Raw genomic sequence first — 56,394 nt, forward strand, 5'->3', positions numbered from 1 at the left:
GCGAGTTTTGGTTGTTCGCCCCGGTTGGTGAGCAACCCCTCTCTTGCTTGCGCCAGGACAGTACTTTCTCGATCGTGTCGAATTCGCCGGCGGCGTCGTCGACGCGTGGCGGCCTGCGGGCTCAAAGTCCCCTGTGGTGATCGACCCCGAGCAGCGATCCGGTCAACCGTCAGTGGACGGTATTAGCACCGCGGTTATCTTCGAGTACTCAGAGTCAGGAGCTTCCGCATCCGAGATCGCCGAGGACTTCGACTTACCCGTCCGTGATGTCCGATTAGCTATTGCATTTGAGCAGGAACGAAACGCCGCATAGGGGTCGAGGCCTGCAGTGATGGCTCGCAAGAAGTCGGAAGTTCAGTTCTATTTCGACGCAGACATTCTCGGGTTGGCGAAGGTCATTTGTCCACTCCCTGGCGACCCTGGCGCTGTAATACACAATCGCGTGAGGCCGAAATGCATTGTGCCCGAACCAAGATGGAAGGATCGTCAGTGGATTCCACTTGTCGCTAAGCAGCATTGGATAGCAATTACTCGCGATAGCAACATCCTTGACCACCGTCTGCTTCAGCGCTGATCCAGGATCACGGTCTCAGACTTGTCGCACTCACCGGCACCGACGGTGCGACCAAGTGGGGTCAACTTGAGATCGTGATGAGCCAGTGGCGACACATCACCGGGTTGATTGCTATACCTGGCCCCGCGCTATTCACCTGCACGCGAACATCATTCAGGCGAGTGGACCTGAAACGCCGCCTTGATGAAGTCCGTCGTACAGCATCCGAGAACCCAAATCATCCCGAGGCTTCCAAACCGAAGAGACGACCACCAACACGCCAACAAGAGCGACTATTCTGACTCCCCGTTAGCCCCAAATTCGGCCCGCGCGCCGCGCGGGGTAACTTTTTGGGTTATTCGAGTACGCCCGTGGGCGCACCGAATCCGAGTACCCGCGCCAGGTGCATGAACAGGCCCGGGCCCCAGGTGTGTCGGCAGACCTGGCAGGTGCAGCCGGTCTCGGTGACGATCTGTAGTGCTGGAACGCGGACGAGTTCGCCGGCTCTCTATGTCAACCTGACTCAGGACCACTGTGACGGCTTGATTCGGGACCACCTCGGCGAGGAGGTGGTGGCTCAGGCGTCTTCGTAGGCTGTGATCGCGAGCTGCTACCGCGGGTATGGCTGAGCCGGTATGAGGTGGTGCCGGTTTCGATGATGGTGCCGTGGAAGGTGAGTCGGTCGACGATCGCGGCGCAGAGTCGGGGGTCGGTGAAGGTTTTGGTCCAGCCGGAGAAACTCTCGTTGGATGCGATGGCTACTGACGCCTTTTCCTCGCGTTCAGTGAGTACTTGGAACAGCAACCCGCCCCCGGCGGTCGAGTTCCATGTAGCCGAGTTCGTCGATACATAAAGATCGACGCGGCCGTAGCGGGCGATCGTGCGGGCGAGTTGCTTTTCATCGGCGGCCTCGACGAGTTCGTTGACCAGTTTGGTCGCCAGTGTGTAGCGGACGCGGAAGCCTTGCTCGGCGGCGGCGGTGCCCACACCAATGAGCAGGTGGGACTTGCCGGTGCCCGAGTCGCCGATCAGGCAGAGCGGGTCGCCTCGGCGTATCCAATCGCCTTGGGCGACGGTATGTACGGTGGCGGCGTTGATGTTTGGGTTGGCGTCGAAATCGAAGTCGCCCAACCATTTCTGACGTGGAAACCCGGCCGCTGCGACTCGCCGCAAGGTGGATCGGCGGTCCCGGTCATCGCATTCGGCCAGGAGCAGTTCGGCGAGGAAGCCGTGGTAGGTGAGCTGTTCACGCTCGGCGACTTTCACTGCTTCGTCGATCACCGCACGCACGGTCGGCAACCGCAGGCGTCGGCATGCGGAATCGACGGCGGCTTGGGCCGCTTGTGGGGTCATCCCGCGTTGGCGGCGCAGGGTGTTGGTGACTTTCGTGGCCGTGCTCATGATCCAGTCGTTCCTTCCATTCCGTCACCGGGTGGCGGTGTTGGGGGTCGCGTTGGAGCAGCTCGTCGTAGGCCGCGACGTCAGGCAGCGGCCGGGTGTCGGGTGGCAGGCCGGCGATCACGGTCGCTGGATCAGCCAGGCGGCGCTGGGTCAGACTGACGACCCGGTAATCGACGGTATTGGCATGGTTACCGGCGTGACGGTCTGATTCGAGACCACCACCGGCGGCATGCAGGCGTGCTTCGACCGCGACCACATCCGCTGAAACGGCACCGACCGACAGGGCGGCGTGGATCCCGGCGATCACATCGGTAGCGCGCATGCGCTGCGCAGCAGCAGCACGTCGATTAGCGAGCGAGTCCCGCCAGCATCGCCGTCGACGCGGCGGGCCTGCTGCCAGAACGCCTCGTGCGCTGCGGTGAAAGTGCCGGCGGCGCGGGCCTGAGCAAGCGCGGTGGAGCCGGGCAACGCGCCGGGTTTGCAGTGCAACACCTCCAGATAGTGGTCGAGGTTGATCGATTGCCCGTTGCGGGTCGTGACGCGTTCATGGCGTGCGGCGATAGTGCGGCCGTCGAAGACGACCAACTCCGAGGCCCGCAGCGACACCCTGACTTTGCGTCCGATCAACCGGGCGGGAACCGAGTACTTCGCCACCGCGCCGTGATCAGCGCCGACCGGTCCACCCGTGGATGCAGCACCAGCCCTGGGTCGAACCGCTCGGCAGGCAGAGCGGCGAGATGTTCTCGTTCGGTCTGGAAGTCCTGGCCCACGGTGTGCAGCCGGCCGGTGACCCGCCGATGATCCTCACGTGCTTCGCAGCGGCGGATGTAGTCGTTGAGCTCTGACAGCGAGTCCACTTCCGGCATGGGCGTGAGCCAGGTGCGGCGGAAACGTCCGATCTCGCCCTCGACTCCGCCTTTCTCGTGGGCGCCTTTCACTCCCGGCTGGCAGTAGAACGGGTCGAACCCGTAGAACGATCTGAACAGCACCCACCGGTCGTTCTCGACCCTGCCCCGACCGCGGCCGAACACCACCGAGGTGACCGCAGACTTCAAGTTGTCGTAGCGGATATGGCGCACCGGGATGCCGCCGATCACGTCGAATGCTTCGATGTGGCCTTCGAGGAACGCCTCCTGCGACTGAGTCGCATACACCCGATGGACTGCCTTGCCGGACATCGACATTCGGAAAACGAACATGTAGCAGCGGGTTCTGACACCAGCGAGGATGACGTGAACCTCGCCGAAATCAACCTCAGCTTCAGCGCCGGGCGGGTGTTCCTGCGGCACGAACGCTTCCTGCGCCTGCTTACCGGACTCGGCGATGATCTCCGCACGACGGACCCGGACATAGTCACGCACCGACGAATACGACACATCCTCAACGCCGTGTTCATCGGCCAGACGATTGCAAATCCTTGTCGCAGTGTGGCGTTGCTTGCGGGGCGCATCCAGATCGGTCCGCAGCATCGCATCAATCGCAGGTTTGAGCGGGCCCAGTTTCGGCGACTCCCGCACCGGTGTCTTCCGCCTCGGCGGCTCCGGATTCGCCAACGCGTGCCGGACCGTATCCCGGCCAACCTTGTACTTACGAGCAAGCGCCCGAATACCCAAACCCTCGACCCGGGCGTCCCTACGTATCTGGGCGAACAGCTCCACACGACTTCCCATCCGGAACCCTCCGACAGCGAGCCAATAATCGACACGCCAACCGTCGAGGGTGGTCCTGAATCAAACCGTCACAACACACCGGTCTGAAAGAAGGTGGTCCTGAATCAGGCCGTCACACCGGTCCTGAATCAAACTGTCATAGCCAGCCGGCGGAGTCGCGGCGGTAAGCGGTGGCGGCTCCGCACGCGGGACAGGGCGCGGAGACGTGCTTGACGCTGGCCGGGTGAAGCAGGGATTGCACTGAGAAGCAACAGGATTCAACGTTGCCCATTGAAGCGGTGGTCTCCGCCGCTCGGCTGGCGATTCCGGCGATGGAATGGCTACTGGTCGCTGTCTGTGATGCGGTGGCCCTGTTTTGAGTGGTTGCCTGTGCTGCAGGACGACTGACGAGTACCGGAGTCTCGCTGATTTCGCAGACTCCGACGCCGTGCGCCATACCTCGCTCGATAAATACCTCGCGGGCGTGGTCGGCCTTGGACCAGCGGAAGGCGACGTAGAGGATGTTGTGGCCGATGGCGTAGTCGGTGTCGGCGTCGCCGTCGGAAGCGGTGCGTCGGGCCCGTTCATGGGCGGGAAGATTTTGATGAGGTCGCGGTAGAACGCCTGCAGTCGTGGGGTGGTTACCGCAGGGTCGGTGTAGGAGTGCTGTTCGGACCATTTGGCTTGTCGCGCATACCATGCCAGCAGTTCGGCGTCCCTGGGCGCTGTGTCCGGGTCGAAGGCGAAGAGGTCGTAGGACATCCGGGGTGGGTGTCGGCTAGCTGGAGCGGGTCTGGCGGCGGCTCTCAAGTTTGTCGTGCGCCGGTTCTTTCTTCGGTGCGGTGCGGGATGTGGTGGTTGCGGGTGAGGAAGCTGGCGTGTCCCGAGAAATGCCAGCTCCGGGTTTGGTTGCTGCGGTAGCGCTCGCGTCCGCAGCCATGGTGAACTCGGGTTGTTCGCGAAGTTCCCAGCCAGACGGCACCCCATGGTGGTCGTAGAAATGCTGGAACAGGTCGATGGCCTCGGTGGCACTGAGAACTTCAGCGGGCCGAACGAGGTAACTGTTGTCGCCGTTGCGGATGGGTTCGGTTGCCTCGGAATCGGTTTCGGTGGTCGGGTGTCCGATGGTGTAGACGCGATAAAAGCCGTCGGAGTCGAGACGCCGGATTTCTACGGTGAGTCTATCCGGGGCAATCCCGGTGGTTTGGACCCACTCATCGGGGTAGATGGTCTCGTCGTAGGCCGCATCAGGCGGCAATGGGTAGATCGAGTAGATGGTGTATTCGCCGTCGCCGAGGCGATTGATACCCGCAGCGATCTGGCCCGGGATCTCCTCGGTGAACTCGCTCAGCCACCCGGACGACCGGTTTGACTTCCGCACGTGGGTGGGGCGTTCGAGCTTCATTCGCCAGGCACCGTTTTGACGTGCACGCTGGTGACTTTCACGGTTTCGACTTCTCCTCGTTCGTTGGTGATGGTGACGTAGGCGGGGTTCTCGGCGCTTACGCTGCCGTCGAAACTGCGCTCAGGTCCACTCAACGATGCTCCGCCGGATTTCACCTCGACTCCATCGGAATCACCCGAAACCTGGGCCGCCCCCGGCGACGATCCGGCGAGGTTGCCCACGCGGGTGCTCGACTCCTGCCTACGTGCCCAGCCGGGCCCCCAAGTGCTACGATTATCGTAGTAAATCTCAAGCGGCTGACTTTCGATCGGAGTTCGCAGGTGAAACGCACGGACCCGGTACCGGGGCGATTCCTCTACGCCGCCTGGAACGTGCATCTGCGGCAGATCGGCCCTTTCGTGGCACCCAGCCTGGCGCGGCAACGCAAACTCGACGCCATCGGGACCGGTCTCACACAGCTCGAATCAGTACCCGGGATGGGCCACGTACGACTGCTGGAATCGACGTTCGTCGTCCCACTCCCTGGCACACCGCGCTTCGACGTCGCGCTGTTGATCGATGGCAGCGACGAGGCGATCGAGGCGGCCCGGCCGGTACTGGACGGATTGGATCTGGGCGAGCCTTCGTTGATGACTCTGGCACGCAATGTGGAGCGGTCCGGACAAACCGACAGCCTCGACGGACCAATCCTGTTGAACCACTTCGCATCTTCGAGAACTTCGGCGGAGGTTGCCCGGGTGTGGTCCGGGATCTCCGATTGGTATGGACAGGTGCTGGGCGTGGATAACTCCACGCTTCTGGCCTTCGACGATCCTTGTGGCTACGTCGTCATGAACTACGCGAGCATCCCCGGTCCGGTGGTGCGGTTCATGGCCGATCAGTTACTACGCCCCAGCTTCCGTAGCCGTGTTGTCGGTCCGTTGAAAACCGTTGACGCCCGCGCCCTGCCGGTCTTCGCGCGCCGGGTCCACCGCTGCGAGCAAGGAGGATAATTCTCGTGGACGTCACGGTTTTCGGAGCCGCAGGACCGACCGGTGTCTGGATATGCCGCGAGGCGCTGCGAGCCGGTCACCGGGTACGGGCGGTGAGCCGCCGGCCCGATCCGCTGCCGGATCTATCCAGCACTCAACTCACCCAGGTGAAGGCCGACGCGATCAGCGGCGCCGGTGTACCGGAGGCGGTGGAAGGTGCCGACGCGGTGCTATCGGCACTCGGCGCCTCCTACACCCGGCACCCGGTATCGGTGTATTCGGCAGGCACGCAACGGATTGTCGACGCGCTGCGCACCGGTGGCCGGGGCAACCGGTTGGTCGTGGTCAGCTCGGGGCTGACCTACCCACCGCCACCCGGTTTCGGTTTCATCCCCGACCACATCGTCTTTCCGTTGCTGCGCAACGTGTTAGGGCGAACGCTGTATGCAGACATGCGCCGGATGGAGGAGTTTCTCCGGGAGTCCGACGACATCTCCTGGACGATCATGCGGCCGGGACGGTTAATCGACCGGCCGTCGGTCTCGGCCTATCGGCTGGATGTTGACCACCCGACACAGGGTTACACCGCTCGCGCAGATCTGGCGGCCGCCATGGTCGCCGAACTGGACACCGCTACGGCGCATATCCATCAAGCAATAGCACCGACAACGCCGCGATGACACCGTCACCGGACGACTTCGCCGGGATACTGAGGGCACTGCAAGATCTGCGCATCGGATTTGAGATCGTCACCGAACGTGTCGCGAAAGCCTCGCGACTCAACCCACGAGACCTCAGCGTGCTCGACGTATTGCATGCTCACGGACCAGCAACTCCCACCGCGATCGCAGACAAGACCGGCATCACCCCCCACCACACTGGCAGCGATTCTGACCCGGCTCGAACGTGACGGCAGGGTCAACCGATACCGCAACCCCCACGACGCGCGTTCATCGTTGCTGGCCATCACTGAAGACACCGTGCGTGAATTGACGCAGCTGTACGACGACCTGAACAACGATCTGATACGCACCTTCGCGGCGCTGACCGCCCCCCGAGCGCGCCACCATCACCGGCTTCTTGCACGATCTCGTCACCACGATTCACCGAACGCCACCCTCGGGCCCCACCCCGGAAGATGCAGCCAAACAAGCTCTCCCGGAGGAGATTTCGGGCTCGGCCCCCATAAGTGCCGAAGCCGTGGCCGGTGAACGGTAACTTCGCCATCGTCTCGGGATCGGCGACGCCGACGAGCACGCGCCCCGAGCGCTTGACCACCCGGGCCAAGGCCCTATTCAGCCTTACGCTTGCGCCGCCGCGGCATCGAACCGGGTACAGCATTAGACACCAGGACAACTCAGCCTATAGCGCGTTAACCACCAGTGCGACAACGCCATTCAGCCGGTAGCCGCGCCGAGCGCCGAGCCATCGGAGGCGCCGGCTTCCAGCGTGAACAAATCGGTGTGGATGTCGTAGTCGAACAGCTCCGCGTAGCGCCCCCAGCCGACGGCGATGTCGAGCTGCTCCTGCGCATCCTGCTGGTTGAATCCCTGTTGCAAGATGTCGAGGAAGAAACTGGCCCGCAGACTGCTGCCCTGACAGTCCTGCAGCGCGTTGCAGATGGTGCGCACCAAGGGAGCGCGGGTGCGGGCCTGCTGGGCGAAGACCTGTTTGCTCACCTGAATGTCGGCGGTGGTGAAATCCCTTCCCGCCGAAGTGAGTTCGATCTCCACACCACTGACGCGCACAAAATCCAACAACGCCGCGGCATCGATCAAGGGGAACAGCGCCTTGGCGTCGATGCCGAGGTCGGCGACGATGTCCGCGATGCCGACTCGCCCGCCCTTGCCGTGGACTATCTCGACCAATCCGGCCAGTCCCCCGACGGTGGCCTTCGGCAACGGATGGGTTGCCGGTGTCGCGGCGGCGGGTTCGCCGAGGGCGGTGGTCGGCCCGGTGCCGGTGAGCAGCCCGTAGAGTTCGTCGACCAGAGCTTGGAACGCCGGGGCATGCCGATCTCGCGGACGCTCCAAATTGATCGGCAATTCGGCGACGACGCGACCGGGATTGCTGCCCAGCACGATGATGCGGTCCGCCAGGATGATCGCTTCTTCGATGTTGTGCGTGACCAAGCAGATTGCCTTCGTCGGAAAATCCTGCCCGGCCCACAGCGACATCAGCTCGTTGCGCAGGTTCTCCGCGGTCAGCACATCGAGGGCGGAGAACGGCTCGTCCATCAGCAGCAGATCGGGCTGCAGCACCAACGCCCGGGCAAATCCGACGCGTTGCCGCATACCGCCGGAAAGTTCTTTGGGATAAGCGGATTCGAAACCGTCGAGCCCGATCAGGTCGATGGCCTCCAACGCGCGCTTACCCCGCTCGGCCGGGGCGACTTTGCGCGCCGCCAGTCCGAGTTCGACGTTCTTCTGCACCGTCAGCCACGGCATCAACGCGAAGTTCTGGAACACCATCGCGGTACCCGGGTTCGCGCCGACGAGTTCGGCGTTGCGATACCGCACCGCGCCGTCACTGGGCGCGACCAGTCCCGCCATGATCCGCAGCAATGTGGATTTGCCGCAGCCGGACCGACCGAGCAACGCCACCACCTCGCCCTCGCGGACATCGACGTTGATGTCGTCCAAAACCAGCAGCGTGCCGCCGTTGGGTTTGCGGAAACTCTTGCAGGCGTGGTCGAGATCGATGATCACGTCGTCTCGCGTCATGGGAACCTCTCTAAAACCAGCGGATCAGGACAGGGAGAATCGCCGCTCGGACAAGCGGTAAAGCGGTTGCCAGAGCACGACATTCATGGTCACGACATACAGACTCATCGCGATCACGCCGATCAGCAGGCGTGGCGAATCCCCGACCGCGGTGGCGTGCGTGATGTAGGAACCGAGACCGACGGCGGACAGCGTCGTGTCGTGGTACTGCACGATTTCGGCGACGATCGAGGCGTTCCACGCGCCGCCGGCGGCGGTGATGCCGCCGGTGACGTAGCTGCCGAAGATGCCGGGCAGTATCAGGGTGCGCCACCGCAGCAACGTCGGCAGCCGCAGGCTGGCCGAGGCGTCCCGGAGTTCGTTCGGAATTGCGCTGGCGCCGGCGATGACGTTGAACAGGATGTACCACTGCGTGCCGAGCGCCATCAGCAGGATGCCGCCCCAGTTGATGCTGATCCCGGTGACCAGCAGCACCGCGGTGAACAACGGGAACAGGAAATTCGCCGGGAACGAGGCCAGCACCTGCACCACCGGCTGGGCGAGGCGAGTCACCTTGGGGTTCATGCCGATCCACACACCGACGGGCACCCAGATCAGTGTCGAGATGACGACCACGGCGACCACCCGGGCGAAGGTGGCCAATCCGAGCAGTGCCGCGTGCCCGAACTCGGCGAAGCCCGCACTGTGGGCGATGTACTCGACGACCCGGAAGGCGCCGTAGCCCAGTGCGCCGGCCAGTGCGAGGACGAAGACGGCGTCCCCGATGCGACGACGCACCTCCGATGTCTTCAGCGCGTGCCCGGTCGTTCCGAACACCGCGGTGGCCCGGTCGATCGGGTAGATCAGTCCTCCGAGTGGACGACTGATCACCCGAGGAATGCGCGAGCGCCGCAGGATGTCCAGCGTGACGCTGCGCGGCGCTTCCACGGCCGTGGACTCTTCGATGCGGAATCGCTCGGCCCACGCCGTCAGCGGCCGCCAGAACAGCGCATTGACCCCGATGACCACCACGATCATGGTGGCGATGGCCAGGAGAACCCGCGCCAGATTTCCCTCGGCGCTGGCAGCGGCGACGTAGGCACCGATCCCCGGCAGCGCGAACTTGTGGTTGTTGACGCTCAAGGCTTCCGACGCGGTCAGGAAGAACCAGCCCCCGCCGAAACTCATCATGCCGTTCCAGACCAACGGGATCATGCCGCTGGGCAGGTCGACCCGCCAGAAGCGTTGCCATCGCGACAACCGCAGCAACCGGGACGCCTCGTCCAGATCATGCGGCTGGGCGATCAGCGATTGATAGAACGCGAACGTCATGTTCCACGCTTGCGAGGTGAAGATCGCAAAGATCGAAGCCGACTCCAAGCCCAGCAGCGAGCCGGGGAACAGCGCGATGAACCCGGTGATGGTGATCGCGAGAAAGCCCAGCACCGGGATGGACTGCAAGATGTCCAGCAGCGGAATCAGCACCTTCTCCGCGCGGCGCGAGCGCGCTGCCGCAGTGGCGTAGAAGAACGTGAAGATCAGCGACAGACCCAGTGCGGCGAACATGCGCAGCAACGATCGCGCCGCGAAGTACGGCAGTTGGGAAGGGCTGGTCGACAGCGACGAGGGCGCACCCGCGACTTCCCAGGGCACGGTCATGCCGCCGCCGACCCGCAAAATCATCCACAAGAGCACCACGGCGCCGAGAAAGACCGTCAGGTCGGCGAGCGGGCTGCGGGTAGGACGCAATATCGGACCGGGGCCGGTGAAGGCACGGGTTTTCGTCACACTCATATCCCCGACCCGTCAATTGTCACGAGCGTAATAATGCCTTGTCGGAGCGTCATACGTGATGCCCAAGAAGGGAACAGCGGCTGAAGGATGCCCGACCCGGGGAGCCCCGGTAGGCCTCCGCGAGATCACCGGACGATACGGCTCAATCCGCGGTACTGAATCCCGCCACCACATCCTCATCCGCGTACCGCCCCGCACCGGCCAGCGACGCCAGCGCCCCGATCACCATCATCACCGCGGCGGCCACGAACACCACCACCAGCCCGGCGTGAAACGGACCCGAAATCAGTTGCGGGAAAAAGGATTTGCCGGTGAGCACCTCGGTGTTGACGCCGGGCTGCTGCAACGCACCAGAGGGCGCAAGCAATTTCGCGATCGGGTTGTAGCCCAGAAACGCCGCGAAAAGACTGCCCACCGGCGGCAGCCCGGCAACGTCGTGCGCCACGGCGGCCGACACACCCTGGGCCTGCAGCCCGCCGCTCAAGGCCTGCGGCAGCTTGTTCGACAGCCCGACGATCATCAGCGAGAAGAAGACGCCGATCGACAGCGCCGAGCCCGCGTTGAAGAACGTGGCCCGCACACCGGACGCGGCTCCGCGCGCCCCCGCCGGCGCGCTCGACATGATGACGGCGGTGTTGGGCGCGGCGAAGATCCCGCCGCCTAATCCGTTGAGGAAGACCAGCAGTGCAAACAGCCAATAGTCGAAGTTCACCGGAATCATCACCAGCCCGACGAACGTGGCGGCCATCAGCAACATGCCGGCGACACTCGGCGGCCGGGCGCCGTACCGGTCGGACAGCCGGCCCGCCAACGGCGCCCCGATCAGGAACCCGAACGTCGTCGGCAGCAGATAGATACCCGACCACAGCGGCGTCGACTCGAAGCTGTATCCGTGCAGCGGCAACCAGATGCCCTGCAGCCAGATGATGAGCATGAACTGCAACCCACCGCGACCGACCGACGACATCAGGTTGGCCAGGTTGCCCATCCCGAACGCGGCGGATCGAAACAGCCGGACGTCCATCATCGGCTGCGACACCCGCAATTCGATGACGCAGAACGCGCCCAGCAGCAGCAGGCCGAAGGCCACCGAGCCCAGCACCCACGGGTTCGTCCACCCGGTGGCGTGCCCCCCGTAGGGCTGGATGCCGTAGGTGATGGCGGTGAGCACCACCGTCAACCCGACACCGAATGTCACGGTACCCAGCCAGTCCACCGATTCGGCTGTGCGGGAGGAGATCTCGTGCAGTGAGCGCACTCCCCAGATGGTGCCCAGCACCCCGATCGGCACGCCGACCCAGAAGATCGCGCGCCAGTCCCATTCGGAGAGCACGCCGCCGAGCAGCAGGCCGATGAACGATCCCGCCACCGCCGCGACCATATTGAAGCCAAGGGCCATGCCGCGCTGATTGCTGGGGAATGCATCGGTGAGAATGGCCGCCGACAACGCCATCAGGATGGCGCCGCCGACACCTTGCACCACCCGCCAGCCGATCAGCCACACTGCGCCGCCGCCGAAGTGGAAGGGGTCGAACGACAATGCGATCGCCGCGACGGTGAACACCGCGAAGCCCAGGTTGTAGACGCGCACCCGGCCGAACACGTCGCCGAGCCGGCCGGCCAGTACCACCAGGACCGCGGTGGCGACCAGGTAGCCCATCAGCATCCACAGCAGGTAACCGATATTGGCCGGGGCGAGGGGGTCCAGCCCGATCCCGCGGAAGATGGCCGGCAGGGAGATCAGCACGATCGACGAGTTGATCACCGCGAGCAGCATGCCCATCGTGGTGTTCGACAGTGCGACCCACTTGTAGTGCGGGTGATCGCTGTCCCAGCGGAGCCGACGAATCTCGGTCTCGGCCGGTTCGGCCGCCGGGTTGGTCACGATGGGGCTGTCAACCATCTACGCCTCATTCGCCTCGCTCATCCGCCCAGCCCCCGGCGCATATGTTAGCTATACAAACGAATGACGGCGCGACCGCGCCCCCACCATGCCGACTCACTCGTCGGACGTGTGTTCACCCTCCGAGCCATGCTCGGCCGCACCAGATGCCTCGTCGGGTTCGTCGGCGGACGCGGCTTGCGGCGGTTGTTTGTCGCCTTCCGGTGGCGGCTGTTCTGCGGTGGTCACGGCTTCTCCGTCCGTTGGTTTCCCCTACAGCTACCCCACTCCGTCGAGCACAAACCAGCCCGCGCCGACAACGATTCGACGACCTCGACCAGTTCGTCGGCGGCTTCCCAGTTCAGCAGGTGGCCCGCGTCGGGCACGCTGACCAATCGGGCACCAGGTATGCCTTCGGTCAGCCGCCGGGAGTGGCTGGGCGGCGTGGTGCGGTCAGCAGTCCCCACCATCACCACCGTGGGCACGGTGATCTCCCCCAGCCTCGGATAACGATCCTCCTGGGAGAACGCGCGCACGATGGGTGCCAGTGGCCCGTGCTCCTCGAGATGCCGACGGAAAAACTCGAGGAACACCGAGATCATCGCCGGCGAGGGCCGCGACCCGCACTGCGCGGCACCCAGCAGCACACCAACGGTACGGCTGCGCAAAAGCTGTTGAATCACACCGTGTTCCATCAGCGGGATCTGCAACCGGTTCTGCGGCGCTCCCTCCAGAACCCGGCCGGCCCAGGTGGCGAACAGCACCACGCCACGCAGCCGCCCGGACACCGAGGGGAAGTCCAGCAGCGCGCGAATCGTCACGAACCCGCCCATCGAGTGCCCGACGAGCACGGCGTCTTCGACGTCGAAATGATCCAGGACGGCAGCGATGTCGGCCGCCATCACCTGCGAGCCGATGCCCTCGGAGCCCAGCGTGGACCGGCCGTGGCCCCGCTGGTCAAAGGCGACCAAACGGAAACCCTTGGCCAACAAGGCATCCCACACGAGATTCCATTCCAGAACGTCTGCGGTGTAGCCGTGCACGAAAACCACCGTCGGCCCGTCGCCCGCGGCCAGGGCCCGCAACACGGTGCCGTCCGGACGGGTGATCGTCGACTCCTCGCCCTGCGGTTGGGCGAGCAACTGTGCGCGCGAATACGGGTCGGGGTTGCGCTCGATCCGAGCTACCAGCGCCCGCATCCCCGCCCAGCCCAGCAAACCCACGCTCGCCAACGCCGTCGTGGCGGCCAAGCCTGCTCTCAACCCAACCTCCCACCGGCAGCAACGTAGCGCCCATGCGCGGGACGCAGCTCGAACGTCAGGCTACCGTCGGGTCACCATGCGCCGGCCGGGTACTACGAACTGCCCGCGGGTGGCAGCTGGGAGGGGCAGTAGACATGTGCCGCAATCGCGGTGAACCGTGCGGCGTTGTCCTGCGACAGTCCCGGGTTCGCGCCCTGGATGATGCCGACGACCTCGACTCCGGGCTTCCCCTGGTTCGCCAGTTCGCAGACCGTCTTGCCGGCGGTTATCGCGCTCGCGGGGTCCTTGAAGGTGATCCCGGCGGCTCCGAGTGAGACCAGGAACGCTTGGTCCTGGCCGGCGTCGGCGTGCGCGGGCACCGCGCAGCAGCCCACCGCGGCCAGGAAACCGGTCAACGCCAACAAACGCTTCATGACCTCGAGATTCTGCTGCACTCGCAGTCAGCGCGCATCTCGTGCGGCGAATACGAAATGAACGTTGAACGACCACCCGCGGGGCCGACCCGAACGTCAACCGTTGGTTGACGACGCCGCCTACGTCAACCTAGAGTTGACGACATGGCCGAACCGACCCAAATCGCCTACCCTGTCCGCCTCGACGAAATGATCGACGCCATCAAGAAAGCGCACAGCGACGCACTGGACCAACTGTCCGACGCCGTCCTGGCCGCCGAGCACCTGAGCGAGATCGCCGACCACCTGATCGGGCATTTCGTCGACCAGGCCCGCCGATCGGGTGCCTCCTGGACCGACATCGGTAAGAGCATGGGCGTCACCAAGCAAGCCGCCCAGAAGCGGTTCGTCCCCAAAACCGAATCGGCCGTCCTTGATCTCGAGCAGGGCTTCGGGCGGTTCACCCCGCGGGCCCGTGGCGCGGTGGTCGCCGCCCAGAACGCCGCCCACGACGCCGGCAACAGCGAGATCACCCCCGAGCATCTGCTGCTCGGCATGCTCAGCGATCCGGCCGCGCTGGCCACAGTGTTGCTACGCCTGCAGCAGATCGACACCGACACCCTGCGCGCCTCGATCCAACTGCCGGAACCAGCCGCCGAAGTCCCGGCGATGATCCCGTTCAACGGCCCGGCCCGCAAGGCCCTCGAACTCACCTTCCGCGAGGCACTTCGGTTGGGCCACAACTACATCGGCACCGAACACCTGCTGCTCGCACTGCTCGAACTCGAGCACGGGACCGGCCCGCTGCACCAGGCCGGCGTCGACAAGAGCCGCGTCGAAACCGATCTCGTCGACGCCCTGGAGTCGCTCACCGCGGGCGGTCCCGCCAAAGCCTGAGCCGGCCGACCACTCCCCCGGCATCGCCGCGTGTGCAATCATGCGAAGGTCCGCAGAACGGTAGCCCAGGAGGCGAAAATGCAGCGCTGGCTGATGATCCTGTGCGCGTTCGTGCTCACCGGCGCGGGCCTGCTGCCTTTCGACGCCGCCCTGCCCCGCGCCCACGCCGGCGATGCGCCGATCGGTCACCTCGGCGACACCCTTCGGGTGGACACCGGCAGCTACGTCGCCGACGTCACCGTCACCAGCGTGGTACCGGTCGACCCGCCGCCCGGATTCGGCTACACGCGCAGCGGCGTGCCGGTGAAAAGCTTCCCCGACAGCACGGTTGCCCGCGCCGACGTGGTGGTGCGGGCGGTCCGGGTGCCCAACCCCTACATCATGGCGACCAACTTCAGCTTCGACGGCGTCACCCAGTTCGCCGATGCCTACAAGCCCCGCCCGTGCGACGCGCCCGACTGGCTGGACGCCGCCCTGGGCAACGCGCCGCAGGGCGCCGTGGTGCGGGGCGGGGTGTACTGGGACGCCTACCGAGACCCGGTGTCGGTGGTGGTCCTGCTGGACCGCAAGACCGGCGAGCACCTAGCGCAATGGAACCTGTGAGCTGAGAATAGAACTCGCTCGACCGGGCGACGCCGGCGAACTGGCCGCGGTCGCCGCACGCACCTTCCCGCTGGCGTGCCCGCCGTGGTCACGCCCGCGAGACATCGCCGCGTTCGTCGACACCAACCTTTCGGCGGCCTGCTTCACCACGTACCTGAGCGACCCGGACCGGGCCCTCTTCGTGGCCCGCGACGGCGACCGGATCGTGGGATACGCCATGCTGATTCGCGGTGTGCCCGACGATGACAACATCCAGCGCGCCGTCCCGGTACGGCCCGCCGTGGAGCTGTCGAAGATGTATCTGCTGCCTGAGTTTCACCGCACGGGCGTGGCGGCGGCGTTGATGGAAGCCGCGCTGGCCGAGGCCACCGCGTGGGGGGCGCGCTGCATGTGGCTCGGTACCAATGAGAAAAACGAACGCGCAGTGCGGTTTTACGCGAAATTCGGTTTTACCATCAACGGCGCCAAGACTTTTCAGATGGGTGAGTTCGTCGAAGACGACCACGTCATGGTCCGGGAGCTCGACCCGCAGTGAGCGCCAGCAACCGCGACGTGGCCCGCAGGTACTTCTTGCGGAATCCGCCGGCCAACATCTCCTCGCTGAATATGCTGTCCAGCTTGGCACCGGAAGCCACCACCGGAATGCCCGCGTCGTACAGCCGGTCGGTCAGGGCCACCAATCGCAGGGCCACATTCTGATCGTCCAGAACGTGTACCCCGGTGACGAACATCGCCGTCACTCCCTCGATCAGGGTCAGGTACCGCGACGGGTGCATGGTGGCCAGGTGCGCGCACAGCTCGTCGAAATCATCGAGCGTAGCCCCGGGCACGGCGGCGGCCCGTACCAAAACCTCGTCGTCGGACAACGGCGTCGGAGCCGGCGGTAGATCGCGATGCCGATAGTCGGGACCCTCGATCCGAGCGGTAGTGAAAATGCTTGCCAGCGTATTGATTTCGCGAAAAAAATCCTGAGCGGCGAACCGGCCCTCGCCGAGCTGCTCGGGCAGCGTGTTCGAGGTGGCCGCCACCGAGACGCCCCGCTGCACCAGCGACGAGAGCAGCCGCGAGACCAGCGTCGTGTTGCCCGGGTCGTCCAACTCGAACTCGTCGATGCACACCGCGGTGTAATCGGAAAGCAGCTCGATGCATTCGGCGAAACCGAAAACACCGGCCAGTTGCGTCAATTCGCCGAACGTGGCGAACGCCTTGGGCTGCCCCTCGGGCAGTTGGTAGTACGCCGAGGCCAGCAGGTGGGTCTTGCCCACGCCGAACCCGCCGTCCAGGTACAACCCGACACCGGGCAGCGGCTCGCGGCGCCCGAGCAATTTCCGGCGCCCTGCCCGGCGTTGCACCGCCTGGCGGCAGAACTCCCGGCACGACTCGACGGCGGCGGCCTGGGTGGGTTCGGCAGGGTCGGGCCGGTACGTCGCGAAGCTCACCTCGGCGAACGTCGGCGGTGGCCGCAACTGCCCGATCAGCCGCTCCGGTGACACCGACGGATGCCGGTCGACCAAGCGCGCAACCTGCCCCGATCCGGCCCCGTCCATGCTGGAACTGTAACGACGTGCTGCAATCGAACCCATGCCCGACTTCGAGGCCGATACCGCCGCCGGCCTGGCCGCCGAAACATCGCTGACGCTGCTGGGCTACCAGCGTGAAGTCGGGCACGACGAACTGCCCCAGCTCTACGCCTACCCCCCCGGCCGGGCCTGGGTGCGAGCCAATTTCATCACCAGCCTGGACGGCGGCGCCACCGTCGACGGTCTCAGCGGTCAGCTGGGCAGCCCCGGTGACCGGGCCGTCTTCGTCGTGCTGCGCGGGCTGGCCGACGTCGTCGTAGTCGGCGCGGGCACGGTGCGCTCAGAGAGCTACTCGGGCGCGCACGTCAGCGTCCCCGCCCGCCAGCAGCGCCAAGCCCGCGGACAAAGCGAGATCCCGCAGCTGGCCATCGTCACCAAGACCGGCCGCCTGGACCGCGACCTGCCGGTCTTCACCCGCACCGAGGTGCGACCGCTGATACTGACCTGCACCGCGGCCGCCGACGACGCCGCCCGCCAACTCACCGGTCTGGTCGACGACGTCGTCGACTGCTCCGCCCAGAACTCAGCCGAGCTGGACGTCGCCACCATGCTGGCCAGGCTGCGGGCCCGCGGCCTGGGCCGGGTACTCACCGAGGGCGGCCCCACGCTGCTCGGCGCGTTCATCGACGCCGACCTGCTCGACGAGCTGTGCCTGACCATCGCGCCCGTCGTCGTCGGCGGGGCGGCCCACCGCATCGCCGCGGGAGCCGGCCAGCTGCAGACCCGGATGCGTTGTGCCCACGTCCTGACCGACGACACCGGGTACCTGTACACGCGCTACGTCAGGGCTGAGTGACGGGCCCGGCTACTGTGGTCGGCATGCGTCGGCACCTCATCTTGGCCACCGCCCTGGTGGCGGCGAGCACGCTGCTGGCCGGCTGCATCCCGATCTTCGGCGCCGATCCCCGCTTCGCCACCAGCTCCGGCGCCCGGCCGCAGGGCGTTCCCAACACCACACCGCCGCCCAGCGGTCCGGCGCCGATCGCGGCACCCAAGAACGACCTTGCGTGGCGCGACTGCACGGGCAAGGTCAATGCCGACGCCGGCGTTCCCGGGGCGCCCGGGGTCAAGCTCGAGTGCGCCACCTTCGACGCCGACCTCGACCCGCTCAACGGCGGATCGGGATCGGTGAGCATCGGCGTGGTCCGCGCCCGCTCGGCCCAGACGCCCGGCAACGCCGGGCCCCTGGTATTCACCACCGGCTCCGACATCGCGTCATCCACCCAACTGCCGGTCTGGCTGACCCACGCCGGCGCCGACGTGCTGCGCAGCCACCCGATCGTCGCGATCGACCGTCGCGGCATCGGCATGTCCAGCCCGATCGACTGCCGCGATCGTCAAGACCGCGACGAGATGCGCGACCAGGCCCAGTTCCAGGTCGGCGACGACCCGGTAGCCAACCTCTCCGAGGTCTCCAACACCGCCACCACCAACTGCACCGACGCGATCGCGCCCGGCGACTCGGCCTACGACAACAACCACGCGGCGTCCGACATCGAGCGGCTGCGCAACCTCTGGGACGTGCCGGCAGTGGCGCTGGTCGGTGTCGGCAACGGCGCCCAGGTGGCGCTGACCTACGCCGGGTCGCGCCCGGACAAGGTCGCTCGCCTGATCCTGGACTCGCCGGTCGCGCTGGGCGCCAGCGCCGAAGCGGCCGCCGAGCAACAGGTGAAAGGCCAGCAGGCTGCGCTCGACGCGTTCGCCGCGCAATGCGCCGCCGTCAACTGCCCGCTGGGACCCGACCCGAAAGGCGCAGTCAGCCAGCTGTTGGCCACCGCCCGCAGCGGCCAGGGGCTGGGCCGCACCTCGGTAGCGTCGCTCACCAACGCCATCACCACCGCCCTGGGTTTCCCGGCCGGGCACCGTGTCGCCAACACCACGAACCTGGCCACCGCGCTGGCCGCCGCCCGCACCGGTGACATGAACCAGCTCACCAATCTGATCAACCGCGCCGAAAGCCTGCAGCACACCGACGGCCAGTTCGTCAATGCCTGCAGCGACGCGGTGAACCGGGCCCACCCCGGACCGGATCCGCGAATTTGGTGGTCGCCTGGGCCAAGCTGTATCCGCAGTTCGGCACGGTAGCGGCGCTCAATCTGGCCAAGTGCGTGCACTGGCCCACCGGGTCGACACCGCAGGCGCCCAAGCAACTCAAGGTCGACGTGCTGCTGCTCGGCGTTCAGAACGACCCGATCGCCGGCAACGAAGGGGTCGCCGCGACGGCAGCCACCATCATCAACGCCAACGCGGCCAGCAAGCGGGTGATGTGGCAGGGCATCGGCCACGGCGCCAGCATCTATTCGCCCTGCGCGGTTCCGCCGCTGATCGGATATCTCGACGAGGGCAAACTCCCCGGAACCGACACTTATTGTCCCGCCTGAAAATGCGACGCACCGCGCCCGAGACTGCCTGACACCTCAGCCGCGCGGCCTGATACTTTGCGCAGGTGACGGCAGCTGACTCGACCGGCTTGCGCGGCGCAGTGCAGGCGGCGTTTCGCCCCGGCCCCAGGAGCACGACAGCGATCCTGAGATCGGTGCTCTGGCCGGCGGCCATCCTGTCGGTACTGCACCGCAGCATCGTGCTCACCACCAACGGCAACATCACCGACGACTTCAAACCCGTCTACCGTGCCGTGGACAATTTCCGGCACGGCCTGGACATGTACAACGAGCACTTCGACTACGTCGACCCGCACTACCTGTACCCGCCGGGCGGCACGCTGCTGATGGCGCCGTTCGGGTACCTGCCGTTCGCGCCGTCGCGCTACCTGTTCATCTCGATCAACACCGTGGCGATCCTGTTGGCCGCCTACCTGCTGCTGCGGATGTTCAACTTCACGCTGTCCTCGGTTGCCGCGCCCGCGCTGATCCTGGCCATGTTCTGCACCGAGACGGTGACCAACACTCTGGTTTTCACCAACATCAACGGTTGCGTGCTGTTGGCCGAGATCCTGTTCCTGCGGTGGCTGATGGACGGCAAGGTCAGCCACCAGTGGTGGGCCGGGCTCGCCATCGGGCTGACGCTCACCCTCAAACCGCTGCTCGGTCCGCTGCTGTTGTTGCCGCTGCTGAACCGCCAGTGGCGGGCGTGGGTGACCGCGCTGGTGGTGCCGGCGGCGATCAACCTGGCCGCCCTGCCGCTGGTGCCGCACTCCATGGACTTCTTCAAACGGACGCTGCCCTACATCCTGGGCACCCGCGACTACTTCAACAGCTCCATCCAGGGCAACGGTCTCTACTTCGGCCTGCCCACCTGGCTGATCGTCGCGCTGCGGCTGCTGTTCACCCTGATCGCGATCGCCGCGCTGTGGCTGCTCTACCGCTACTACCGCACCCGCGACCCGCTGTTCTGGTTCACCACCTCTTCGGGGGTGCTGCTGCTGTGGTCGTGGCTGGCGATGTCGCTGGCCCAGGGCTACTACTCGATGATGCTGTTCCCGTTCCTGATGACGGTGGTGCTGCCCAATTCGGTGATCCGGAACTGGCCGGCGTGGCTGGCGATCTACGGGTTCATGACGCTGGACCGCTGGCTGTTGTTCAACTGGATGCGGTGGGGCCGGGCGCTGGAGTACCTGAAGATCACCTACGGGTGGTCGCTGCTGCTGATCGTGACGTTCACCGTGCTCTACTTCCGGTATCTGGACGCCAAGGCCGAAAACCGGCTGGAAGACGGCATCGACCCGGCTTGGCTGAAAGTCGACCGGGCGCCGCGCGCTAGCGTGGAAGCATGACCGATATCGGACGTCCGAAACTCGAGCTCTCCGACGACGAGTGGCGCAAGAAGCTCAACCCGCAGGAGTTCGACGTGCTGCGCCGCGCCGGCACCGAACGCCCCTTCACCGGTGAGTACACCGACACCAAGACCCAGGGCATCTACCAGTGCCGCGCCTGCGGCGCCGAATTGTTCCGCAGCACAGAGAAATTCGAGTCACATTGCGGCTGGCCGTCGTTCTACGACCCGTCCTCCTCCGACGCGGTGATCCTGCGCTCGGACACCTCGATGGGCATGACCCGCACCGAGGTTTTGTGCGCGAACTGCCACAGCCATTTGGGGCACGTGTTCTCCGGCGAGGGTTATCCCACCCCGACCGACCAGCGCTACTGCATCAACTCGGTCTCGCTGCGCCTGGTCCCCGACGGTTCCTGACCGGCCCGCCTCTCCCCGGCTCGCCGCCTCTCCGTCGAGCGTGAATCCTGCGAGACAGCACCGCGGCGTGTCGCGGTCGCCGAGTTCACAGTCGGCGCCGGCTCAGACGCGTGTCGCGTGCACTTCCCAGAACGGTGCGTGCACCAGCCCGTCGTCCAGCCACGGCTCGATCGCCCGGTACCGCGCCAGCATCTGCTGCGCTTCCGCGGCCATGTCGGGATTGCGCGCCGCCATGAGCTCGATGGAATCCGCGCTGATGTTGACCCGGTACGTCGTGGGCCCCAAATAGCCGATCTCCCAGCCGGCGTCCGGCAACACATCGCGAAAAGCGTTCTCCGACAACGATCTCAGCATCTTGAACCCGTTGACGTCGTGGGCGCCGAACTCGAACATGTACAGCCGCGCACCCGGCTTGGTCGCGCGGTGCAGCGCCCGCGCGTAGGACCGCTGCAACTCCGGCGCGGTGCTGAACGTGTGGTAGAACGCGCAATCCACGACGGTGTCGGACCTGCCGTCGAAACCGTCGAGCTTGGTGGCGTCGGCAACCCGGAAGTCCACCGAAACCCCGGCCTTCGCCGCGTTCTGCCGCGCACGCTCGATCGCGGTCGGTGAACCGTCTATACCTGTAGCCGAAAGCCCTTGCGAGGCATAGTAAATAGCGTGGTGGCCCGGCCCCGTTCCCGGGTCGAGCACCTCGCCCGTGACGGCGCCCAGCGCCACCAGTTGCTGCACCACCGGCTGCGGGCCACCGATATCCCACGGTGTGGCGGCGGGCAGGCCACGCACCACCTGCTCGTTGCGGTAGCTCTCTTCGAACCGAGTCGGGTCGTTGGGGTCAAAGGTGGTCACGGCAGCGCGTTCACCAACTGCTCGACCCCGACCCGCGGACCGGTGAAGAACGGCGTCTCCTCCCGGGTGTGCCGGCGGGCATCGGTCGCGCGCAGTTCGCGCATCAGGTCCACGATGCGATCCAGTTCGGGCGCCTCGAACGCCAGGATCCACTCGTAGTCACCCAACGCGAAAGCCGGCACCGTGTTGGCCCGCACATCCTTGTACTCCCGTGCCGCCATGCCGTGCTCGGCGAGCATGCGGCGGCGCTCCTCGTCGGGCAGCAGATACCACTCGTAGGACCGCACGAACGGGTACACGCAGATGTAGTTGCCGGGGTCCTCACCGGCCAGGAACGCCGGAATGTGGCTCTTGTTGAACTCGGCCGGACGGTGCAGCGCCACGCTGCTCCACACCGGGTTGCTGGCCCGGCCCAGCGTGGTGGTGCGCCGGAAGTCCGCGTAGGTGGCCTGCAGGGCCTCCACCCGCTCGGCGTGGGTCCAGATCATGAAGTCCGCGTCCGCGCGCAGCCCGGCGACGTCGTAGACACCGCGCACCACGACGCCGCGGTCCTCCTGTTGCTTGAGGAACGTGGCGGTCTCGTCGACGATGGCGTCCCGCTGATCGCCGAGTTCCCCGGCCCGCACGGAGAACACCGAGAACATCAGGTAGCGGATGGTTGCGTTGAGGGCGTCGAAGTCCAGGCGTGACATGGCACCTATCGTGCCACTTGCGTTCCCCGCGCTTCGACGACACTGGTGGCCGCCCTGCCCGCCGCCGCGACGCAGGCCGGTACCCCGATTCCGTCCAGGTAGCTGCCCGCCACGGCCAGCGTCGGGGGCAGTCCGGCGCGCAGCCCGGCGACCAGCCCGGCGTGACCCGGCCCGTACTGCGGCATGGCGTCGATCCAGCGCTGCACACGCACGTCGAGCACCTCGACCGCAAGACCGAAAACGTCGGCGAGATCGCTCAAAGGACCAGGCCACCAGTTCGTCGTCGCCGGTCCGGACCGCCACCTCGTCACCGAACCGGCCGAAGGACAGCCGCAGCTGCGCGACATCTCCGGACAAGCCCCATTTGCGCGACGACAGCGTGATCGCCTTGGCGTGCAACGGTTCCCCGGTGGCCACCAGCACCCCCCGAGCTCTGCGGAAACGGTGTGTCGGCCGGCACCGCCAGCGCCACCACCGCCGAGGAAGCGGTGACGATCCGGGCTGCCGCCGCTGCGGTGTCCGGGGCCACGCTCGCCACCAGGCGCGCGACCTGCGCCGCCGGCACCGCCAGCACCACCGCGTCGGCGTGCCACTGCTCCCCGGTCTCATCGCGCAACATCCAGCCCGGTTCGAGTGCGTCGATCCTGGCGCGCACCCACCGCACCTGGCTGCGCGCGACGAGCTCGTCGAGCAGCACCTGGTAGCCGCCACGCAGCGACCCGAACACCGGCCCGTCGGTGACCTGCGACAACACGCCGAGGACGGCGTCGGTGAGGCTGCTGGCGCCGCGATCGAGGGCTGCGGCGACGGCCGGCGCGGCGGCACGCAGCCCGATGGTTGCCGCCGAACCCGCATACACCCCGCCCAGCAGCGGGTCCAGCAGCCGGGCCACCACCTGGGCACCGAACCGGTCGGACACCAGGTCGGCGGCAGCCGGGTCGCTGCCGGGTGTCCAGTTCAGCGCCCGCTGCGGTTCGGCCTGTATGCGCGCGATCGTGGCATCGTCGACCAGGTCGGCCACCGACGCGGCCGACGACGGAATGCCGGCGATCGTGTCTGCCGGCATCGAGTGCAGCCGGCCTCCGCTGTAGATCAGCGGTCGCACACCGGTAGTGGCGCGCTGACGGTCGGACAGGCCCAGTTCGGCCAGCAGCGCCGGCACCTCGGGCCGGCGCAGCACGAACGCTTCGGCACCCAGGTCCATGGGCTGTCCCCCGACCTGCTCGGTGCGCAGGATCCCGCCGAGCCGGTCGGCGGGCTCGAACAGTGTGATCTCGGCGTCGCCGCCCAACGCCATTCGAAGCCGGTAGGCAGCCACCAAACCCGAAATACCGCCGCCTACAACGCAATACGAGCTCATAGCGAGTGGACCAGCGACACCAGCTCGGTCAGCACACCGGGGTCGGTCTCGGGCAGCACGCCGTGACCGAGGTTGAAGACATGACCGGCCGCACCCGCATCGACGGCCCGGCGTCCGTCGTCGACCACGGCTCGGGCGGCACGCTCGGCCACCGCCCAGCCCGCCAGCACCACCACCGGGTCGAGGTTGCCCTGCAGCGCGGTGCCGGGCACGACCCGGGCCGCGGCGTCGGCCAGCGAGGTCCGCCAGTCCACTCCCACCACCCTGGCCCGCCCGGGCTGCACCGCCTCCGACATCGCACCCAGCAGCTCGGCGGTGCCGACCCCGAAGTGCGTCATCGGCACGCCGTGTTCGGCCAGCGTGGCGAACACCCGGGAGCTGTGCGGCAGCACGTACTGGCGGTAGTCGGCCAGCGACAGCGTCCCCGCCCACGAGTCGAACAGCTGGATCGCGTCCACCCCGGCGTCGATCTGGCCGCGCAGAAACTCCACGGTGAGATCCGTCAGCTTGGTCATCAACGCGTGCCAGCTCGCCGGCTCGGCCAGCATCATCGCCTTGGTGCGGGCGTGGTGACGACTCGGCCCGCCCTCGACCAGGTAGGACGCCAAGGTGAACGGCGCCCCGGCGAACCCGATCAGCGGGACGTCGCCCAACCCGGCGACCAACAAACCCACTGCATCCAGGATCGGCTGAATCGCTTGCCGTTCCAGGGGTTTCATCGCTGCGATATCGGCGGCGGTGCGGATCGGGTCGGCGATCACCGGCCCGACGTCAGCAACGATGTCCAGGTCGATGCCCGCGGCGCGCAACGGTACGACGATGTCGGAGAACAGGATCGCCGCGTCGGTCTGGTACCGGCGGATCGGCTGCAGGGTGATCTCGCAGGCCACCTCGGGCTCGAAGCAGGCCGCCAGCATGCTGTGCCGTTCGCGCAGCGCCCGGTACTCGGGCAGCGAGCGGCCGGCCTGGCGCATGAACCAGACCGGGATGCGGCTGGGTTTGCGGCCGGCCACCGCGGCCAGGTAGGGCGACTGCGGAAGATCGCGGCGGGTGCGCGCACTGGTGTTCATCGGCTCCAATGCTGCCACGCGCGGGTCCCGTAGCATCACGGCAATGCCAGTCACCTACGACGACTTCCCCAGCCTGCGCTGCGAATCCAACCGCGACGGCCTGCTGAACCTGGTCCTCGACGCGCCCGGACTCAATTCGGTCGGCCCGCAGATGCACCGCGATATCGCCGACATCTGGCCGGTCATCAACCGCGACCCCGACGTGCGGGCGGTATTGGTGCGCGGCGAAGGCAAGGCGTTCTCCTCCGGCGGCAGCTTCGACCTGATCGACGAGTCCATGAACGACTACGAGGGGCGGCTGCGCATCATGCGTGAGGCCCGCGACCTGGTGCTCAACCTGGTCAACTTCGACAAGCCGGTGGTGTCGGCGATCACCGGCCCGGCCGTCGGCGCGGGGCTGGTGGTGGCGTTGCTGGCCGACATCTCGGTGGCGGGCCGCTCGGCGAAGATCATCGACGGGCACACCAAGCTGGGGGTGGCCGCCGGTGACCACGCCGCGATCTGCTGGCCGCTGCTGGCGGGCATGGCCAAGGCCAAGTACTACCTGCTCACCTGCGAACCGCTGTCCGGCGAAGAAGCCGAGCGCATCGGCCTGGTCTCAACCTGCGTCGACGACGACGACGTGCTGTCCACCGCGACGCGGCTGGCGGAGAATCTGGCCGACGGGGCACAGAATGCGATCCGCTGGACCAAGCACAGCCTCAACCACTGGTACCGCATGTTCGCGCCCGCCTTCGAAGCGTCGCTCGGCCTGGAATTCATCGGCTTCGCCGGACCGGATGTGCGCGAGGGTCTGGCCGCGCACCGTGAGAAGCGTCCCGCCCGGTTCGACACCGGTCCGCAGAGCTGAGCACGGTTCGGCGCGCCTGATTTCGCGGGCTGGACGATAGGTCTACCGTCGAAGCCGATGACTTCAGCCGTCGAGCCCGCACCGTTCCGCGAGGCAGTCGCGGCGATGAACGCTGTCAGCGTGCGGCCGGAAATCGAGCTGGGCCCCATCCGGCCGCCGCAGCGGCTGGCGCCCTTCAGCTACGCGCTGGGCGCCGAAGTGAAGCACCCCGACCTCGACATCGTCCCCGAGCGCTCCGAAGGTGACGCGTTCGGCCGGCTGATCCTGCTGTATGACCCGGACGGCTCCGACGCCTGGGACGGCACCATCCGCCTGGTCGCCTACATCCAGGCCGACCTGGACTCGCACGAGGCCATCGACCCGCTGCTGCCGGAGGTCGCCTGGAGCTGGTTGTCCGAGGCGCTCGATGCGCACACCGAGCACATGACCGCGCTCGGTGGAACGGTCACCGCGACCACCTCGGTGCGATACGGCGACATCTCCGGTCCGCCGCGCGCACATCAGCTGGAGTTGCGTGCGTCGTGGACGGCCACCACCCCTGCGGTGGGCAGCCATGTCGCCGCGTTCTGCGACGTTCTCGAGCACGCGGCGGGCCTGCCGCCGGCCGGTGTCACCGACCTGAACTCGCGGTCACGCGCCTGATATGAGTTCGTCTCCTACGGAGCCGGATCCGTCGGACAGCACCGACCCCGCGGCCACTCCGCTACTGCACCCGGCCGACGGGATGCCGGCCCTTTCCGTCACGGTCCGCGACATCGCCGCGGCCGCGGCGAAGTTGGACCGCGGACACGGCCCGTTCGCCGTGGACGCCGAACGGGCCTCGGGTTTCCGGTATTCCAACCGGGCCTACCTGATCCAGATCCGGCGGTCCGGCGCCGGCACCGTGCTGATCGACCCGGTCAGCCACGGCGGCGATCCCGCTACCGTGCTGCGACCGGTGGCCGAGGTGCTCGGGCAGGACGAATGGATCCTGCATTCGGCTGACCAGGACCTGCCGTGCCTGGCCGAGGTGGGCCTGCGACCGCCGGCGCTGTACGACACCGAACTCGCCGGCCGCCTGGCCGGCTTCGACCGGGTGAACCTGGCGACCATGGTCGAGCGGCTGCTGGGCCGGGGACTGGCCAAGGGCCACGGCGCGGCCGACTGGTCCAAACGGCCGCTGCCCGCCGCGTGGCTCAACTACGCCGCACTGGACGTGGAACTGCTCATCGAGCTGCGCGCGGCGATCGCCGAGATCCTGACCGAGCAGGGCAAAACCGATTGGGCCGCACAGGAATTCGAATACCTGCGGACCTTCGAGGACCGGGCCGCGCCGATCACCCGCCGCGACCGCTGGCGGCGCACGTCCGGCATCCACAAAGTGCACGATCGCCGCGCACTGGCCGCCGTGCGGGAGTTGTGGACGACCCGGGACCGCATCGCCCAGCGCCGCGACATCGCACCGCGCCGCATCCTGCCGGATTCGGCCATCATCGACGCCGCGCTCACCGACCCCAAGACCGTCGACGAACTGGTCGAATTGCCCGTGTTCGGCGGGCGCAACCAGCGGCGCAGCGCCTCGATGTGGCTCTCGGCGCTCGAGGCTGCGCGGCAGAACCCGGACCCGCCGGAGGTCAACGAGGCCGCCAGCGGCCCGCCGCCGCCGGCGCGGTGGAGCCGGCGCAAACCCGACGCGGCCGCCCGACTGGAGGCGGCGCGGGCGGTGCTGGCGGAGTTGTCCGAGCGGGTGCATATTCCGGCGGAGAACCTGGTCGCGCCCGATCTGGTGCGGAGGCTGTGCTGGGAGTGGGAGATCCTCGCGCCGCGACTGGCGCCGGGCACGACCGATCCGGTGGCGATCACCGACGAGTATCTGCGCGCCGGACAGGCGCGGGACTGGCAGCGCGAACTGGTGGTGCCGGCGCTGGCCGCGGCGGTGGCGTTCCCCGTCACCGTCGACGAGTGTGCCGCGGCAGGCGACGTCAATCCAGGTGCTCGTGCACCTCGGAGTCGACAACCGAACTTCCCAGGGCCGCAACCCAACCCGTGATCCGGCGGGCCACATCCTGATCGGTGAGCCCCAGCTCGGCAAGCACCTCGCCGCGGGACGCGTGCTCGTAGAAGTTCTGCGGCAGCCCGACATCGCGGCAGGGCACATCGATCTCGGCACGGCGCAGCGCCGCCGACACCGCTGAGCCGATACCGCCGGCCAGTCCGTTATCCTCCATCGTCACCAAAAGCTTGTGTTCCAAAGCTAATTCGCCCAACAGCTCGGGCACCGGAAGCACCCAGCGCGGATCGATCACCGTCACACCGATCCCCTGCCGGTGCAGGCGCTTGGCAACGCCCAGGGCCATGGCGGCGAACGCACCCACCGCGACCAGCAACACATCCTTGTGCAATCCGGCCGCGGGCACTGCGAGCACGTCCACGACCCCGCGCCGCTCGACAGCCGGAATGTCTTCGCCGACATCGCCTTTGGGGAAACGGATCGCTGTCGGCCCGTCGTCGACGTCCAGCGCCTCGGCCAGTTCCTCGCGCAGTCGGGTCGCGTCGCGGGGTGCGGCCACCCGCATGCCGGGCACGACACCGAGGATCGACAGATCCCACATGCCGTTGTGGCTGGCGCCGTCGTTGCCGGTGACGCCGGCCCGGTCGAGCACCATGGTGACCGGCAGCTTGTGCAGGGCCACGTCCATCATGATCTGGTCGAATGCCCGGTTCAGGAACGTCGAATAGATGGCCACCACCGGGTGCATGCCGCCCATCGCCAGACCGGCAGCCGACGTCATTGCGTGCTGCTCGGCGATGCCGACGTCGAACAGCCGGTCCGGGAACGCATTCCCGAACGCGGACAGCCCGGTGGGACCGGGCATCGCCGCGGTGATGGCCACGATGTCACGGCGCCGATGAGCGATGGCGATCAGCGTCTCGGCGAAAGTCGCGGTCCAGCCCGGACCGGCCACCTTGGTGGAGCGCCCGGTGAGCGGGTCCAGCGGGCCGGTCGAGTGCATCTGCTCGGCCTCGTCGGCCTCGGCGGGCCCGTAACCCATGCCTTTGCGGGTGACGACGTGCACGATCACCGGTCCGCCGAAGCCGCGGGCACTGCGCAGCGCGACCTCCACCGCCCGCTCGTCGTGGCCGTCGACCGGGCCGACGTACTTCAGGCCGAGGTCGGTGAACAGCAGTTGCGGCGCCAGCGAGTCCTTGATGCCGGCCTTGACGCTGTGCATGAAGTGGTAGGCGACCTCACCGACCAGCGGAACCGACCGCATCGCGTTGCGGCCACGCTCGAGCAGCTGTTCGTAGGCCGGCTGCAGCCGCAGCTTGGCCAGGTGGTCGGCGACACCGCCGATGGTCGGTGCGTAGCTGCGCCCGTTGTCGTTGACGACGATGATCACCGGCCGGTTGGAGGCGGCGATGTTGTTCAGCGCCTCCCAGCACATGCCGCCGGTGAGCGCGCCGTCGCCGACGACGGCGACGACATGCCGGTTGCGGTGCCCGGTCAGCTCGAACGCCTTGGCCAATCCGTCGGCGTACGACAGCGCCGCGCTGGCGTGGCTGGACTCGACCCAGTCGTGCTCGCTTTCGGCCCGGCACGGATAGCCGGACAAGCCGCCCTTCTTGCGCAGGCTCTCGAAATCCTGGGCCCGCCCGGTCAGCATCTTGTGGACGTAGGCCTGGTGGCCGGTGTCGAAGATGATCGGGTCGTGCGGCGAGTCGAACACCCGGTGCAGCGCCAAAGTCAGCTCGACGACGCCGAGGTTCGGCCCCAGGTGCCCCCCGGTGGCAGCCACCTTATGGATCAGGAACTCGCGGATCTCGTGCGCCAGGTCGCGTAGCTGCTGTTGGGAAAGGTGCTGCAGATCAGCAGGCCCGCGGATCTGTTCCAGCATCACGTCAGTCTACGCAGCGCGCGCAAGTGCGGCCGGGAGCGCGACCGATGCTCCCTTACGCTTTCGCGAACAGTGCGGCGAGGCTGTCGCGCAGTTCGGGATCGGCCAGTATGACCACCTCGTCGCCGGCCTGAAGTTCGGTGTCGCCGCGCACCGCCACCAGGCCGGTGGCGCGGACGACGATGCTGACCCAGATGTCGCCGACCCGGTCACTGAGCTCCTCGACCGTGCAACCCTGAGCCGCCGAGCCGGAGGCAACGCTGAACCGGTGAACCCCGTGCGGTTCGTCGGCGAGCCGCACACCTATCTCCCACGGCTGCGTCTGCACGGTACGCATGGGCAAGCGCAACAGCTTCGCGGCACCGGGCACCAAGCTGCCCTGCACCAACACCGAGAAGATGACAACGACGACCACGATGCCGTACAGGCGTTCGGCGTCGGCGATGTGCGCGGCCCGCAGCAGCTCGCCCAGCAGGATCGGCACGGCTCCTTTGAGGCCGGCGAAGAGGATGAAGGCGCGCTCGTTCCGCTTCAGTTGCACCCGAACCAGGCAGGCACCGGCAGCCAGCGGTCGTATTGCCGCGCTCAGGGCCACGCCGAGGACGAGGCCGGGAATCCACACCTCCGGATGGGTGAGCACGCGCAGGTCGACCGTCAGCCCTAGAACGGCGAAGGCGACGATCTCGGCCAGCCCGGACAAGGCGGCGTGGAAACGCTTGATCTCCGGCTTGTACGGTGCGCGGGCGTCGCCGATCACGATGCCGGCGACGAACACCGCCAGGAATCCCGAACCGTGTGCGAGCGTGGCGATGCCGTACAGCATCAGGCAGCACGCCAGGGTTCGCGCAGCGTACAGACCCTCGCTGGGTAGGGCGACGCGGCGCATGAACATCAGCAGGGCGCGGCCCCCGATCAACCCGACGGCCAGCCCTATCCCCATCTGCAGGGCGAATTGGGTTCCGACGCTGACGAATCCGGCCACGCTGAGACCGCCGGCGGCGATCAAGCCGGCCATCAGGGAGATGCCGACCGGGTCGTTCATCCCGGACTCACCCTCCAAGATGGTGCTGCTGCGACCGGCGATCTCGCGTTTGCCCAGCACGGAGAAGACGACGGCGGGATCGGTGGGAGCCACCGCGGTGGCCACCAGCACCGCGAGGTACCAGTCGATCCCGCACGCATAGTGCAGCAGCAGCGCCGCGCCGGCGGCGACGAAGCCGGTTCCCAGCACGCCGACGGACAGGATGGGCACCGCCGCGGCACGGAAGCGTTTGACGCCGATGTGCATGCCGCCGTCGAACAACACCAACACCAGGGCGACGGTGATGATCCGCTCCACCGTCCGCTCGGACGGCGACTGGATCGCGGGCACGGCGTGCACCGCGGCGGCGGCACCGACCAGCACCAGCACCGCGACCGGCACCTTGACCTTCTCGGTGAGGCGATTCGCCAGTACCGCAGCCAGTCCGACAGCACTCGAGAGCAGAACGATCAGCGCGTAGCGGAGGGTCTCGTTCACGGGTGCTGACCGTCCGCCGGCCGCCGGGTCAGCAGCGCTACGCACTCCACATGGTGGGTCAGCGGGAACGCGTCGAACACCCGGATCTGCTCCACGGCGTAACCATGGCCTCGGTACAGGCCGATATCACGGGCGAAAGATGCTGCCTCACAACCGATATGGACTATTCGCGGCACTTCGGCGGCGGCCAGTTGGTCGATCACCTCGCGTCCGGCCCCCGACCGGGGCGGGTCCAGCACCGCCACCTCGGCGCCGCCGCGCTGCGCGGACAGCACCCGTCGTACCGAATCGGTGACAACGTCGACCTGCGGGAGATCGGCCAGGGCCGCCCGCGCCGCACCCGACGACCCCCGTGAGGTGTCGACGGTGAGCACCCGGCCCGTCTCGCCCACCGCGTCGGCGAGCACCGCCGCGAATACACCCGCACCTCCGTACAGGTCCCAGGCGGTCGCGCCCGAGGCGGGTTGCGCCCACTCGGCCAGCAACGCGCTGTACACCCGCGCGGCGTCGCGGTGCGCCTGCCAGAACGCTGTCACCGGAATGCGCCAGTGGCGCGATCCGACCCGCTGCACAGCGTGATAGTCGCCCTCGACGACCTTGGCGACGTGCCGTTTGCCTTGCTTGGACGTGCTGACCACATGCCGCTCACCGGTGTCGTCTACGGCCACCTGCAGCTGCAACCCCGCCGGCCAGCGCACGGTGTCGAGCCCGTCGAGCATCCCGTTCGGCAGCTGCCCGCACCGCAGGTCGGTCACCAGGTCGCCGCTGTGGTAGCGGTGGAATCCGGGCCGGCCGTCGGCGCCGACCTCGAGGCGCACCCGGGTGCGCCACCCCGTCGGCCCCGCATCCGAGAGCGGCTCCGCCTGCCCGGACCAGATGTGACCGCCGAGCCGTTCGAGTTGGTTTGCCACCACCGCCGACTTGACCGCTCGGACCGCCGACGGCCGCGCGAACGCCAGGTCACAGCATCCCGCGCCGTGCACTCCGGCGATCGGGCACAGCGATTCGATACGGTCCGCCGACGGCTCGATCACCTCGAGAACGTCTGCGTGCCAATAGGATCCGCGGTCGGCGGTGACCCGGGCGCGCACCCGCTCCCCCGGTAGCGCGTAGCGGACGAAGACCACCCGCCCGTCGTGATGCGCAATGCAGCTGCCGCCATTGGCCGGTGCCCCGGTGACCAAAGTCACTTCCCCGCAAGCTGATTCGGGTTTCAATCGAAAATGCCCCGCCGCGCGTCGCCGGGTGCCGCGTGCGGCCGCAGCGCCTTGACCCGCTCCGACGAAGTCAGCTGCCAGGGCACCGACGTCACCATCACCCCCGGCATGAACAGCAATCGGCCCTTGAGCCGCAGCGCGCTCTGATTGTGCAGCAACTGCTCCCACCAACGGCCCACCACATACTCCGGGATGAACACCGTCACCACCGTGCGAGGTGACTCCTTGCTCACCCGCTTTACGTAGTCGAGGATCGGACGGGTGATTTCGCGGTAGGGCGAAGCAATCACCTTCAGCGGGACGCTGATGTCGCTTTCCTCCCACTCGCGCTTGAGTTCCCGCGTCTCGCCGTCGTCGACGCTGACGGTGAGCGCCTCGAGCACGTCGGGCCGGGTCGCTCGCGCGTAAGCGATCGCCCGCAACGTCGGTAGGTGCAGTTTGGACACCAGCACCAGCGCGTGGTTGCGGCTGGGCAGCACGATCTCGTTGCCGTGCGCGGCGGCCCGCTCGGCCAATTCCCGGCTGACGCCGTCGTAGTGCCGCCGGATCGCCTTCATCAACACGAACAGCAGGCCCATTGCGACGAGGGCGATCCAGGCCCCGGCCAGAAACTTCGTCACCATCACCACCAGCAGCACCGCGCCGGTGGCGATGAAGCCGATGGTGTTGACGATCCGCGACCGCATCATGCGTCGGCGCGCCGCCGGGTCGGACTCGGTGCGCAGCAGCCTGGTCCAGTGCCGCACCATGCCGATCTGGCTCAGCGTGAAGGAAATGAAGACCCCGACGATGTAGAGCTGAATCAGCGCGCTCAACTCGGCACGGAAGGCGACTATCGCCAGCAGGGCCGCCGCGGAGAGGAACACGATGCCGTTGGAGAAGGCCAGCCGGTCGCCGCGGGTGTGCAGCTGGCGAGGTAGATAGCTGTGCTGGGCCAGCACCGAACCCAGTACCGGAAAGCCGTTGAACGCGGTGTTGGCCGCCAGCACCAGGATGAGTGCGGTGACTGCGGTGATCAGCACGAACCCGAGGTGGAAGCTGCCGAACACCGTTTGGGCCAGCTGAGCCACCAGGGTCTTCTGGAAGTAGCCCGCCTCCCGGGCACCGGCGAGCTGCACCAGCGGGTCGCTGACCAGCTGCACCCCGATCTTCTTGGCCAGCACGATGATTCCCATCAGCAGGGCCACCGCTATCGTGCCCAGCATCAGCAAGGTGGTGGCCGCGTTCTTGGACTTGGGCTTCTCGAAGGCGGGGACACCGTTGCTGATCGCCTCGACACCGGTCAGCGCCGCACAACCGGACGAAAACGCCCGGGCCATCAGGAATACCAGCGCGAACCCGACGATCTTGCCGTGTTCGGAGTGCATCTGGAAGCCCGCCGACTCCGCGCGCAGCGGATTTCCCAGCACGAAGATCCGGAACAGTCCCCAACCCAGCATGCCGGCCATACCGATGATGAAGGCGTAGGTCGGGATGGCGAACGCCACCCCGGACTCGCGCACGCCGCGCAGGTTCATCGCCGTCACCAGCAGGATGGCCGCTACACAGAACGACACCTTGTGATGGGCCACGAGCGGGACCGCCGAGCCGATGTTCGACATCGCCGAGGCCGTCGAAACCGCCACGGTGAGAACGTAATCCACCATCAGGGCACTGGCCACCGTGAGGCCCGCGTTGGCACCGAGGTTGGTGGTGACCACCTCGTAGTCGCCACCACCGGACGGGTAGGCATGCACGTTCTGCCGGTAACTGGCGACCACCACCAGCATGACCGCGGCCACCGCCAGCCCGATCCACGGCGACATCGAGTAGGCCGCCAAGCCGCCGACCGAGAGCATCAGAAAGATCTCTTCCGGTGCATAGGCCACCGAGGACAACGCATCGGAGGCGAACACCGGCAGCGCGATGCGCTTCGGGAGCAGCGTGTGGCTCAGCCGGTCGCTGCGAATCTTCTCGCCGATGAGCAATCGGCGTGCAGCGGTTGAAAGTTTGGACACGAGAGCCAAGAGTAAGCCCACGTGGCGTTGCCGGTAGCGTTTGCTTGCGACGCGCAGGACCCGACCGAAAGGACGTCCAATTGCGGGTGGTTGTGATGGGGTGCGGCCGGGTCGGTTCCTCGGTGGCCGATGGGCTGTCGCGGATCGGCCATGACGTCGCGGTGATCGACCGGGACAGTTCCGCTTTCAACCGGCTCAGTCCCGAGTTCGCCGGGGACCGGGTGCTCGGTCAGGGGTTCGACCGGGATGTGCTGTTGCGAGCCGGCATCGAAGAGGCCGACGCCTTCGCCGCGGTGTCCTCGGGCGACAACTCCAACATCATCTCGGCCCGGCTGGCCCGCGAAACCTTCGGCGTGCGGCGCGTCGTGGCCCGCATCTACGACGCCAAGCGCGCCGAGGTCTACGAGCGCCTGGGGATCCCCACGATCGCCACCGTGCCGTGGACCACCGATCGACTGCTCAACGCCTTGACGCAGGAAACCGAGACCGCCAAGTGGCGAGATCCGACCGGTACCGTCGCCGTCGCTCAGGTGGTCCTGCACGAGGATTGGGTCGGGTACCGCGCCACCGATCTCGAGCAGGCCACCGGAGCGCGGATCGCGTTTCTGATCCGGTTCGGAACCGGCATCCTGCCGGAACCCAAGACGGTCCTGCAGAACGGCGATCAGGTCTATGTCGCCGCGATATCCGGCCGCGTCGCCGAAGCCCTGGCCATCGCGGCGCTGCCGCCCAGCGAGGACATCGACAAATGAAAGTCGCTATAGCGGGGGCCGGCGCCGTCGGCCGCTCGGTGGCCCGCGAACTCGTGGCGAACTCCCATGACGTGACGTTGATCGAGCGCAACCCCGATCATCTCGACACCGACGCCATCCCGGCCGCGCACTGGCTGCTGGGCGACGCCTGCGAATTGAGCCTGCTCGAGCAGATGCACCTCGAGGAGTTCGACGTCGTCGTCGCGGCCACCGGTGACGACAAGGTCAACGTCGTGCTCAGCCTGCTCGCCAAGACCGAGTTCGCGGTGCCGCGGGTGGTGGCCCGGGTCAACGACCCGCGCAACGAATGGCTGTTCACCGATGCCTGGGGAGTCGACGTGGCGGTGTCCACGCCGCGCATGCTGGCCTCGCTTATCGAGGAAGCGGTCGCCGTCGGCGATCTGGTCCGGCTGATGGAATTCCGCAAGGGCCAAGCCAATCTGGTCGAGATCACGCTGCCCGACGACACCCCGTGGGGCGGCAAACCGGTACGCAAGCTGCAACTGCCCCGCGATGTCTCGCTGGTGACGATTCTGCGTGGACCGCGGGTCATCGTGCCCGACGGCGACGAACCGCTCGAAGGCGGCGACGAGTTGCTCTTCGTCGCGGTCACCGAGGCCGAAGAAGACCTGCGCTCGCTGCTGCTGCCGCCGACCGCGGATTAATCGAGGACGGCCTCGTCGTCGGCGCCGATCGCCTCGTGGTCGGCAGCGCTGGCCCCGGCACCGGTGGCGCGCATGACGGCCTTGATCGCGGCGTAGGTCACCAGCGCCGCCAGCCCAGTCAGCGGCCAGCCCATCGCGATCCGGGCCGCGCCCAACAGGCCGGTCCTGCCCAGCTCGTACAGGTGGCCCTGGACTGCGAACCGCGCCGCGAACACCAGGGCCCAGCACAAAGTCGCGAGATCGAATGCGTACACCGCCCGCGGCACCTGACGCCAACTGTTGTCCCGCCCGCCGGCCCAGCTCCACAGGTAGCCCACCAGCGGCCGGCGCACCACGATCGAGACTCCGAAGACGACCGCCCACAGCAGCGATGTCCAGATGCCGAGCAGGAAATAGCCCTTGGACTGTCCGACCAGGTAGGCGATCAATGCGCAGACGGCGACGCCGAAGAAGCCCGACACCGCCGGCTGCACGGATTGCCGGCGCACCAGTCGCCACACCATGACCACGGCGGCAGTCCCCAGCGCGGCGCCGATCGCGGGCATCAGACCGGCGGCGCTGGACACGATGACGAACATCGCCACCGGCAGCGAAGAGTAGATCAGGCCGCTGACGCCACCCGCCTGCGCCAGCAGCCGCTCGCCCCGGTTAGCGCTCACCAGAGTCCGGTGCGGGCCCGATAGACCGCCCGCTCACCGCTGAATTTCGTAGTGCGGGTTGTAGATGGCTTTGGTGCCGTTCTCCAGCTTGCCCAGGCGTCCGCGCACGCGCAGCGTGCGACCCGAGTCGATGCCGGGGATGCGCCGTTGGCCCAGCCACACCAGCGTCACGGTGTCACTACCGTCGAACAGTTCGGCGCGGACTCCACCGGAACACCCTTTGCCGTTAGTCTCGACGCTGCGCAGCGTGCCCACCATGGTGACCTCCTGGCCGCGCTCGCAGTCGATGGCGCGCTGCGCACCGGTATTGAGGACCTCGTCGGAGAGTTCTTCGACGTCGCGTTGCTCCGGGTCTTCCGTCAACCGACGGGTGAGCCGGCGTAGATACCCTTGGGCCCCCATGGCCACTCCTGACAAACTCGACGTCGTTGTGAACGCTCGATAGCTAACCGCATTCCATCACTGCAACGGTCACCGTAGACCTGTTGGTTCCCATCCGCCACATCGGCGAAACCACCGATATTCGAGCGCTTCGAGCTACCGGGCAGTATGAGGAGGTGGCTGTCGATTTACGCGGTGTCACCACCGTGTTGTTACCGGGGACCGGGTCCGACGATAACTACGTCTACCGGGCATTTTCGGGTCCGTTAGAGGATTTCGGTGCGGTGTTGATCACACCTGCGCCAAACCCCGGCCGATTGATCGAGGGCTACCGCGCGGCACTGGACGACGCGGCGCGCCACGGCCCGGTTGTCGTCGGCGGCGTCTCGATCGGTGCGGCCGTCGCCGCTACCTGGGCACTGGCTCATCCCGACCGCACGATCGCGGTGCTGGCCGCGCTGCCGCCCTGGCTCGGCGACCCCACCGCGGCGCCGGCCGCGCACGCCGCGCGCTACACCGCGTCACAACTGCGCCGCGACGGGCTCGAGGCGACGACGGCGCAGATGCGGGCATCGAGCCCGTCCTGGCTGGCCGACGAGCTCGCCCGGTCGTGGCGGGCGCAATGGCCCAAACTGCCCGAGGCGATGGAAGAGGCGGCGTCGTACGCAGCGCCGCGACTCGCCGAGCTGAGCCGGCTGCTCCCGCCGCTGGGTGTGGTGGCCGCGGTGGACGATCCGATTCACCCGCTGCAGGTGGCCGTCGACTGGGTGACCGCTGCACCGCAGGCGGCGCTGCGCACGGTGACCCTGGTGGATATGGGCGCCGATACGGCCGCCTTGGGAGCGGCCTGCCTGGCCGCGCTCAGCGAGGCGGCTAGCCGCCGGTAATGGTGCTGCGCAACTGCTGCATGGCCGAGCCGTCGGCGCTGCGACGGGCCACCGGCTCGTTCGCCGGTTGCGGCGCGTCGCCTTGCGCGGCCGCCTGTTCGGCGGCCTGCTGCGCGGCCGCCGCCTCCCGCAGTTGCTCGACCATCGGCTCGGGCAGCTGCACCGCCAACGGCGTGCGCACCGGCAGCGGGGTGTCCCCGCGGCGAACCACGGTGTCCGCCAACGCTTCCCGCGCCTCTTGGGTCAGCGCGTCGATGGTTTCGTGCGGCCCGTTGACCACGCACCTGATCATCCAGCGGTAGCCGTCCACCCCGATGAAGCGAACCACTCCGGAGGCGGTGCCGATCACTTCCCGACCCCACGGGCCGTCCTTGATCGAGACTTTGGCCGAATCCTTGCGCAGCGATTCGGCGAGCTCGCCCGCCACTTCGCGCCACAGCCCGGGGCTCTTGGGCGCCGCGTAGGCCGCGATGGTGAACCGACCGTTGGGTGTCACCACCCAGACGGCGCTGGGCACCCCCGTCTCGGTCAGCTCGACCTGCACCTGCCCCGCGGAGGGCATCGGGATCAGCACCGAGCCCAGGTCCAGCCGGGCCAACTCGGCCACGGCGGGATCGTCGAAGTCCTCAATGTCGAACGGGCCCTCGAGTTCCCCGCCGCCGTCGTCGTCACCGTCCGGCGGCGCCGGCGGGTCGACGGGCGTGTCCGGGTGTTCGTCCGCAGCGCTGTCGTCCTTGCGTGTGCGTCTACCGAATGCCGGCATCAGCGCCACCCCTTTTCCTCGCCTCGGTCCGCATCCCCGGTCTCACAAACTCGCGTGTCCACCGGAGGACCCATGACCGCCTTCGCCGCGGGATGTCTCGGCCAGCCCGGCCTCGTCGAACGACGAGACCTCGACCAGGTCCACCAACTCGACGCGTTGCACCAACAGCTGCGCGATGCGGTCGCCACGGTGCACCACGATCGGCGTGGCGGGGTCCAGGTTGATCAGCGCGACCTTGATTTCGCCACGATAGCCCGCATCGATGGTTCCCGGGCTGTTGACAATGGAAAGTCCGACCCGGGACGCCAATCCCGAGCGGGGATGCACCAATCCGACCATGCCGAACGGGATGGCGACGGCTACGCCGGTACCGACCAGGGCCCGGTGCCCGGGTGCCAGTTCCAGATCCTCGGAGCTGAATAGATCCACCCCGGCGTCGCCTTCGTGCGCGCGGCTGGGCAGGGGCAGCCCCGGATCGAGACGGACGATGGCCAGACTGGTCGACACGGGGGCACAGATTACCCTTGACCGCGTGTCCGATACGCGCGACATCGCGCAGCACAGCTTGCGGTATCGCGAGCGGCTGTGGGTGCCCTGGTGGTGGTGGCCATTGGGTTTCGGATTGGCGGCGCTGATCGCGGCCGAAGTCAACGTGGGAGTGCGGGCGCTGCCGGACTGGTTGCCCTACGGCGTTCTGTTCGCGGTCGCGGCCGGGGTGCTGCTGTGGCTCGGGCGGGTGGAGATCCGGGTCAGCGACGGCGCCGACGGGGTCGAACTGTGGGCGGGCGAGGCACATCTGCCGGTCAGCGTGGTCTGCCGGTCCGCCGAGATAGTCCGTTCCGCGAAATCGGCGGCGCTGGGCCGGCAACTGGATCCGGCAGCCTTCGTGGTGCATCGGGCCTGGGTGGGCCCGATGGTGCTGCTGGTCCTCGACGATCCGGACGACCCGACGCCGTACTGGTTGGTGAGTTGCCGTCACCCGCAGCGGGTGTTGTCGGCGCTCAGAAGCTGACTGCCGCCGTCAGGCCGCACAGTCGGTACAGATCATCAGGCCGTTCTTCTCGCTGGCCAGGCGGCTGCGGTGCTGCACCAGGAAGCAACTCGAGCAGGTGAACTCGTCAGCCTGCTTGGGAATCACCCGCACGGACAGCTCTTCACCGGACAGATCCGCGCCGGGCAGTTCGAAAGACTCGGCGGATTCGGATTCGTCGACGTCCACCACCGCCGAGGCGGCCTCGTTCCGTCGTGCTTTGAGCTCCTCCAGTGAGTCTTCCGAGACGTCGTCGGTCTCGGTACGCCGTGGAGCGTCGTAGTCGGTAGGCATCCTCTTCCCCGTCCTATCCCCTCAAAGCATCATTACCCGCAAAAGATCAAGCAACGCTTTGTACCAGCGTCGAACGCCTGCACCAAATGATTCGTGCCCGTATTGCCGGCGAATCGGGTGTGATTTGTGTCACATGGGGGTGTTTGCCCGCTGTACGCGGCCTCAAACGGCGCTGTCACGGTGCGATTAGAGTGCACCTGTGGTTGCACACATCACCGAGGGTACCGCCTTCGACAAGCACGGTCGGCCGTTCCGGCGCCGCAACCCCCGCCCCGCGATCATCGTGGTGATCTTCCTGATCGTGGTCACCGGCGTGGTGTGGACGGTGGCGCTGACCCGCCCGGCCGACGTCCGCGAGGTCGCCGTGTGCAACCCACCGCCGGAGCCTGTCGGCACCGCGCCCCCCGCCAAGCTGGGTGAGCCGGTGTCACGATCGGACATGATCGACGTGGCGCCCGCCAAACTCAGCGACACCAAAGTCCGCGTCCTCAACGCCAGCGGCCGCGGCGGCCAGGCCGGCGACGTCGCGGGGGCGCTGCAGGATCTGGGCTTCGCGCAGCCGACCGCCAGCAACGACCCGATCTACGCCGGTACCCGCCTGACCTGCCAGGGCCAGATCCGGTTCGGCACCGCCGGGCAGGCCACTGCGGCCGCGTTGTGGCTGGTCGCGCCGTGCACCGAACTGTTCCGCGATAACCGCGGCGACGACTCCGTCGACCTCGCCCTGGGCACCGACTTCAATTCGCTGGCACACAACGACGACATCGACGCCGTGCTGGCCACCCTGCGGCCCGGCGCCACCGAACCGGCCGATCACACACTGCTGGCGAAGATCCACTCCACCAGCTGCTGACCGCGTCAATCAGGTCAATCCAGCGGCTCCAGCCCGCCGGCGTCATCGAGGGCCGCCAGCAAGGCGTCGCCGATGCCGGGTGCGGCCGCCACCACGAGTCCGGCGCCGCGGACATCGGGCCCCGGTAAGACCACCCGGGCGCCGGCCTCGGCGGCGATCAGCGCACCCGCGGCCTGATCCCACACCTGTAAACCGTGCTCGTAGAACGCGTCCAGCTGACCCGCCGCGACCATGCACAAGTCCAGCGCGGCCGACCCGATGCGCCGCACGTCGCGGACCACCGGCAGCAGCTGGGCCAGCAGCGCCGCCTGCCGGCGGCGGCGCGCCGGCAAATACCCGAAACCGGTGCCCAACAACGCCATTGACAGATCGTCGACGTCGGTACAGCGCAGCCGTTGCGTCCCGTGCTGGTCGGTGACGTGCGCCCCGCACCCAACCGCCGCCGAATACACCCGCCCCGCAACGACATCGGCCACCGCGCCCGCGACCGACGCGCCGTCGACCTGCGCGCCGACCGACACCGAGTAGGCGGGTAGCCCGTAGACGAAGTTCACGGTGCCGTCGATCGGATCGAGCACCCAGGTGACCGCTGCGGCCCCGGCCGGCGCACCGCCGGTGTCCTGGAGCGGGCCACCGCCCTCCTCGCCCAGGATCGGATCGCCGGGCCGAAGCTGACCCAACCGGTCGCGGAGCAGGTTTTCGGTGTCGGTGTCGACCACGGTGACCGGATCGGTGGGCGTGGTCTTGGCGCGGACGGCGTCGACCTCGGAGGTGGATCCGGCTCGAGTGGCATCGCCGAACACCTCGACCCGCCGGCGGCGCACGAACGCCGCCGCCTCGGCCGCGAGCTGTTCGGCCACCGCCCGCAACTTCGCGGGCTCGTTATCCAGTGGGGTCACCGGTCTATCGCATCACAAGTGCTGACTTCCCAACGGGCCCATCCCGCCTCACCACCGCACCCCCGCAAGGTCGCTATGGTGGGCGCACCACCAAGTCTCATCGAGGAGATCGCGATGACCAGCAGCGTCCCGGGGCCCGATCCGTCGGACACACCGACCGGTCACCCGCCGCAGCGCCGAGGATTCGGCATCGACGTCGGCGGCAGCGGCATCAAGGGCGCGATCGTCGACCTGGAAACCGGACAGATGATCGGCGACCGGATCAAACTGCTCACCCCCCAGCCGGCCACGCCCGCGGCCGTCGCCAAGACCATCGCCGAGGTCGTCAACGGTTTCGGTTGGACGGGCCCGCTGGGCGTGACCTATCCCGGGGTGGTCACGCACGGAATCGTGCAGACGGCGGCCAACGTCGACAAAGCCTGGATCGGGACCAACGCCCGCGACATCATCAGCACCGCACTCAACGGCCAGGAAGTCACCATCCTCAACGACGCCGACGCGGCCGGGCTGGCCGAAGAGCGTTACGGCGCGGGCCGGGGCCACGAGGGTCTGGTCGTGCTGCTCACCTTCGGAACCGGCATCGGTTCGGCAGTGATACACAACGGAAAGCTGATCCCCAACACCGAGTTCGGCCACCTCGAGGTCGGCGGCAAGGAGGCCGAACACCGGGCCGCGTCGTCGGTCAAGGAAAAGAACGGGTGGAGCTACGAGAAGTGGGCCAAGCAGGTGACCAAGGTGCTGGTCGCCATCGAGAATGCGATCTGGCCCGACCTGTTCATCGCCGGCGGCGGGATCAGCCGCAAGGCCGACAAGTGGGTACATCTGCTCGAGAACCGCACCCCGGTGGTGCCCGCCACCCTGCAGAACGCCGCCGGAATCGTGGGGGCGGCAATGGCGTCGACCCAAGACGTGACGCACTGAATTTTCGCCGCTCGACCGGTACGCGTGGGCGGTGAAGTTACAATGGTCGTCGGCGGCCGCCCAAACCGATAGCGCGCGATACTCACGCTGATATCAAACGCCGACATTCGACATAACAGACACTTTCGGTCAACCATGCCCAGACCCACCGGAAGTGCGTCCAACCGAAGGGGTGTATGTGGCAGCGACGAAGGTAACTCCGGCGACCGATGAGCCGGTGAAGCGCACCGCCACGAAGTCTCCAGCCAAGCGCACGGCGGCCAAGGCCGCCCACGGCACCGCCCCTGCGAAGCGGGCAACGAAGACCGCCGAGACCGAGCACGACGAGGCGCCCGGCGAGGCTCCGAAGAAGACCCGCGCCAAGGCGGCCAAGGCCCCCTCGTCGCGCGCGGCAAAGCCGGCAGACGACGCCTCGGTCGGCGGCGACGTCGCTCTGGACGCAGCCGTGGAGATCGACACCGACATCGACGTCGAGCCCGGCGAGGATCTCGAAATCGATGCTGCCGATCTTGCCCTCGACGACCTCGAGGAAGACGTGGCCGTCGACGCCGACCTCGAGACAGGTGACGTCGAGGACGGCGAGGTGACCCCGTCCGGGGTGGCCGACGAGGCTGCCGCCGAGGACGAAGAGGAAATCACCGAGCCCACCGAGAAGGACAAGGCGTCCGGGGACTTCGTCTGGGACGAAGACGAGTCCGAGGCCCTGCGACAAGCGCGTAAGGACGCCGAGCTCACCGCGTCGGCCGACTCGGTTCGCGCCTACCTGAAGCAGATCGGCAAGGTGGCGCTGCTCAACGCCGAGGAAGAGGTTGAGCTGGCCAAGCGGATTGAGGCCGGCCTGTACGCCACCCAGCTGATGGTGGAGCTGAGCGATCGTGGCGAGAAGCTGCCCGCCGCGCAGCGCCGCGACATGATGTGGATCTGCCGCGACGGTGACCGCGCGAAAAACCATCTGCTGGAAGCCAACCTGCGGCTGGTGGTGTCGCTGGCCAAGCGCTACACCGGCCGTGGCATGGCGTTCCTGGACCTCATTCAGGAAGGCAACCTGGGCCTGATCCGCGCGGTGGAGAAGTTCGACTACACCAAGGGCTACAAGTTCTCCACCTACGCCACCTGGTGGATTCGCCAGGCCATCACCCGGGCCATGGCCGACCAGGCCCGCACCATCCGCATCCCGGTGCACATGGTCGAGGTGATCAACAAGCTGGGCCGGATCCAGCGCGAGCTGCTGCAGGACCTGGGCCGCGAGCCGACTCCCGAAGAGTTGGCCAAGGAAATGGACATCACCCCGGAGAAGGTGCTGGAGATCCAGCAATACGCCCGGGAACCCATCTCGCTGGACCAGACCATCGGCGACGAGGGCGACAGCCAGCTGGGCGATTTCATCGAGGACAGCGAAGCTGTTGTCGCCGTCGATGCCGTTTCCTTCACCCTGCTGCAAGATCAGCTGCAGTCGGTGCTGGACACGCTCTCGGAGCGCGAAGCCGGCGTGGTGCGGCTGCGTTTCGGGCTTACCGACGGTCAGCCCCGCACGCTGGACGAGATCGGTCAGGTGTACGGGGTCACCCGGGAGCGCATCCGCCAGATCGAGTCCAAGACGATGTCGAAGCTGCGTCACCCGAGCCGTTCGCAGGTGCTGAGGGACTACCTGGACTAGGGGCGACTCCCGGCCGCCGCATCGATACTGTGGCCCCTGCCAGGCGCCCGCCAGCACGTCTTGCCGGCTCAGACACGAGATGCTCTGCGCCGCATCGGAAGTGCTCTTGTCTAGGTTGGCGCGACGGTGGCCTACGTCTGCACGGGCGGGAACGAACCGTCAGCGGCCGGCGGATAGGCCACCGCTTCGACCACCGCACTCACCGGCAGCGCGCCGTACAGATGCGGAAACAGCATCGACTCGGGGTCGCCCGGCACCCCCGGCTCCCACCGCACCGGTGCGACCAACGCCGCGGCATCGATGTACAGCAGCACCATGTCCCGGCGACCCGCGTAGAGGCGGTTCGCCGGCAGGTGCACCTGCTGAGGCGTCGACAGATGCACGAAGGTCTCCGCACCCGAACCGGGGGCTTCGGGACTGATCGAGCCGGCGCGGCGGGCGTCGGCCCACTCCTGCTCAGAGCACAACCGCACCAACATTTCCGGGGTTTGTAACACGAGGATTACCCTGCCCCAAATTTGGGCAAATATTCGTGAGAAACGACACACCCAATAACGGTCGGGGAACAAGGCAAAAACTCCGAACGTCTGACAGAGTGAATTTATCGCCAGAACGGAGGAGCCATGAACGCAACTCTGACCAGTCCCGAGCTCACTCGCGCGGACCGCTGCGACCGCTGCGGTGCCGCCGCTCGGGTCCGCGCCAAGCTGCCTTCGGGTGCTGAGCTCCTCTTCTGCCAGCACCACGCCAACAAGCACGAAGCGAAGTTGGCGGAGCTGGCGGCCGTCCTGGAGGTCAGCGGCCAGTAATTGCCGCCGAACTCGCCCGGGGCCAATGCAGCGTGGCGGGTCTTCGTGAGTAATGCTGGACGGGATGACCGTCGCGCAAGCTCCTAAGCCTTCCCGCCATCACGTTTGGCACCTCAGCAAAAGGACTCTGTCCAAAGCCTGGGACGACTCGATTTTCTCCGAGTCAGCCGAAGCGGGTTTTTGGACCTGCCTTTCCACGCCACCGCTGCTGCTGGGGATACTGGGGACGCTGGCGTGGGTGGCTCCGCTGTTCGGTGCGGACACGTTGTCGTCCATCACCAAGAGCATTCTGTCGACGGCCCGAAACTTCTTCTCCCCCAACGTGGTCAACGAGATCATCGAGCCTACGATCCGGGACATCACCGCCACCGCCGGCGGCGAGGTGGCATCCCTGGGCTTCCTGATCTCGCTGTGGGCGGGGTCATCGGCGATCTCCTCGTTCGTGGACGCCATCGTTGACGCTCACGACCAGACGCCGTTGCGCCATCCGGTCCGGCAGCGGTTCTTCGCGCTGTTCCTGTACATCATGATGCTGATTTTCGTGGTGGCGACCGCACCGGTGGCGGTGGTCGGACCCCGCAAGGTCAGCGAACACATCCCGATCGGCCTGCAGAACCTGCTGCACTACGGCTACTACCCGGCGCTGATTCTCGGCCTGATGGCCGGGGTGACCGTCCTGTACCGGGTGGCGCTGCCGGTCCCGCTGCCGACGCATCGGCTGATACCGGGCACAGTGCTGGCCACTGTGGTGTTCCTGGTGGCCACCCTTGGCCTGCGGCTCTACCTGAGATGGATCGGCAGCACCGGTTACACCTACGGCGCGCTCGCCACACCGATCGCGTTCCTGTTGTTCGCCTTCTTCGGTGGCTTCTCGATCATGATCGGCGCCGAACTCAACGCCGCCATCCAGGAGGAATGGCCGGCGCCTGCGACGCACGCACACCGTCTCCGCAAATGGTTGGTCGGCCGGACCGCGGCCCTGTCCGGCAGGGAGGATCCGGCGCCTCCGACCCCGAAAGCGAGTCCAGATCCCGCGCCCGCGCAGCCGAAGACGTGATCAGCCCTTCTTGAGCCGGTCGTAGATCTGTTTGCAGTCGGGGCAGACCGGCGAGCCCGGCTTGGCGGCCTTGGTCACCGGAAAAACCTCTCCGCACAACGCGACAACGTGATTGCCCATCACCGCGCTCTCGGCGATCTTGTCCTTCTTGACGTAGTGGAAGTATTTCGGAGTGTCGCTGCCGGTCCCGTCATCGGCGCGTTCATCGGCGTCGGTGCGCTCAATCGTCTGGGTCTCCATGCCTAACATTGTGCATCCTGACCTGCCGCCTGACACCGGGGAACCACAACATGCTCAGGTGTGCAACAGTGGAGGGATGAAGCGCGGCCCGCAGCTGGGTTTCGACGAAGAGGGCAAACCAGTACTGATCACTGCTGCTGCCACCTCCTACGAGGAGCAGCATCGGGCGCGGGTGCGTAAATACCTGACTTTGATGGCATTCCGGATCCCCGCACTGCTGCTGGCCGCGTTCGCTTACGGCGCCTGGCACAACGGGCTCATCTGCATGTTGATCGTGGCGGCCTCCATACCGTTGCCGTGGATGGCGGTGCTGATCGCCAACGACCGCCCGCCGCGCAGCGCCGAAGAACCGCGACGCTTCGACGACGGTCGGGGGCGGACGCCGTTGTTCCCGACCGCGGAGCGGCCGGCGCTCGAGCCGCGACGCCCGGCGCAGGCGGAATGGCAGACGATCGACCCGGACAGTTCCGACTAACCGGTCCACTCGCCTCACTTCTCAGCACATTCTCAGGTCACCTCTGTATTTCTGCACGTCACAGCGTGTGAGATCGCAACCTCGTGGGAACTCTGCGACCGGGCTTCTCGTTAACCACTTACAAGTCAAGCCAACCGGGAGGGCGCAATGGCCGATGCCACAAAGAGGGCGACCACAAGCCGCATTGACGGCGATCTGGATGCTCAGAGCCCAGCAGCTGACCTCGTTCGCGTATATCTGAACGGCATCGGCAAGACGGCGTTGCTCAACGCCGCTGACGAAGTCGAACTGGCCAAGCGCATCGAGGCCGGCCTTTACGCCGAGCATCTGCTGGAAACCCGAAAGCGCCTCGGCGAGAATCGGAAACGCGACCTGGCCGCGGTGGTGCGCGATGGTGAGGCCGCACGCCGTCATCTGCTGGAAGCGAACCTGCGCCTGGTGGTTTCGCTGGCCAAGCGCTACACCGGCCGCGGCATGCCGCTGCTGGATCTCATCCAGGAAGGCAACCTGGGTCTGATCCGCGCGATGGAAAAGTTCGACTACACAAAGGGTTTCAAGTTCTCCACGTACGCGACCTGGTGGATCCGTCAGGCCATCACCCGGGGCATGGCCGACCAGAGCCGCACCATTCGGCTGCCGGTGCATCTGGTGGAGCAGGTCAACAAGCTGGCCCGGATCAAGCGTGAGATGCACCAGAACCTGGGGCGCGAGGCCACCGACGAGGAGCTCGCCACCGAGTCCGGGATTCCGGTCGAGAAGATCAACGATCTGCTCGAGCACAGTCGCGACCCGGTCAGCCTGGACATGCCGGTCGGCTCCGAAGAGGAGGCCCCGCTCGGTGATTTCATCGAGGACGCCGAGGCTATGTCGGCGGAGAACGCGGTCATCGCCGAGTTGCTGCACACCGACATCCGCAGCGTGCTGGCCACTCTCGACGAGCGTGAGCACCAGGTGATCCGCCTGCGCTTCGGCCTGGACGACGGCCAGCCGCGCACCCTGGATCAGATCGGAAAGCTGTTCGGACTGTCCCGGGAACGGGTGCGGCAGATCGAGCGCGATGTCATGTGCAAGTTGCGCCACGGCGAGCGGGCTGATCGGTTGCGGTCCTACGCCAGCTGAGGCCAATGTCGGAGCAGCCGATGTAGTTTGGCAAGCTTTATCGGAGACGGTGTGCCCGCCGCGGTTGCGCGGCGGGCATACTGCTGCGGTGGGGCGTTTTGCACGAACCACTCGCGCGGCTGGCGAAGTAGACTCGGCGGCAACGGAGGATGCTAAATGAACGACTTGGTTGATACCACCGAGATGTACCTGCGAACGATCTACGACCTCGAAGAAGAGGGCGTGACGCCGCTGCGTGCCCGGATCGCCGAACGCCTCGAACAGAGCGGGCCCACCGTCAGCCAGACCGTCTCGCGGATGGAACGCGACGGGCTCCTCCGCGTGGCAGGTGACCGTCACCTCGAGCTCACCGACAAGGGCCGCGCACTGGCCATCGCGGTGATGCGCAAGCACCGCCTCGCCGAGCGCCTGCTGGTCGACGTGATCGGGCTGCCGTGGGAGGAAGTGCACGCCGAAGCATGCCGGTGGGAGCACGTGATGAGCGAGGACGTCGAGCGCAGGCTGGTCAAGGTGCTCGACAATCCGACCACCTCCCCGTTCGGCGATCCGATCCCGGGTCTGTTGGACCTCGGCGTCGGCCCGGAGTCCCGCGCCGCGGACGCCGACCTGGTCCGCCTGACCGAATTGCCGGGCGGGGCACCGGTCGCCGTCGTCGTCCGCCAGCTCACCGAACACGTCCAGGGCGACATCGACCTGATCACCAGGCTCAAGGACGCCGGTGTGGTGCCCAACGCGCGCGTCACGGTGGAGACCAGCCCCGGCGGCGGGGTGACCATCGTGATCCCCGGTCACGAGAACGTCACCCTGCCGCATGAGATGGCCCACGCCGTGAAAGTCGAAAAGGTCTGATCCACCCGCCAGTCCCCTAACCGGCGCGCCGGCGGTATTTCTGCCGCGGCGGCATGCGCACTCCGAGCTGCTCGGCCAGTTGATACCCGGTGTTGGCCAGGCGCCGAATCTCGTTGGGCCGCAACCCCGATTGCAACGCCGTATCCAGCATCCCCGCCATCCGATGATCCGGGTCGCAGCGCAGCGCGGCCTCCAGCGACACCCCCGCCAGCGGTCCGTCGCCGCGGACGTAGGCGCTGAACGCCAGCAGCACCAGGGCCTCCACCCGCCACGGCTGTGGCAGCTGCCGCGCCAGCACCGACCACAACGACTCCGCCGCGTCGGCGCTCTCGGCGACGGCTAGGGCGTAGAGCGTGTCGCGCACCTGGGTATCGGTCAGGGCACAGCCCAGCCGAGCCACTTCGGCATCCGACAACGATTGGCCGTCCATGAAGCGGGCAGCGACCGCCAAGACGTTCTCAACGTCGTTACGGCAACAGCCCGCGGCGTCTGCCCGGCGCGCCTTCTCCCGTACCTTGGCCGCCTTCTCGACCGCCGGTGCCAGCGCGGCCGCACGTAGCGGGTCCTGCGCGATCACCGCCTGCAGGTCGGCACGCCGGGGATAGAGGCGGCGGCCGTCCAGCACCGCCGCCGCGGCCAGCGGTGACGCCGACGGATCATCGACCCCCCCGTGGGCACCGCAGTCGTCAACACAGTGCCAGCGCCCGCCGCGCGCAATCTCGTCGACCACATGCGCCGCGTACAACTCGATGTCGTACCGGGCAAGGGCATCGTTGAGCGCTTCGCACAGCCGCCGATACTCCTCGTTGCACACCGAACAGTGCGCACCCTCGGCATCGACGATCACTACGATCGCGGCTTCCGGCTCGGCGCCGGCGGCAACCTGGGCCAGTTGGTCCACCCGGTCGATCAGGCCCTCGTCCAGGTCGGCTCGCATCACCGCGCCCAATCCACCGCGCTCCAACGACACCAAGACCAGCGATTTCTCCGGCACGAAGCCGAGGATGGCGGGCAGCGCGGCGATCAACGAGCCGGGGCGGTTCAGTTCAAAGTCGTTTCGATGCTTCGTCATGACGACCACGCTGACGACCGGCACCGTCAGTTGGTGCTCGCACAACGTGATTCGGCGCCCGCTTGTGGAGAAAGTCGCGACTGTGGGCCTTATCGTCTATCTCATGACTTCCATGCGCGAATACGACCTGGTCGTTATCGGATCAGGGCCAGGCGGACAGAAGGCCGCCATCGCCGCGGCCAAGTTGGGCAAGTCGGTCGCGATCGTGGAGCGTGGCCGGATGGTCGGCGGGGTCTGCGTGAACACCGGCACCATCCCGTCGAAAACCCTGCGCGAGGCGGTCGTCTACCTGACCGGAATGAGCCAGCGCGAACTGTACGGCGCGAGCTACCGCGTGAAGGACAAGATCACCCCGGCCGACCTGCTGGCCCGCACTCAGCATGTGATCGGCAAGCAGGTCGACGTAGTGCGTTCACAGCTGATGCGCAACCGCATCGACCTGGTCCTGGGCCACGGCCGGTTCGTCGACCCGCACACCATCCTGGTGGAGGAAGACTCCCAGGGTGAGCGTGTGACGGTCAGCGGCGACTACATCGTCATCGCCACCGGCACCAAACCGGCGCGACCGTCCGGAGTCGAGTTCGACGAGCGCCGCGTGCTGGACTCCGACGGCATCCTGGACCTGAAATCGCTGCCGGCGTCGATGGTCGTGGTGGGCGCCGGGGTGATCGGGATCGAGTACGCGTCGATGTTCGCCGCCTTGGGCACCAAGGTGACGGTGGTGGAAAAACGCGACACCATGCTCGATTTCTGCGATCCGGAGATCGTCGAAGCGCTCAAGTTCCACCTGCGCGACCTTGCGGTGACCTTCCGGTTCGGCGAGGAGGTGACCGCGGTGGACGTCGGCGCCGCGGGCACCGTCACCACGCTGGGCAGCGGCAAGCAGATTCCCGCCGAGACCGTCATGTACTCCGCCGGGCGCGAAGGCCAGACCGCGAACCTCGGCCTGGAGAACGCGGGCCTGGAAACCGACAATCGCGGCAGGATTTTCGTCGACGACCAGTTCCAGACGAAAGTCGAACACATCTACGCCGTCGGCGACGTCATCGGATTCCCGGCGCTGGCGGCGACCTCAATGGACCAGGGCCGGTTGGCCGCCTACCACGCCTTCGGCGAATCGACCGACGGCATCACCGCGCTGCAGCCGATCGGCATCTACTCCATCCCGGAGATCTCCTACGTCGGAGCCACCGAGGTGGAGCTCACCAAAAACTCGATCCCCTACGAAGTGGGAGTGTGCCGCTACCGGGAACTCGCCCGCGGACAGATCGCCGGCGACTCCTACGGCATGCTCAAGCTGCTGGTGTCCACCCGCGACCGCACGCTGCTCGGAGCGCACATCTTCGGCACCAGCGCCACCGAGATGGTCCACATCGGGCAGGCCGTCATGGGATGCGGCGGAACCGTCGACTACCTGGTCGACGCGGTGTTCAACTACCCGACGTTCTCCGAGGCCTACAAGGTCGCCGCCCTGGATGTCACGAACAAGATGCGCGCCCTCAGCCAGTTCCTGCGCTGAACGCAGCAAGCGAATAGAAATTCGCCCTGATGCGTTGATACGAGTGTCAGCAAATTCCGCTGACGCAATCGCACGTTCCACCAGCGATTGAGAGAGACTGTTTGGGGCACCCTGGATACGCCTTGAGACCCCCGAGAGGAGGCTCCACCCATGTACGAGGATGAAGCACGGTCCGACCACACGCCCGGGCAGGCGCAGGAATACCAGCCCGGGCAATCCGGCATGTATGAGCTGGAGTTCCCGGCGCCTCAACTGTCGGCGTCCGACGGCCGCGGACCGGTGCTGGTACACGCACTGGAGGGCTTCTCCGACGCCGGCCATGCGATCCGGTTGGCCGCCGCGCACCTCAAAGCGGCCCTGGACACCGAGCTGGTGGCGTCCTTTGCGATCGACGAACTGCTGGACTACCGCTCCCGCCGGCCGCTGATGACGTTCAAGACCGACCATTTCACCAAATACGACGACCCCGAGCTCAGTCTGTACGCGCTGCGCGACAGCGTCGGCACCCCGTTCCTGCTGCTGGCCGGCATGGAGCCGGACCTGAAATGGGAACGCTTCATCACCGCGGTGCGGCTGCTGTCCGAGCGGCTCGGTGTGCGACGGACCATCGGTCTGGGCACCGTCCCGATGGCCGTCCCGCACACCCGGCCCGTCACGATGACCGCACACTCCAACAACCCGGACCTCATCGGCGACTTTCAACCGTGGATCTCCGAGATCCAGGTCCCCGGAAGCGCGGCCAACCTGCTCGAATACCGCTTGGCCCAGCACGGCCACGAGGTCGTCGGATTCACCGTCCACGTCCCGCACTACCTGACCCAGACCGACTATCCCGCGGCAGCGCAGGCATTGCTCGAGCAGGTCGCCAAGACGGGCTCTCTGGAACTGCCGCTGACGGCGCTGGCCGAGGCGGCCGCCGAGATCCGGGCCAAAATCGACGAACAGGTTCGGGCGAGCGCGGAAGTCGCTCAAGTGGTGACGGCACTCGAGCGCCAGTACGATGCGTTCATCGACGCTCAGGAAAACAGGTCCTTTGCTGACGCGAGACGAGGACCTGCCTAGCGGAGATGAACTCGGAGCAGAGTTCGAGCGTTTTCTGGCTCAGCAGGCCGAGAAGAAGCGTGACGACGACGACACGGGCTAACGCTGCGTGACGTCCTGACGACAACGAGGTTGGCGACATGCCCGAGCGGACGCGCAATCTTCGCCCGGTGCGGGAAGTGACATCCCCGTCGCTGCAGTACCGCACCATCCACGGCTACAAGCGGGCCTTCCGGATAGCGGGGTCCGGTCCGGCGATCCTGCTGATCCACGGCATCGGCGACAATTCGACGACCTGGGCGCCGATCCACGCCAAACTGGCTCAGCGCTTCACCGTGATCGCCCCGGACCTGTTGGGGCACGGCAAGTCCGACAAGCCGCGCGCCGACTACTCGGCCGCTGCCTACGCCAACGGCATGCGCGACCTGCTCAGCGTGCTCGACATCGAGCGGGTGACCATCGTCGGGCACTCTCTGGGCGGCGGTGTGGCGATGCAATTCGCTTACCAGTTTCCACATTTGGTCGACCGGCTGATCCTGGTGGGCGCCGGGGGCGTCACCAAGGACGTCAACATCGCGCTGCGGTTCGCGTCGCTGCCGATGGGCGCTGAAGCCTTGGCGCTGTTGCGGCTGCCGATGGTGCTGCCGGCGGTTCAGTTGCTCGGCCAGCTGGCCGGCCGCGCGCTGGGTTCGACGGCCATCGGCCGCGATCTGCCCAACATGTTGCGGATCCTGAACGACCTGCCCGAGCCGACCGCCTCGTCGGCGTTCACCCGCACGCTGCGAGCGGTGGTGGACTGGCGCGGACAGATCGTCACAATGCTGGACCGATGTTATCTGACCGAAGCCATCCCGGTGCAGATCGTCTGGGGCGAAAAGGATTCCGTGATCCCCGTCCAGCACGCCTACATGGCCCACGCCGCGATGCCCGGCTCTCGGATCGAGATATTCTCCGACGCCGGCCATTTCCCCCTTCCACGACGACCCGGCCCGGTTCCTCGACGTCGTGCAGCGATTCATCGACAGCACCGTGCCCCCCGAATACGACCAGGCCGCGCTGCGGGAACTGCTTCGCTCCGGTGGCGGCGAGCGCACGATCACCGGGCCTGCCGACACCCGAGTCGCGGTGCTCAACGCCATGGGAGCCGACGAGCGCAGCGCAACCTAGGTCAGAAGCTTCATGACCGTCGACGTGACCGTGCTGCGGGTCTTCACCGACTCCGACGGCAGGTTCGGCAACCCGTTGGGGGGTGGTGGACGCCGACGTGGTCGATGCCACCGAACGGCAGCGCGTCGCAACCGAATTAGGTTACAGCGAAACGGTTTTCGTCGAGATGCCGACCGCCGATTCCACTTCGGCTCAGGCCACCATCTACACACCGCTAATCGAGCTGCCCTTCGCCGGCCACCCGACCGTCGGCGCGTCGTGGTGGTTACGCGAACGCGGATTGCCGGTCAACACTCTGCAGGTGCCGGCCGGCCTGGTGCAGGTGAGCTACGAGGACGATCGCACCGCCATCGAGGCACCCGCGGAGTGGGCACCCGACTTCGCCATCCACGATCTGGAGTCACCGGACGCGGTCGTGTCCGCCGATCCCGCCGACTACTCCGACGATGTCGCGCACTACCTCTGGGCCTGGGCCGACCGGTCCGCCGGGGCTGTCCGGGCCCGGATGTTCGCCGCCAACCTGGGAGTGGCCGAGGACCAGGCAACCGGTTCGGCGGCCATGCGGCTGACCGACTACCTGAGCAGGGATCTGGTGATCACGCAGGGCAACGGATCGGTGATCGAAACCCGCTGGAGTCCGCGAACATGGGTCCGGATCGCCGGCCGCGTCACCGAAGACACTGTGCGACAGATCGATTGACGCGCACGCCGGTCAGGATTTGCGGTGTAGCACGGCCGACAGATGATGCTGCACGGGTTGACCGACCGCACCCATGCGCAGCGAATAGGACAACTGGTCGCCGTCGATTCGCAGGGAACGCCCAAGGGCGGTTACGTGTTTGGCTGTCGGCGTCAGACCGATATCGGAGGTGACCGTCTCCATTTCGATGACGTCACCGCTGACCGAGTAGTTACCGACCTCGATCTCGGTGACACCGCTGGGATGCGCCAGCACCAGCTCGAGGTGACCGCGTTGCGGCACCCGCAGATAGCCCGTTTCGGCGTGCAGCGGCTTCCCGTCGGTGACCGCCCTGGTCTTTTGCCCGTAGATCAGGAATGGCTTGCCGACGTGGGAGAACACCACCTCTTCGAGATATTCGAAGGGTTCGATCGTCGGATACTCACCGGAACCCTTTCCCGCCCAAGTACCCAGCAGCGGGGCCAGCTCGGCCAGTTCGGGGTGCAGTTCCGGCGTCACCGATGCCTGCTCAGTTGGGCGCCGACACGTTACGGTGAGCCCGCAGTGCCTCGATCTCGCGCTCGAAATCGTCTGCGGACGAGAAGGATCGGTACACCGAGGCGAAGCGCAGGTAGGCCACCTCGTCGAGGTCGCGCAGCGGACCCAGGATGGCCAGGCCAACCTCGTTACTGGGCACCTCCGGCCCGGCGGCCCGCACGGCATCTTCCACCTGCTGAGCCAGCAGGTTCAAGGCGTCATCGTCCACCTGGCGCCCCTGGCAGGCCCGCCGAACACCGCTGATGACTTTCTCGCGGCTGAACGGCTCGGTGACGCCGCTGCGCTTGACTACCGCGAGCACCGCGGTTTCCACGGTGGTGAACCGGCGTCCGCACTCCGGACAGGATCGACGACGACGAATTGCCTGGCCTTCGTCGGTTTCCCGGGAGTCGATCACTCGGGAGTCGGGATGCCGGCAGAACGGGCAATGCATGGCCGCTCCTTCGCCGCGCTGACGTTACGGGGTCCGCAGAACACCCCGAGAGTACCCGTGCGCCGCTCAGCCGGGCCAATGCGCACGCTAGGAGTAGATCCTCCTCGATCTCTGGTAGTGGAAAAGCGCTGGTGCGCTTACCTATTCAAGCTGCGGCGGCGATGGACGTCAGCCGACCGGCGCGATCAGTGTCTGCCCCGCCGAGACTGACCCCGAGTCCAGCGCGTTCAGGTCGCGGATGCGTTCGACGACGTCGTGAACGGGCGCGCCGGGAGCGACCCGGGCGGCCAGGTCCTGCAAAGACTCCCCCGGCTCGACTCGCACCACGGCCAATGCGGCAGGCATCTTGCTCGTCGACTCGGCCGAGTCACCGTTGATGATGCTGCCGAAGTTCGCCATCAGCCCCAGCCAGACGGTGATGACCCCGGCGAGGAGAGCCAGGCCGATCGTCGTCCGCACGCTGACCGGCCGGCGGTGGTGCGTGGCGGTGGACCGAACGACGCCGGTGCCGTAGTACTGCATCGGCGCACCGGCGGGTCGGGCCGGCCCCGGCCGGACCGACCGGTTGCGCCCCGCCCGATAGGAGGGAGACTCACTGGCGGGCCTGTTGACAGGCCTGTTCAGCGGGCTCTGCGTGCTGCCGTTGCGGTGCGGACCCGCGTAGATGAGTGTCATGCCGTTCCCTCCGGTCGACTACATATCGCTCGTGTGTTCGACACTAGTCGCTCATGTGTTCGATATCCGAACATTTGAGCGAGGCGTGTCGCACGAGCAAAACGGTAGAGCACACCACCGACAGGGTTTAGTCGGTGCAACCAGCTGGTGACTGTTAAATACCCGATCCATCGGTAAGTTACACACTTGTGATTCGACGAATTTGCGCAGATCGACGCGCCCGATCCGGACCCCGACGCGCCGGTCGAACACATGTTTGATTCTTGACGCG

At 66.9% G+C, this 56,394-nt stretch carries 55 protein-coding genes and 7 pseudogenes; 30 read left to right on the forward strand and 32 right to left on the reverse strand.

Annotated features, from left to right (window positions below; genetic code table 11):
• Positions 1-136: 136 nt before the first annotated feature.
• Positions 137-313 carry a DUF433 domain-containing protein gene (locus tag L6444_RS30715; protein ID WP_459551861.1) on the forward strand — a complete coding sequence of 59 codons (177 nt, stop codon included), beginning with the start codon at positions 137-139 and terminating at the stop codon, positions 311-313.
• 595 nt (positions 314-908) lie between these two features.
• On the opposite strand, the pseudogene L6444_RS31210 reads toward L6444_RS30715, so the two are convergent.
• The 5 genes and pseudogenes from L6444_RS31210 to L6444_RS18070 all read right to left on the reverse strand — a co-directional run.
• Positions 909-1,049 (reverse strand): annotated as a pseudogene (locus tag L6444_RS31210) (DUF7340 domain-containing protein); the annotation flags it as partial.
• Between the two features lie 17 nt (positions 1,050-1,066).
• The gene (gene istB, locus L6444_RS18055; protein ID WP_236976343.1) at positions 1,067-1,954 is read right to left on the reverse strand and encodes an IS21-like element helper ATPase IstB; all 888 of its coding nucleotides are present in this window, start codon (positions 1,952-1,954) and stop codon (positions 1,067-1,069) included.
• Between the two features lie 10 nt (positions 1,955-1,964).
• Positions 1,965-3,624: pseudogene (gene istA, locus L6444_RS18060) on the reverse strand (IS21 family transposase); the annotation flags it as partial.
• Positions 3,625-4,381: 757 nt separating this feature from the next.
• On the reverse strand, positions 4,382-5,008 hold the full coding sequence (locus L6444_RS18065; protein ID WP_236976344.1) for a hypothetical protein: 627 nt from the start codon (positions 5,006-5,008) through the stop codon (positions 4,382-4,384).
• Positions 5,005-5,229 (reverse strand): hypothetical protein, encoded by a 225-nt coding sequence (locus L6444_RS18070; RefSeq protein WP_236976345.1) that lies wholly within the window; start codon positions 5,227-5,229, stop codon positions 5,005-5,007. The genes L6444_RS18065 and L6444_RS18070 overlap by 4 nt, the downstream gene beginning before the upstream one ends.
• A 99-nt stretch (positions 5,230-5,328) precedes the next feature.
• On the opposite strand from L6444_RS18070, the gene L6444_RS18075 reads away from it, so the two are divergent.
• From L6444_RS18075 to L6444_RS18085, 3 genes are read left to right on the forward strand one after another with little or no spacing between them, the layout of a single operon-like run.
• The gene (locus L6444_RS18075; protein WP_236976346.1) at positions 5,329-6,000 is read left to right on the forward strand and encodes a hypothetical protein; all 672 of its coding nucleotides are present in this window, start codon (positions 5,329-5,331) and stop codon (positions 5,998-6,000) included.
• Between the two features lie 5 nt (positions 6,001-6,005).
• Positions 6,006-6,659, forward strand: coding sequence for an NAD(P)-dependent oxidoreductase (locus tag L6444_RS18080; protein ID WP_236976347.1), 654 nt, complete (start codon positions 6,006-6,008; stop codon positions 6,657-6,659).
• Positions 6,656-6,889: a MarR family transcriptional regulator gene (locus L6444_RS18085; RefSeq protein ID WP_236976348.1), complete on the forward strand. Its 234-nt coding sequence runs from the start codon at positions 6,656-6,658 to the stop codon at positions 6,887-6,889. The genes L6444_RS18080 and L6444_RS18085 overlap by 4 nt, the downstream gene beginning before the upstream one ends.
• Before the next feature lie 487 nt (positions 6,890-7,376).
• On the opposite strand, the gene L6444_RS18090 is transcribed toward L6444_RS18085, so the two are convergent.
• The 6 genes from L6444_RS18090 to L6444_RS18110 all read right to left on the reverse strand — a co-directional run bounded on the left by L6444_RS18090 (position 7,377) and on the right by L6444_RS18110 (position 14,032).
• Positions 7,377-8,702: an ABC transporter ATP-binding protein gene (locus L6444_RS18090; RefSeq protein WP_236976349.1), complete on the reverse strand. Its 1,326-nt coding sequence runs from the start codon at positions 8,700-8,702 to the stop codon at positions 7,377-7,379.
• A 24-nt stretch (positions 8,703-8,726) separates the two neighbouring features.
• A complete protein-coding gene (locus tag L6444_RS18095) occupies positions 8,727-10,475 on the reverse strand; it encodes an ABC transporter permease (protein WP_236976350.1) in 1,749 nt (582 codons plus the stop codon).
• A gap of 142 nt (positions 10,476-10,617) precedes the next feature.
• The gene (locus tag L6444_RS18100; RefSeq protein ID WP_236976352.1) at positions 10,618-12,378 is read right to left on the reverse strand and encodes an MFS transporter; all 1,761 of its coding nucleotides are present in this window, start codon (positions 12,376-12,378) and stop codon (positions 10,618-10,620) included.
• Positions 12,379-12,474: 96 nt separating this feature from the next.
• Positions 12,475-12,606 carry a hypothetical protein gene (locus tag L6444_RS30180; RefSeq protein WP_255730672.1) on the reverse strand — a complete coding sequence of 44 codons (132 nt, stop codon included), beginning with the start codon at positions 12,604-12,606 and terminating at the stop codon, positions 12,475-12,477.
• Positions 12,603-13,619 (reverse strand): alpha/beta fold hydrolase, encoded by a 1,017-nt coding sequence (locus L6444_RS18105; RefSeq protein WP_236976354.1) that lies wholly within the window; start codon positions 13,617-13,619, stop codon positions 12,603-12,605. Before L6444_RS18105 ends, L6444_RS30180 begins: the two co-directional genes overlap by 4 nt.
• 92 nt (positions 13,620-13,711) lie before the next feature.
• Entirely contained in the window at positions 13,712-14,032 is a 321-nt protein-coding gene (locus L6444_RS18110) for a DUF732 domain-containing protein (protein ID WP_236976356.1), read from the reverse strand.
• A gap of 144 nt (positions 14,033-14,176) precedes the next feature.
• On the opposite strand from L6444_RS18110, the gene L6444_RS18115 reads away from it, so the two are divergent.
• The 3 genes from L6444_RS18115 (at position 14,177) to L6444_RS18125 (ending at position 16,046) form a co-directional block, all read left to right on the forward strand.
• Positions 14,177-14,908 (forward strand): Clp protease N-terminal domain-containing protein, encoded by a 732-nt coding sequence (locus L6444_RS18115; protein ID WP_236976358.1) that lies wholly within the window; start codon positions 14,177-14,179, stop codon positions 14,906-14,908.
• Positions 14,909-14,986: 78 nt separating this feature from the next.
• On the forward strand, positions 14,987-15,511 hold the full coding sequence (locus L6444_RS18120; protein WP_236976360.1) for a hypothetical protein: 525 nt from the start codon (positions 14,987-14,989) through the stop codon (positions 15,509-15,511).
• Between the two features lies 1 nt (position 15,512).
• A complete protein-coding gene (locus tag L6444_RS18125; RefSeq protein WP_236984236.1) occupies positions 15,513-16,046 on the forward strand; it encodes a GNAT family N-acetyltransferase in 534 nt (177 codons plus the stop codon).
• Here L6444_RS18125 and zapE read toward each other — a convergent pair.
• Entirely contained in the window at positions 16,018-17,094 is a 1,077-nt protein-coding gene (gene zapE, locus L6444_RS18130) for a cell division protein ZapE (RefSeq protein WP_236976362.1), read from the reverse strand. The two genes, L6444_RS18125 and zapE, sit on opposite strands and share 29 nt — an antisense overlap.
• Between zapE and L6444_RS18135 the strand changes: the two genes are divergently transcribed.
• From L6444_RS18135 to msrB, 4 genes and pseudogenes are all read left to right on the forward strand, one after another.
• On the forward strand, positions 17,093-17,887 hold the full coding sequence (locus tag L6444_RS18135) for a pyrimidine reductase family protein (protein WP_236976364.1): 795 nt from the start codon (positions 17,093-17,095) through the stop codon (positions 17,885-17,887). The genes zapE and L6444_RS18135 overlap by 2 nt on opposite strands.
• A 23-nt stretch (positions 17,888-17,910) precedes the next feature.
• Positions 17,911-19,472 (forward strand): annotated as a pseudogene (locus L6444_RS18140) (alpha/beta fold hydrolase).
• A 65-nt stretch (positions 19,473-19,537) separates the two neighbouring features.
• A complete protein-coding gene (aftC, locus tag L6444_RS18145; RefSeq protein WP_289624917.1) occupies positions 19,538-20,824 on the forward strand; it encodes an arabinofuranan 3-O-arabinosyltransferase in 1,287 nt (428 codons plus the stop codon).
• Positions 20,821-21,240, forward strand: a complete 420-nt coding sequence (gene msrB, locus L6444_RS18150) for a peptide-methionine (R)-S-oxide reductase MsrB (RefSeq protein ID WP_370653113.1) — start codon at positions 20,821-20,823, stop codon at positions 21,238-21,240. Before aftC ends, msrB begins: the two co-directional genes overlap by 4 nt.
• A 102-nt stretch (positions 21,241-21,342) precedes the next feature.
• On the opposite strand, the gene L6444_RS18155 is transcribed toward msrB, so the two are convergent.
• The 4 genes and pseudogenes from L6444_RS18155 to hemE form a co-directional block, all read right to left on the reverse strand.
• A complete protein-coding gene (locus L6444_RS18155) occupies positions 21,343-22,089 on the reverse strand; it encodes a class I SAM-dependent methyltransferase (protein ID WP_236976366.1) in 747 nt (248 codons plus the stop codon).
• Positions 22,086-22,781 (reverse strand): hydrogen peroxide-dependent heme synthase, encoded by a 696-nt coding sequence (hemQ, locus tag L6444_RS18160; protein WP_236976368.1) that lies wholly within the window; start codon positions 22,779-22,781, stop codon positions 22,086-22,088. The genes L6444_RS18155 and hemQ overlap by 4 nt, the downstream gene beginning before the upstream one ends.
• A 5-nt stretch (positions 22,782-22,786) precedes the next feature.
• Positions 22,787-24,141: pseudogene (locus tag L6444_RS18165) on the reverse strand (protoporphyrinogen oxidase).
• Positions 24,138-25,211 carry a uroporphyrinogen decarboxylase gene (hemE, locus tag L6444_RS18170; RefSeq protein WP_236976370.1) on the reverse strand — a complete coding sequence of 358 codons (1,074 nt, stop codon included), beginning with the start codon at positions 25,209-25,211 and terminating at the stop codon, positions 24,138-24,140. The pseudogene L6444_RS18165 and the gene hemE overlap by 4 nt, the downstream one beginning before the upstream one ends.
• Positions 25,212-25,254: 43 nt before the next feature.
• Between hemE and L6444_RS18175 the strand changes: the two genes are divergently transcribed.
• Genes L6444_RS18175 through L6444_RS18185 form a run of 3 tightly spaced genes read left to right on the forward strand, consistent with a single transcriptional unit; the run spans position 25,255 to position 28,090 of the window.
• On the forward strand, positions 25,255-26,061 hold the full coding sequence (locus L6444_RS18175) for an enoyl-CoA hydratase/isomerase family protein (RefSeq protein WP_236976372.1): 807 nt from the start codon (positions 25,255-25,257) through the stop codon (positions 26,059-26,061).
• A gap of 57 nt (positions 26,062-26,118) precedes the next feature.
• Entirely contained in the window at positions 26,119-26,703 is a 585-nt protein-coding gene (locus tag L6444_RS18180; protein WP_236976374.1) for a DUF3000 domain-containing protein, read from the forward strand.
• Between the two features lies 1 nt (position 26,704).
• Positions 26,705-28,090: an HRDC domain-containing protein gene (locus L6444_RS18185; protein WP_236976375.1), complete on the forward strand. Its 1,386-nt coding sequence runs from the start codon at positions 26,705-26,707 to the stop codon at positions 28,088-28,090.
• Here the strand turns inward: L6444_RS18185 and dxs are convergent.
• Genes dxs through L6444_RS18205 form a run of 4 tightly spaced genes read right to left on the reverse strand, consistent with a single transcriptional unit; the run spans position 28,023 to position 34,669 of the window.
• Entirely contained in the window at positions 28,023-29,936 is a 1,914-nt protein-coding gene (gene dxs, locus L6444_RS18190) for a 1-deoxy-D-xylulose-5-phosphate synthase (protein WP_236976376.1), read from the reverse strand. The genes L6444_RS18185 and dxs overlap by 68 nt on opposite strands.
• A 55-nt stretch (positions 29,937-29,991) precedes the next feature.
• The gene (locus L6444_RS18195; RefSeq protein ID WP_236976377.1) at positions 29,992-31,455 is read right to left on the reverse strand and encodes a cation:proton antiporter domain-containing protein; all 1,464 of its coding nucleotides are present in this window, start codon (positions 31,453-31,455) and stop codon (positions 29,992-29,994) included.
• Positions 31,452-32,672, reverse strand: a complete 1,221-nt coding sequence (locus tag L6444_RS18200) for a class I SAM-dependent RNA methyltransferase (protein ID WP_236976378.1) — start codon at positions 32,670-32,672, stop codon at positions 31,452-31,454. The genes L6444_RS18195 and L6444_RS18200 overlap by 4 nt, the downstream gene beginning before the upstream one ends.
• Complete coding sequence (locus tag L6444_RS18205; RefSeq protein WP_236976379.1) at positions 32,669-34,669, reverse strand: APC family permease; 2,001 nt, start codon at positions 34,667-34,669, stop codon at positions 32,669-32,671. Before L6444_RS18205 ends, L6444_RS18200 begins: the two co-directional genes overlap by 4 nt.
• Positions 34,670-34,749: 80 nt before the next feature.
• On the opposite strand from L6444_RS18205, the gene L6444_RS18210 reads away from it, so the two are divergent.
• Together L6444_RS18210 and L6444_RS18215 are read left to right on the forward strand one after the other, a co-directional pair.
• Entirely contained in the window at positions 34,750-35,421 is a 672-nt protein-coding gene (locus L6444_RS18210) for a potassium channel family protein (protein WP_236976380.1), read from the forward strand.
• Positions 35,418-36,086, forward strand: coding sequence for a potassium channel family protein (locus L6444_RS18215; RefSeq protein ID WP_236976381.1), 669 nt, complete (start codon positions 35,418-35,420; stop codon positions 36,084-36,086). Before L6444_RS18210 ends, L6444_RS18215 begins: the two co-directional genes overlap by 4 nt.
• Here L6444_RS18215 and L6444_RS18220 read toward each other — a convergent pair.
• Together L6444_RS18220 and L6444_RS18225 are read right to left on the reverse strand one after the other, a co-directional pair.
• On the reverse strand, positions 36,083-36,745 hold the full coding sequence (locus tag L6444_RS18220; RefSeq protein WP_236976383.1) for a DUF3159 domain-containing protein: 663 nt from the start codon (positions 36,743-36,745) through the stop codon (positions 36,083-36,085). The two genes, L6444_RS18215 and L6444_RS18220, sit on opposite strands and share 4 nt — an antisense overlap.
• 33 nt (positions 36,746-36,778) lie before the next feature.
• A complete protein-coding gene (locus tag L6444_RS18225) occupies positions 36,779-37,147 on the reverse strand; it encodes an OB-fold nucleic acid binding domain-containing protein (protein ID WP_236976385.1) in 369 nt (122 codons plus the stop codon).
• A gap of 155 nt (positions 37,148-37,302) precedes the next feature.
• Here L6444_RS18225 and L6444_RS18230 point away from each other — a divergent pair, with 155 nt between their 5' ends.
• On the forward strand, positions 37,303-38,013 hold the full coding sequence (locus L6444_RS18230) for an alpha/beta fold hydrolase (protein ID WP_236976386.1): 711 nt from the start codon (positions 37,303-37,305) through the stop codon (positions 38,011-38,013).
• Here L6444_RS18230 and L6444_RS18235 read toward each other — a convergent pair.
• Complete coding sequence (locus tag L6444_RS18235; protein WP_236976387.1) at positions 38,000-38,776, reverse strand: DUF3710 domain-containing protein; 777 nt, start codon at positions 38,774-38,776, stop codon at positions 38,000-38,002. The genes L6444_RS18230 and L6444_RS18235 overlap by 14 nt on opposite strands.
• A gap of 42 nt (positions 38,777-38,818) precedes the next feature.
• A complete protein-coding gene (gene dut, locus L6444_RS18240; protein ID WP_236976388.1) occupies positions 38,819-39,283 on the reverse strand; it encodes a dUTP diphosphatase in 465 nt (154 codons plus the stop codon).
• A 25-nt stretch (positions 39,284-39,308) separates the two neighbouring features.
• On the opposite strand from dut, the gene L6444_RS18245 reads away from it, so the two are divergent.
• Positions 39,309-39,788: a DUF3093 domain-containing protein gene (locus tag L6444_RS18245; protein WP_236976389.1), complete on the forward strand. Its 480-nt coding sequence runs from the start codon at positions 39,309-39,311 to the stop codon at positions 39,786-39,788.
• Positions 39,789-39,797: 9 nt separating this feature from the next.
• Here the strand turns inward: L6444_RS18245 and L6444_RS18250 are convergent, their stop codons facing one another.
• Positions 39,798-40,100 carry a DUF4193 domain-containing protein gene (locus L6444_RS18250; protein ID WP_236976390.1) on the reverse strand — a complete coding sequence of 101 codons (303 nt, stop codon included), beginning with the start codon at positions 40,098-40,100 and terminating at the stop codon, positions 39,798-39,800.
• Positions 40,101-40,299: 199 nt separating this feature from the next.
• On the opposite strand from L6444_RS18250, the gene cei reads away from it, so the two are divergent.
• On the forward strand, positions 40,300-40,953 hold the full coding sequence (gene cei / locus L6444_RS18255) for an envelope integrity protein Cei (RefSeq protein ID WP_236976391.1): 654 nt from the start codon (positions 40,300-40,302) through the stop codon (positions 40,951-40,953).
• 14 nt (positions 40,954-40,967) lie between these two features.
• Here cei and L6444_RS18260 read toward each other — a convergent pair whose 3' ends face one another.
• On the reverse strand, positions 40,968-41,852 hold the full coding sequence (locus tag L6444_RS18260; RefSeq protein WP_236976392.1) for an inositol monophosphatase family protein: 885 nt from the start codon (positions 41,850-41,852) through the stop codon (positions 40,968-40,970).
• Positions 41,853-41,966: 114 nt separating this feature from the next.
• On the opposite strand from L6444_RS18260, the gene ppgK reads away from it, so the two are divergent.
• Positions 41,967-42,773: a polyphosphate--glucose phosphotransferase gene (gene ppgK / locus L6444_RS18265; RefSeq protein WP_236976393.1), complete on the forward strand. Its 807-nt coding sequence runs from the start codon at positions 41,967-41,969 to the stop codon at positions 42,771-42,773.
• A 172-nt stretch (positions 42,774-42,945) separates the two neighbouring features.
• Complete coding sequence (locus L6444_RS18270; protein ID WP_370653166.1) at positions 42,946-44,430, forward strand: RNA polymerase sigma factor; 1,485 nt, start codon at positions 42,946-42,948, stop codon at positions 44,428-44,430.
• A 131-nt stretch (positions 44,431-44,561) separates the two neighbouring features.
• On the opposite strand, the gene L6444_RS18275 is transcribed toward L6444_RS18270, so the two are convergent.
• Complete coding sequence (locus L6444_RS18275) at positions 44,562-44,909, reverse strand: DUF952 domain-containing protein (protein WP_236976395.1); 348 nt, start codon at positions 44,907-44,909, stop codon at positions 44,562-44,564.
• 144 nt (positions 44,910-45,053) lie between these two features.
• On the opposite strand from L6444_RS18275, the gene L6444_RS18280 reads away from it, so the two are divergent.
• Positions 45,054-45,239 (forward strand): DUF7455 domain-containing protein, encoded by a 186-nt coding sequence (locus L6444_RS18280; RefSeq protein ID WP_055578419.1) that lies wholly within the window; start codon positions 45,054-45,056, stop codon positions 45,237-45,239.
• Positions 45,240-45,303: 64 nt separating this feature from the next.
• Positions 45,304-46,296: a YihY/virulence factor BrkB family protein gene (locus L6444_RS18285; RefSeq protein ID WP_236976396.1), complete on the forward strand. Its 993-nt coding sequence runs from the start codon at positions 45,304-45,306 to the stop codon at positions 46,294-46,296.
• Here L6444_RS18285 and L6444_RS18290 read toward each other — a convergent pair whose 3' ends face one another.
• Complete coding sequence (locus L6444_RS18290) at positions 46,297-46,536, reverse strand: DUF3039 domain-containing protein (protein ID WP_180918064.1); 240 nt, start codon at positions 46,534-46,536, stop codon at positions 46,297-46,299. It lies immediately after the preceding gene.
• A gap of 76 nt (positions 46,537-46,612) precedes the next feature.
• Between L6444_RS18290 and L6444_RS18295 the strand changes: the two genes are divergently transcribed.
• From L6444_RS18295 to L6444_RS18305, 3 genes are all read left to right on the forward strand, one after another.
• Positions 46,613-47,011, forward strand: a complete 399-nt coding sequence (locus L6444_RS18295) for a DUF3099 domain-containing protein (RefSeq protein WP_370653112.1) — start codon at positions 46,613-46,615, stop codon at positions 47,009-47,011.
• A 147-nt stretch (positions 47,012-47,158) separates the two neighbouring features.
• Positions 47,159-48,130, forward strand: coding sequence for a sigma-70 family RNA polymerase sigma factor SigB (gene sigB, locus L6444_RS18300; RefSeq protein WP_236976400.1), 972 nt, complete (start codon positions 47,159-47,161; stop codon positions 48,128-48,130).
• A gap of 156 nt (positions 48,131-48,286) precedes the next feature.
• A complete protein-coding gene (locus tag L6444_RS18305) occupies positions 48,287-48,979 on the forward strand; it encodes a metal-dependent transcriptional regulator (RefSeq protein WP_236976401.1) in 693 nt (230 codons plus the stop codon).
• A 16-nt stretch (positions 48,980-48,995) separates the two neighbouring features.
• Here L6444_RS18305 and L6444_RS18310 read toward each other — a convergent pair whose 3' ends face one another.
• Positions 48,996-50,051 (reverse strand): DUF4192 domain-containing protein, encoded by a 1,056-nt coding sequence (locus L6444_RS18310; RefSeq protein ID WP_236976402.1) that lies wholly within the window; start codon positions 50,049-50,051, stop codon positions 48,996-48,998.
• 112 nt (positions 50,052-50,163) lie between these two features.
• Here L6444_RS18310 and sthA point away from each other — a divergent pair, with 112 nt between their 5' ends.
• The 4 genes and pseudogenes from sthA to L6444_RS18330 all read left to right on the forward strand — a co-directional run bounded on the left by sthA (position 50,164) and on the right by L6444_RS18330 (position 54,478).
• The gene (sthA, locus tag L6444_RS18315; RefSeq protein ID WP_236984242.1) at positions 50,164-51,570 is read left to right on the forward strand and encodes a Si-specific NAD(P)(+) transhydrogenase; all 1,407 of its coding nucleotides are present in this window, start codon (positions 50,164-50,166) and stop codon (positions 51,568-51,570) included.
• A 150-nt stretch (positions 51,571-51,720) separates the two neighbouring features.
• Positions 51,721-52,714, forward strand: a pseudogene (locus L6444_RS18320) (proteasome assembly chaperone family protein).
• A 37-nt stretch (positions 52,715-52,751) separates the two neighbouring features.
• Positions 52,752-53,778, forward strand: a pseudogene (locus tag L6444_RS18325) (alpha/beta fold hydrolase).
• A 12-nt stretch (positions 53,779-53,790) separates the two neighbouring features.
• Positions 53,791-54,478, forward strand: a pseudogene (locus tag L6444_RS18330) (PhzF family phenazine biosynthesis protein).
• Positions 54,479-54,490: 12 nt separating this feature from the next.
• Here the strand turns inward: L6444_RS18330 and L6444_RS18335 are convergent.
• The 3 genes from L6444_RS18335 to L6444_RS18345 all read right to left on the reverse strand — a co-directional run bounded on the left by L6444_RS18335 (position 54,491) and on the right by L6444_RS18345 (position 56,123).
• Complete coding sequence (locus tag L6444_RS18335; RefSeq protein WP_236976403.1) at positions 54,491-54,976, reverse strand: peroxynitrite isomerase; 486 nt, start codon at positions 54,974-54,976, stop codon at positions 54,491-54,493.
• A 10-nt stretch (positions 54,977-54,986) separates the two neighbouring features.
• Complete coding sequence (nrdR, locus tag L6444_RS18340) at positions 54,987-55,448, reverse strand: transcriptional regulator NrdR (RefSeq protein WP_236976404.1); 462 nt, start codon at positions 55,446-55,448, stop codon at positions 54,987-54,989.
• Between the two features lie 168 nt (positions 55,449-55,616).
• A complete protein-coding gene (locus tag L6444_RS18345) occupies positions 55,617-56,123 on the reverse strand; it encodes a LysM peptidoglycan-binding domain-containing protein (RefSeq protein WP_236976405.1) in 507 nt (168 codons plus the stop codon).
• Positions 56,124-56,394 lie beyond the last annotated feature (271 nt).

It is taken from the genome of Mycobacterium kiyosense (assembly GCA_021654635.1).
GTDB lineage: Bacteria > Actinomycetota > Actinomycetes > Mycobacteriales > Mycobacteriaceae > Mycobacterium > Mycobacterium kiyosense.

Coding starts and splice junctions, on each gene's coding strand:
- L6444_RS18345 (WP_236976405.1), bottom strand. CDS start 56,123: ATGACACTCATCTACGCGGGTCCGCACCGCAACGGCAGCACGCAGAGC.
- L6444_RS18095 (WP_236976350.1), bottom strand. CDS start 10,475: ATGAGTGTGACGAAAACCCGTGCCTTCACCGGCCCCGGTCCGATATTG.
- L6444_RS18295 (WP_370653112.1), top strand. CDS start 46,613: ATGAAGCGCGGCCCGCAGCTGGGTTTCGACGAAGAGGGCAAACCAGTA.
- istB (WP_236976343.1), bottom strand. CDS start 1,954: ATGAGCACGGCCACGAAAGTCACCAACACCCTGCGCCGCCAACGCGGG.
- L6444_RS18235 (WP_236976387.1), bottom strand. CDS start 38,776: ATGCCGGCATTCGGTAGACGCACACGCAAGGACGACAGCGCTGCGGAC.
- zapE (WP_236976362.1), bottom strand. CDS start 17,094: ATGGGTTCGATTGCAGCACGTCGTTACAGTTCCAGCATGGACGGGGCC.
- L6444_RS18305 (WP_236976401.1), top strand. CDS start 48,287: ATGAACGACTTGGTTGATACCACCGAGATGTACCTGCGAACGATCTAC.
- L6444_RS18185 (WP_236976375.1), top strand. CDS start 26,705: ATGAGTTCGTCTCCTACGGAGCCGGATCCGTCGGACAGCACCGACCCC.
- L6444_RS18180 (WP_236976374.1), top strand. CDS start 26,119: ATGACTTCAGCCGTCGAGCCCGCACCGTTCCGCGAGGCAGTCGCGGCG.
- sthA (WP_236984242.1), top strand. CDS start 50,164: ATGCGCGAATACGACCTGGTCGTTATCGGATCAGGGCCAGGCGGACAG.
- L6444_RS18275 (WP_236976395.1), bottom strand. CDS start 44,909: ATGTTGGTGCGGTTGTGCTCTGAGCAGGAGTGGGCCGACGCCCGCCGC.
- ppgK (WP_236976393.1), top strand. CDS start 41,967: ATGACCAGCAGCGTCCCGGGGCCCGATCCGTCGGACACACCGACCGGT.
- L6444_RS18310 (WP_236976402.1), bottom strand. CDS start 50,051: ATGACGAAGCATCGAAACGACTTTGAACTGAACCGCCCCGGCTCGTTG.
- L6444_RS18175 (WP_236976372.1), top strand. CDS start 25,255: ATGCCAGTCACCTACGACGACTTCCCCAGCCTGCGCTGCGAATCCAAC.
- L6444_RS18250 (WP_236976390.1), bottom strand. CDS start 40,100: ATGCCTACCGACTACGACGCTCCACGGCGTACCGAGACCGACGACGTC.
- dxs (WP_236976376.1), bottom strand. CDS start 29,936: ATGCTGGAACAGATCCGCGGGCCTGCTGATCTGCAGCACCTTTCCCAA.
- L6444_RS18280 (WP_055578419.1), top strand. CDS start 45,054: ATGAACGCAACTCTGACCAGTCCCGAGCTCACTCGCGCGGACCGCTGC.
- L6444_RS18110 (WP_236976356.1), bottom strand. CDS start 14,032: ATGAAGCGTTTGTTGGCGTTGACCGGTTTCCTGGCCGCGGTGGGCTGC.
- nrdR (WP_236976404.1), bottom strand. CDS start 55,448: ATGCATTGCCCGTTCTGCCGGCATCCCGACTCCCGAGTGATCGACTCC.
- L6444_RS18290 (WP_180918064.1), bottom strand. CDS start 46,536: ATGGAGACCCAGACGATTGAGCGCACCGACGCCGATGAACGCGCCGAT.
- L6444_RS18285 (WP_236976396.1), top strand. CDS start 45,304: ATGACCGTCGCGCAAGCTCCTAAGCCTTCCCGCCATCACGTTTGGCAC.
- hemE (WP_236976370.1), bottom strand. CDS start 25,211: ATGAACACCAGTGCGCGCACCCGCCGCGATCTTCCGCAGTCGCCCTAC.
- L6444_RS18115 (WP_236976358.1), top strand. CDS start 14,177: ATGGCCGAACCGACCCAAATCGCCTACCCTGTCCGCCTCGACGAAATG.
- L6444_RS18065 (WP_236976344.1), bottom strand. CDS start 5,008: ATGAAGCTCGAACGCCCCACCCACGTGCGGAAGTCAAACCGGTCGTCC.
- L6444_RS18215 (WP_236976381.1), top strand. CDS start 35,418: ATGAAAGTCGCTATAGCGGGGGCCGGCGCCGTCGGCCGCTCGGTGGCC.
- L6444_RS18225 (WP_236976385.1), bottom strand. CDS start 37,147: ATGGGGGCCCAAGGGTATCTACGCCGGCTCACCCGTCGGTTGACGGAA.
- msrB (WP_370653113.1), top strand. CDS start 20,821: ATGACCGATATCGGACGTCCGAAACTCGAGCTCTCCGACGACGAGTGG.
- L6444_RS18135 (WP_236976364.1), top strand. CDS start 17,093: ATGCCCGACTTCGAGGCCGATACCGCCGCCGGCCTGGCCGCCGAAACA.
- hemQ (WP_236976368.1), bottom strand. CDS start 22,781: ATGTCACGCCTGGACTTCGACGCCCTCAACGCAACCATCCGCTACCTG.
- L6444_RS18090 (WP_236976349.1), bottom strand. CDS start 8,702: ATGACGCGAGACGACGTGATCATCGATCTCGACCACGCCTGCAAGAGT.
- L6444_RS18085 (WP_236976348.1), top strand. CDS start 6,656: ATGACACCGTCACCGGACGACTTCGCCGGGATACTGAGGGCACTGCAA.
- L6444_RS18100 (WP_236976352.1), bottom strand. CDS start 12,378: ATGGTTGACAGCCCCATCGTGACCAACCCGGCGGCCGAACCGGCCGAG.
- sigB (WP_236976400.1), top strand. CDS start 47,159: ATGGCCGATGCCACAAAGAGGGCGACCACAAGCCGCATTGACGGCGAT.
- L6444_RS18120 (WP_236976360.1), top strand. CDS start 14,987: ATGCAGCGCTGGCTGATGATCCTGTGCGCGTTCGTGCTCACCGGCGCG.